Annotated in this window: 45 protein-coding genes and 2 pseudogenes; 28 read left to right on the top strand and 19 right to left on the bottom strand. The window is 38.4% G+C overall.

Features of this window, described 5'->3' with window-relative positions; genetic code table 11:
• Window positions 1-321: 321 nt before the first annotated feature.
• A complete protein-coding gene (locus RMB13_RS12610) occupies window positions 322-873 on the bottom strand; it encodes a peptidylprolyl isomerase (protein WP_281836925.1) in 552 nt (183 codons plus the stop codon).
• Window positions 874-1,030: 157 nt separating this feature from the next.
• Window positions 1,031-2,101, bottom strand: a complete 1,071-nt coding sequence (locus tag RMB13_RS12605; protein WP_281836923.1) for an alpha/beta hydrolase — start codon at window positions 2,099-2,101, stop codon at window positions 1,031-1,033.
• Between the two features lie 211 nt (window positions 2,102-2,312).
• On the opposite strand from RMB13_RS12605, the gene RMB13_RS12600 reads away from it, so the two are divergent.
• On the top strand, window positions 2,313-2,675 hold the full coding sequence (locus tag RMB13_RS12600; protein WP_231764332.1) for a hypothetical protein: 363 nt from the start codon (window positions 2,313-2,315) through the stop codon (window positions 2,673-2,675).
• Between the two features lie 166 nt (window positions 2,676-2,841).
• On the opposite strand, the gene RMB13_RS12595 is transcribed toward RMB13_RS12600, so the two are convergent.
• Together RMB13_RS12595 and RMB13_RS12590 are read right to left on the bottom strand one after the other, a co-directional pair.
• Entirely contained in the window at window positions 2,842-3,072 is a 231-nt protein-coding gene (locus RMB13_RS12595) for a hypothetical protein (RefSeq protein WP_000733015.1), read from the bottom strand.
• A gap of 391 nt (window positions 3,073-3,463) precedes the next feature.
• A complete protein-coding gene (locus RMB13_RS12590; protein ID WP_151745566.1) occupies window positions 3,464-4,330 on the bottom strand; it encodes an MBL fold metallo-hydrolase in 867 nt (288 codons plus the stop codon).
• 107 nt (window positions 4,331-4,437) lie between these two features.
• Here RMB13_RS12590 and RMB13_RS12585 point away from each other — a divergent pair.
• From RMB13_RS12585 to RMB13_RS12560, 6 genes and pseudogenes are all read left to right on the top strand, one after another.
• Window positions 4,438-5,366: pseudogene (locus RMB13_RS12585) on the top strand (LysR family transcriptional regulator).
• 128 nt (window positions 5,367-5,494) lie between these two features.
• Complete coding sequence (grpE, locus tag RMB13_RS12580) at window positions 5,495-6,049, top strand: nucleotide exchange factor GrpE (protein ID WP_311085399.1); 555 nt, start codon at window positions 5,495-5,497, stop codon at window positions 6,047-6,049.
• A gap of 118 nt (window positions 6,050-6,167) precedes the next feature.
• Entirely contained in the window at window positions 6,168-8,108 is a 1,941-nt protein-coding gene (gene dnaK, locus RMB13_RS12575) for a molecular chaperone DnaK (protein WP_017391196.1), read from the top strand.
• 328 nt (window positions 8,109-8,436) lie between these two features.
• Complete coding sequence (locus tag RMB13_RS12570) at window positions 8,437-9,354, top strand: matrixin family metalloprotease (protein ID WP_311085398.1); 918 nt, start codon at window positions 8,437-8,439, stop codon at window positions 9,352-9,354.
• A gap of 112 nt (window positions 9,355-9,466) precedes the next feature.
• A pseudogene (locus RMB13_RS12565) lies at window positions 9,467-10,448 on the top strand (M57 family metalloprotease).
• Between the two features lie 101 nt (window positions 10,449-10,549).
• Window positions 10,550-10,924 carry a hypothetical protein gene (locus RMB13_RS12560; RefSeq protein WP_003656007.1) on the top strand — a complete coding sequence of 125 codons (375 nt, stop codon included), beginning with the start codon at window positions 10,550-10,552 and terminating at the stop codon, window positions 10,922-10,924.
• 62 nt (window positions 10,925-10,986) lie between these two features.
• Here RMB13_RS12560 and RMB13_RS12555 read toward each other — a convergent pair whose 3' ends face one another.
• The 4 genes from RMB13_RS12555 to RMB13_RS12540 all read right to left on the bottom strand — a co-directional run bounded on the left by RMB13_RS12555 (window position 10,987) and on the right by RMB13_RS12540 (window position 15,361).
• Window positions 10,987-12,279: a lytic murein transglycosylase gene (locus tag RMB13_RS12555; protein WP_311085397.1), complete on the bottom strand. Its 1,293-nt coding sequence runs from the start codon at window positions 12,277-12,279 to the stop codon at window positions 10,987-10,989.
• Window positions 12,280-12,989: 710 nt separating this feature from the next.
• Window positions 12,990-14,111, bottom strand: a complete 1,122-nt coding sequence (locus RMB13_RS12550) for a 5-(carboxyamino)imidazole ribonucleotide synthase (RefSeq protein WP_311085396.1) — start codon at window positions 14,109-14,111, stop codon at window positions 12,990-12,992.
• A gap of 9 nt (window positions 14,112-14,120) precedes the next feature.
• Window positions 14,121-14,636 (bottom strand): 5-(carboxyamino)imidazole ribonucleotide mutase, encoded by a 516-nt coding sequence (gene purE / locus RMB13_RS12545; RefSeq protein ID WP_002115451.1) that lies wholly within the window; start codon window positions 14,634-14,636, stop codon window positions 14,121-14,123.
• A 362-nt stretch (window positions 14,637-14,998) separates the two neighbouring features.
• Window positions 14,999-15,361 carry a DMT family protein gene (locus RMB13_RS12540; protein WP_080547845.1) on the bottom strand — a complete coding sequence of 121 codons (363 nt, stop codon included), beginning with the start codon at window positions 15,359-15,361 and terminating at the stop codon, window positions 14,999-15,001.
• A gap of 238 nt (window positions 15,362-15,599) precedes the next feature.
• On the opposite strand from RMB13_RS12540, the gene mpl reads away from it, so the two are divergent.
• Window positions 15,600-16,973 carry a UDP-N-acetylmuramate:L-alanyl-gamma-D-glutamyl-meso-diaminopimelate ligase gene (gene mpl, locus RMB13_RS12535; RefSeq protein ID WP_270903560.1) on the top strand — a complete coding sequence of 458 codons (1,374 nt, stop codon included), beginning with the start codon at window positions 15,600-15,602 and terminating at the stop codon, window positions 16,971-16,973.
• 68 nt (window positions 16,974-17,041) lie between these two features.
• On the opposite strand, the gene RMB13_RS12530 is transcribed toward mpl, so the two are convergent.
• Window positions 17,042-18,292, bottom strand: coding sequence for a low temperature requirement protein A (locus RMB13_RS12530; protein WP_311085395.1), 1,251 nt, complete (start codon window positions 18,290-18,292; stop codon window positions 17,042-17,044).
• Between the two features lie 135 nt (window positions 18,293-18,427).
• Between RMB13_RS12530 and RMB13_RS12525 the strand changes: the two genes are divergently transcribed.
• The 8 genes from RMB13_RS12525 (at window position 18,428) to RMB13_RS12490 (ending at window position 25,924) form a co-directional block, all read left to right on the top strand.
• Window positions 18,428-19,024 carry an undecaprenyl-diphosphatase gene (locus RMB13_RS12525; protein ID WP_311085394.1) on the top strand — a complete coding sequence of 199 codons (597 nt, stop codon included), beginning with the start codon at window positions 18,428-18,430 and terminating at the stop codon, window positions 19,022-19,024.
• Between the two features lie 317 nt (window positions 19,025-19,341).
• The gene (locus RMB13_RS12520; protein WP_311085393.1) at window positions 19,342-20,298 is read left to right on the top strand and encodes a TerC family protein; all 957 of its coding nucleotides are present in this window, start codon (window positions 19,342-19,344) and stop codon (window positions 20,296-20,298) included.
• A 188-nt stretch (window positions 20,299-20,486) separates the two neighbouring features.
• Window positions 20,487-20,846, top strand: coding sequence for a hypothetical protein (locus tag RMB13_RS12515; RefSeq protein WP_311085392.1), 360 nt, complete (start codon window positions 20,487-20,489; stop codon window positions 20,844-20,846).
• 21 nt (window positions 20,847-20,867) lie between these two features.
• Window positions 20,868-22,028, top strand: coding sequence for a glutathionylspermidine synthase family protein (locus RMB13_RS12510; protein WP_311085391.1), 1,161 nt, complete (start codon window positions 20,868-20,870; stop codon window positions 22,026-22,028).
• 292 nt (window positions 22,029-22,320) lie between these two features.
• Window positions 22,321-23,376: an aromatic ring-hydroxylating dioxygenase subunit alpha gene (locus RMB13_RS12505; protein ID WP_311085390.1), complete on the top strand. Its 1,056-nt coding sequence runs from the start codon at window positions 22,321-22,323 to the stop codon at window positions 23,374-23,376.
• A 56-nt stretch (window positions 23,377-23,432) separates the two neighbouring features.
• Window positions 23,433-24,755: a guanine deaminase gene (gene guaD / locus RMB13_RS12500; RefSeq protein WP_045437769.1), complete on the top strand. Its 1,323-nt coding sequence runs from the start codon at window positions 23,433-23,435 to the stop codon at window positions 24,753-24,755.
• A 217-nt stretch (window positions 24,756-24,972) separates the two neighbouring features.
• Window positions 24,973-25,500 (top strand): hypoxanthine phosphoribosyltransferase, encoded by a 528-nt coding sequence (gene hpt / locus RMB13_RS12495; RefSeq protein ID WP_004640259.1) that lies wholly within the window; start codon window positions 24,973-24,975, stop codon window positions 25,498-25,500.
• A gap of 172 nt (window positions 25,501-25,672) precedes the next feature.
• Window positions 25,673-25,924, top strand: a complete 252-nt coding sequence (locus tag RMB13_RS12490; protein WP_004640258.1) for a GlsB/YeaQ/YmgE family stress response membrane protein — start codon at window positions 25,673-25,675, stop codon at window positions 25,922-25,924.
• A 51-nt stretch (window positions 25,925-25,975) separates the two neighbouring features.
• Here the strand turns inward: RMB13_RS12490 and RMB13_RS12485 are convergent, their stop codons facing one another.
• Window positions 25,976-26,674, bottom strand: coding sequence for a DsbC family protein (locus RMB13_RS12485; RefSeq protein WP_311085388.1), 699 nt, complete (start codon window positions 26,672-26,674; stop codon window positions 25,976-25,978).
• 95 nt (window positions 26,675-26,769) lie between these two features.
• Window positions 26,770-27,768 (bottom strand): CDF family Co(II)/Ni(II) efflux transporter DmeF, encoded by a 999-nt coding sequence (dmeF, locus tag RMB13_RS12480; protein WP_311085387.1) that lies wholly within the window; start codon window positions 27,766-27,768, stop codon window positions 26,770-26,772.
• A 57-nt stretch (window positions 27,769-27,825) separates the two neighbouring features.
• Between dmeF and RMB13_RS12475 the strand changes: the two genes are divergently transcribed.
• A complete protein-coding gene (locus RMB13_RS12475) occupies window positions 27,826-28,089 on the top strand; it encodes a metal/formaldehyde-sensitive transcriptional repressor (RefSeq protein ID WP_003656024.1) in 264 nt (87 codons plus the stop codon).
• 48 nt (window positions 28,090-28,137) lie between these two features.
• Here the strand turns inward: RMB13_RS12475 and mnmE are convergent, their stop codons facing one another.
• From mnmE to rpmH, 5 genes are all read right to left on the bottom strand, one after another.
• Window positions 28,138-29,493 (bottom strand): tRNA uridine-5-carboxymethylaminomethyl(34) synthesis GTPase MnmE, encoded by a 1,356-nt coding sequence (gene mnmE, locus RMB13_RS12470; RefSeq protein ID WP_311085386.1) that lies wholly within the window; start codon window positions 29,491-29,493, stop codon window positions 28,138-28,140.
• A 90-nt stretch (window positions 29,494-29,583) separates the two neighbouring features.
• Window positions 29,584-31,344, bottom strand: a complete 1,761-nt coding sequence (gene yidC / locus RMB13_RS12465; RefSeq protein ID WP_205470116.1) for a membrane protein insertase YidC — start codon at window positions 31,342-31,344, stop codon at window positions 29,584-29,586.
• A gap of 5 nt (window positions 31,345-31,349) precedes the next feature.
• The gene (yidD, locus tag RMB13_RS12460; RefSeq protein WP_003656027.1) at window positions 31,350-31,670 is read right to left on the bottom strand and encodes a membrane protein insertion efficiency factor YidD; all 321 of its coding nucleotides are present in this window, start codon (window positions 31,668-31,670) and stop codon (window positions 31,350-31,352) included.
• 10 nt (window positions 31,671-31,680) lie between these two features.
• On the bottom strand, window positions 31,681-32,073 hold the full coding sequence (rnpA, locus tag RMB13_RS12455; protein WP_004640245.1) for a ribonuclease P protein component: 393 nt from the start codon (window positions 32,071-32,073) through the stop codon (window positions 31,681-31,683).
• Between the two features lie 29 nt (window positions 32,074-32,102).
• Complete coding sequence (gene rpmH / locus RMB13_RS12450) at window positions 32,103-32,237, bottom strand: 50S ribosomal protein L34 (RefSeq protein WP_000831329.1); 135 nt, start codon at window positions 32,235-32,237, stop codon at window positions 32,103-32,105.
• A 682-nt stretch (window positions 32,238-32,919) separates the two neighbouring features.
• Here rpmH and dnaA point away from each other — a divergent pair.
• From dnaA to RMB13_RS12420, 6 genes are all read left to right on the top strand, one after another.
• Window positions 32,920-34,326 (top strand): chromosomal replication initiator protein DnaA, encoded by a 1,407-nt coding sequence (gene dnaA, locus RMB13_RS12445; protein ID WP_004640242.1) that lies wholly within the window; start codon window positions 32,920-32,922, stop codon window positions 34,324-34,326.
• Between the two features lie 97 nt (window positions 34,327-34,423).
• A complete protein-coding gene (dnaN, locus tag RMB13_RS12440) occupies window positions 34,424-35,572 on the top strand; it encodes a DNA polymerase III subunit beta (RefSeq protein ID WP_003656033.1) in 1,149 nt (382 codons plus the stop codon).
• 14 nt (window positions 35,573-35,586) lie between these two features.
• Window positions 35,587-36,669 (top strand): DNA replication/repair protein RecF, encoded by a 1,083-nt coding sequence (gene recF / locus RMB13_RS12435; protein WP_005037760.1) that lies wholly within the window; start codon window positions 35,587-35,589, stop codon window positions 36,667-36,669.
• A 52-nt stretch (window positions 36,670-36,721) separates the two neighbouring features.
• Window positions 36,722-39,190 carry a DNA topoisomerase (ATP-hydrolyzing) subunit B gene (gene gyrB / locus RMB13_RS12430; RefSeq protein ID WP_005037763.1) on the top strand — a complete coding sequence of 823 codons (2,469 nt, stop codon included), beginning with the start codon at window positions 36,722-36,724 and terminating at the stop codon, window positions 39,188-39,190.
• 37 nt (window positions 39,191-39,227) lie between these two features.
• Window positions 39,228-39,620, top strand: a complete 393-nt coding sequence (gene cybC, locus RMB13_RS12425) for a cytochrome b562 (protein ID WP_151745252.1) — start codon at window positions 39,228-39,230, stop codon at window positions 39,618-39,620.
• Between the two features lie 125 nt (window positions 39,621-39,745).
• Window positions 39,746-40,672, top strand: a complete 927-nt coding sequence (locus RMB13_RS12420; RefSeq protein ID WP_311085385.1) for a hypothetical protein — start codon at window positions 39,746-39,748, stop codon at window positions 40,670-40,672.
• A gap of 50 nt (window positions 40,673-40,722) precedes the next feature.
• On the opposite strand, the gene RMB13_RS12415 is transcribed toward RMB13_RS12420, so the two are convergent.
• On the bottom strand, window positions 40,723-42,651 hold the full coding sequence (locus RMB13_RS12415; RefSeq protein WP_311085384.1) for an ATP-binding cassette domain-containing protein: 1,929 nt from the start codon (window positions 42,649-42,651) through the stop codon (window positions 40,723-40,725).
• A gap of 253 nt (window positions 42,652-42,904) precedes the next feature.
• Between RMB13_RS12415 and RMB13_RS12410 the strand changes: the two genes are divergently transcribed.
• From RMB13_RS12410 to erpA, 4 genes are all read left to right on the top strand, one after another.
• A complete protein-coding gene (locus tag RMB13_RS12410; RefSeq protein ID WP_311073728.1) occupies window positions 42,905-43,912 on the top strand; it encodes a putative solute-binding protein in 1,008 nt (335 codons plus the stop codon).
• A gap of 254 nt (window positions 43,913-44,166) precedes the next feature.
• Complete coding sequence (locus RMB13_RS12405) at window positions 44,167-45,174, top strand: putative solute-binding protein (RefSeq protein ID WP_003656045.1); 1,008 nt, start codon at window positions 44,167-44,169, stop codon at window positions 45,172-45,174.
• A 351-nt stretch (window positions 45,175-45,525) separates the two neighbouring features.
• Complete coding sequence (locus tag RMB13_RS12400; RefSeq protein WP_311085383.1) at window positions 45,526-46,530, top strand: putative solute-binding protein; 1,005 nt, start codon at window positions 45,526-45,528, stop codon at window positions 46,528-46,530.
• Between the two features lie 124 nt (window positions 46,531-46,654).
• Window positions 46,655-46,990: an iron-sulfur cluster insertion protein ErpA gene (gene erpA / locus RMB13_RS12395; RefSeq protein WP_003656048.1), complete on the top strand. Its 336-nt coding sequence runs from the start codon at window positions 46,655-46,657 to the stop codon at window positions 46,988-46,990.
• 60 nt (window positions 46,991-47,050) lie between these two features.
• Here the strand turns inward: erpA and RMB13_RS12390 are convergent, their stop codons facing one another.
• A complete protein-coding gene (locus tag RMB13_RS12390; protein ID WP_311085382.1) occupies window positions 47,051-47,893 on the bottom strand; it encodes an alpha/beta hydrolase in 843 nt (280 codons plus the stop codon).
• A 128-nt stretch (window positions 47,894-48,021) separates the two neighbouring features.
• Window positions 48,022-49,149: an anhydro-N-acetylmuramic acid kinase gene (locus RMB13_RS12385; protein ID WP_017387716.1), complete on the bottom strand. Its 1,128-nt coding sequence runs from the start codon at window positions 49,147-49,149 to the stop codon at window positions 48,022-48,024.
• Between the two features lie 61 nt (window positions 49,150-49,210).
• Between RMB13_RS12385 and tyrS the strand changes: the two genes are divergently transcribed.
• Window positions 49,211-50,443 (top strand): tyrosine--tRNA ligase, encoded by a 1,233-nt coding sequence (gene tyrS, locus RMB13_RS12380; protein WP_311085381.1) that lies wholly within the window; start codon window positions 49,211-49,213, stop codon window positions 50,441-50,443.
• Window positions 50,444-50,967: the final 524 nt, after the last annotated feature.

Below are 50,967 nucleotides of genomic sequence, written 5' to 3'. Positions count from 1 at the left end.
CAATCAATGATAATATTTCGATCAATCAATCAGTAAAAATCCACACAAGTTGTTCTTCATAATCTCTTAATGATCTTTCTGCTCTTCGTCAGAGACAGAATTCAACGCAATACTAAGCTTTTCATCTTAACCCTGTAAGCTAAGATATTCTCATGTATCGCGTCGGGATGAGTGCATTATAGGGGAAAAAAAATGGTACGCAAGCACTTTTCTAAATATATGTGTTTGATCGATTCTTTTTCACCCAATCAAAGTTAAGAAAATCAAAAATATTAGTTTAAATTATTGATAATAAACAATAAATATTAAAATATTTTATTTTCATTCTTTTTTGATTTTCACTTCTATTATCTTAATAGGTTGTTTAGGAACGTTCTGATGCATTCCATCAGTGATTGTCGGTACTTTTACAATACGGTCAACCACATCCATTCCTTTAATCACTTTTCCGAAAACGGCATAACCAGCATTACCAGCAGAGCGATTTAGAAAACTATTATCTGCGACATTAATAAAGAACTGGCTAGTAGCAGAGTCAGGATTTGCCGTACGAGCCATCGCTAAGGTTCCGCGTGTGTTCGCAATCCCATTTCCAGCTTCATTTTTGATTGGTGCTCGAGTGGTCTTTTCCTGCATATTTGCAGTAAGCCCACCACCCTGTACCATGAAACCAGGAATTACGCGATGGAATATCGTATTTTTATAAAAGTTCGACTTTATATAGCTTTTAAAATTCTTGACGCTGATTGGGGCTTTCTCATCATAAAGTTGTATTTCTATGTTGCCTAAATTTGTTTGCATTTCAACTAAAGTGTCAGCCCAGACAGAATGACTGCTTAAACCCAAGCAACATAGCATTAATAATTTTTTCATATCTTCCTACAGCAAAATGCAAAACTTAATAAAGGTTAAATTTAATCGTCTATATAAAAGAATTCTAGTGAGTATTTATTATCTTTTATTTAAAGCCTTATATTTTAGATTTGAGTATGAGTCCACGTTCCACGTGAAACATGGACCAAACTTTTATTTAGCTATTTTTATCCCAAAATTTTCTAAAGTTTTTACTGAACTCAATGGTGTAACGTTTGGCCTTTTTAGAAATAGGCGTCAGATTTATAAATCCATGCGTTTGATCTGAGTATTCTTCATAATACATTTTGACGCCATTTTGGCGTAGCTTATAGCTATAGATTTTCCCTTCATCATGTAATACGTCATGCCCAGCAGTAATAACAAAAGCCGGTGGATTCTTCTTCAAGTTGCCATAGGTTGGAGAGATAATAGGATCGTCTAATTCTACGTTATGCTGGGTTGCATAATATTGAGTGACATTATTGATATCTTTATCTGTCAAAACCAATCCTTCGTTATAGGCATAGAAGGATGGATGTCGGCTCTTGAAATCGACTGTAGGGTAAATAAGAAGTTGTGCCTGTGGAGCATAAGGTTTATTTACTGATCGTTGAGCCACGACTGTACTGATGTTTCCACCTGCACTATCACCCGCTACCGCAATTCGACCTTTTAATATTTTTAATTGCCTACGATTTTGATATACCCAAGCCAAAGCATCTTCACAAGATTGGATTAAATGTTGAGGAGAAACCTCAGGCGCAAGAGGATAATCGATACTGAGTACTTGTACTTTTGCATATTTTGCCAATATACGACACACCTCATCATGAGTATCTAATCCACCCACAACAAATCCCCCTCCATGATAGAAAACAAGAAGAGGTAATTTTTTATTAGGTGCTGGATGATAATGTCTCGCGAAAACGGTTCCACTTTGAAGAGGTAAACGAATATCTTCTACGGAATCAATATCCGTTGATTTCTGGCGTATAGCCAGCATTTGCGTATCAAACTGCCTTCTGGATTCAATTGGATCTGGACCAATAAAACCGATACGCCCCTGCTTAATTTGTACAGCCATCAGACATTTTGTAAATGAGTCCAAGTCAGGATATTGGTAAGAATACCCAAGAATTTTGGCAAGTGATTCTTGAGCTAATCGAGGTAACTTATCAAGGGCTCGAGCAGCGGGCCCTTGGCCCTTATCTAGCAATGTTTGAATTTTTTGATTAAATGCTGTCATGCCTATCTCCATGAATTCCTCTTATCCTTCATATTTTCTACAGAATTCTGTTGCTGTTTGACTATATTCGCATACAACTCATGTAATCAAGATACAAAGGTAAAAACTAAATTACGCTAATCTGATTTAAAGCAAATGTCATTAACAAATCTGTCGTTTCAAGCAGGAGTTTTTTGCCAATTATTGTTAACAGACAAAAAGAGGTACGATTATGTCAACAAAACTAGTTATTACTTTATTAGCAACCAGTCTTTTAACTGTAGGCTGTGTGGCTTATACGGATGACCCTTCTTATCGTGGTGGGTATGGTTACCCAGATACTAATCGCTATGATCGCAATGATGGACGTCGATATAGTGATTGGGAACGGAAGCGTTGGGAAGAGCGTAAAAGACTATATGAACAACAACGGAGAGATGCTCGCGAACAAGACCGAAACCGCCATGAGTGGGATAAAAGACGCCATAACGAGGATAAAAAACACCGTGATGACGATAAAAGACGCCACGAGTGGGATAAAAAACGGGTAGAAGATCGTGATCATAATCGTCGAGATTCTCGTCATGATGACTAAATTCTTTACTATATAAAAAGCCCCAATAAGCTACGTCTTTTGGGGCTTTTTTGAGAATTCTAAACTCTCTTAATTATAGAGTAATGAGTAGCAGCTCACTTCATACATAAATCGGCATCTTAAATATATGACTCTATAACCTTTTAACTGTTCTTATCGCTAAGAATTACTGAGCAGTGGCAGAACCTGAAACTGAACCTGAAGCACCAGCATCAACTTGACCTGGTTGTGCTTGGCCAGAAACGCCAGCATCAACACCTACACCAGCTTGTACGCCAGATGGGCTAGCACTTGTTTGAGCAGAACCTGATGCATTTAAACCAGCTTCAGATGCACAACCAACAGCTGTAAAAGCGACACCAGCAAGTACTACAGAGATAAGACCTAATTTTTTCATAATCGTTTTCCTTTCATTACGACAAACACTTAAATGCAAAGTTCATCTTCGCGCTGCCTATAATTCACAATTTTTTTTTCTGGCGTGCGTATCATTGGTTGTCTTTTGTAGTAATAGAAGTACAAATTGTGCAATTTTTTATTAAATTCCCTTCCCTACTCTTAGCTCTATCTTTTATATAAAAGTAGTAACTTAAGCTTTTGTTTAATTTTATTAATTTTTAATTTTCATCTTAGCCTTTTACTCTACTCAAAAAAATTCTCTTTATAGAAATGCTATATAAGGTGCGTAGAATGTTACAGAGGTTTTTTGCTTAAAAATTACTTTTCCCATTAAAAAAGCCGGGTATAGACCACGGCTTCTCTAAAAATTTATTATATTCCGTTTTAAATTACGGCCATTGCATCTCACCTTTTACAACTTTTGCACCTAACTCGAGGCTATCCACACTTTTTAACGTTGGATATTGTTTTTGCATGAGCTGACTCAATTCGCTAGCATTTTTACTTACTTTAGCCGCTTTCTCATAGCTCTTGAGATAATCGATCGAAAAGTTAACTGCATCCAAACCTTGTGGAGCTCCTTCAACCATATGGGCTGGAACCACCGTTTGAGGTTGAAGTGCTTTAATGCTTTCTAGAGTTTGAATCACTTCATTGCGGTCTTTAACTTTTGGTGTATCTGCCATCCATAAATGAATACCTGAAGATACAGGAATACCGCCGACTACTGCTTTTGAAGAAGGAATCCATAAATAAGTGAGTTCTTTCTTACCTTTAATTTCAATTGACTCATTCTCTAATTTTAAAGTTTTAGCAGTGTAAGCTTGAGGCACAATAATTTGGCTAGGCGCATTTGCACCCATTTGTGGTCCCCAATACTTCACTTTAAGCGCTTGAGTATCTTGAATATGTTTAACAGTTTCCGGCGTTGCGATGATTTGTACATTTGGGAAGTACTGTTTAAATACATCTAAACCAAAGTAATAGTCGGGATCACCATAACTCACGAAAATTGTCTTTAGCGTTTTACCGCTATCGAGAATATCGGCAGCAATACGTAATGCTTCAGATTTTGAGAATTGCGCATTGACTAATAGAACTTCTTTATCACCTTCAATTAAAGTAGAAGTCACCCCAAAATGTTCTGGTTTAGCCAGAAAACTTTGGATTTTTAGATCTTGTGCAAAAGCTGAGGAAGCCATCGTCAAAGCTGTAGCAGTTGCTAGGGCCGAAGCAGTTAATTTAAAAAATTTCATTATGTATTCTCCAATTTCATAAGGAATACTTTAAATTGCAATTTCTGTAAGGTAAATGCACTAAATTAAGATAAACTGTTGCATAAATTGTAATAATGATAAAGCAGATGGACACATTAAAAGCCATACAAGTCTTTGTTTCTATTGCTCAGTATGGCAATTTAACCAAAGCCGCAGAACATCTTAATTATTCCCGTGCCATGGTTTCTCGCTATCTTGAACACCTAGAGCATACATTCTCAACTCGCCTATTTCAGCGGAATACCCGAAAAATATCTCTCACTCCAGCAGGTGAAAAAGCTCTCCTCTACTGCGAAAATATTTTACAACAACAACAACTTTTACAAGAGCTGGCAGCACCCGAGCAACATAACGGTACGATTCGTTTTACTTGTGGTTTATTTTTATTTCAATTAGGCGTTGGGGAATGTATTCGTCAATTTAAAAAGCAACACCCACATATTCAATTTGATGTATATCTTACTGAAAATACAATTGACTTGATTGATGCACAAGTCGATTTAGCTTTGCGTATAACGCAAAAAGTTGCAGATGGATTAATTGCGAGACCAGTCTGTCAGATCGAATCAGTATTTTGTGCTCATCCAGACTATTTAAAACAGCACAGCCCCCTCTCTCACCCAAGACAACTTATTCAATACGAATGTTTAGCTCACCACAGCCAACATCAATACTGGACTCTTTTTGATGAAGAGCAACAACCACAGAATTATCCTTTAAACGTCACCTTTAAAAGTAATGATGTAAATGCTGTTTATGATATGTGTCTACATGCTCAGGGTGTAGCTATGTTGCCTTCACTATTAGTTAAAAAAGATTTAAAAGAAAAACGACTAGTTCCTTTATTTAAAAACTTTTCAGCGCCAGAGCTAAGTTTGTCGGTGGTATATGCATCTAGGCAACATTTACCCAAAATAACGCAGGAATTTATTGCTTTTATGATCGAAAATTTAGATTTTTACTTAAAACCGCAAAATTAAAAGCTTTAAATTGTCGTGTACGCTTGAATTTTTAGGCAGTGCCCATACTTCATACCTATTAATGAATTACAGCATATGCATGGCAGTTCAGGTTTTACACAGTAAATACTGATGCCAAAAAGGACTGTACATGTTTAAAAACCCATTTAAACGGAGATCATCAATGGCTAATGAGCAAAACGAGCAAGCTCAAGACATTCAACACGAGCAAGCAGAGCAATCTAATGAGCAAACTCAGGCTGAAGGTGGAGAGCACGCAAACGACGTTACCGTTGAATCTTTACAAGCACAAATCACTAAATTAGAAGAAAGTCTTAAACTTGAAAAAGCACGTACAGCGAATGCTGTTTACGAAGCACAAAAAAGTGTAGAGCGTATTCAACGTGAGTCTGAGAAGCATAAGGAAACTGTGCTTGAAAAATTTGCAAAAGAATTGCTGGATTCTGTAGACAATCTAGAGCGTGCGATTCAAGCAGCGGGTGATGAAGAAACTCCTGTACTTGAGGGTATTAAGTTAACCTTGAAGTCACTATTAACTACACTGGAAAAATTTGGTGTTGTAGAAGCTGACACTCAAAATGGTTTCAACGCAGATTTACATCAAGCAGTGGGCATTGCCCCAGACGCTAAAGCGAATGAAATCGGTACCGTTTTACAAAAAGGCTATACCTTAAATGGTCGCTTATTGCGCCCTGCTATGGTTATGGTTGGTCAATAAATAAAAAATTGAGAGTTTTTAGATTTTTTTTCGCTAAAACGCTTGAAAAAAATAGATTCACTCTCATATCGGATAACAAGCAAAAACATTGCAAAAGAATTTTTGAGGAAAACGTCACATGGCAAAAATTATTGGTATTGACTTAGGTACTACCAACTCATGCGTTGCTGTACTTGAAGGCGATAAAGTAAAAGTAATCGAAAACGCTGAAGGCACACGTACAACTCCATCGATCATTGCTTATAAAGATGGCGAGATCTTAGTGGGTCAAAGTGCTAAGCGTCAGGCAGTAACTAACCCGAAAAATACATTATTCGCAATCAAGCGTTTAATTGGTCGTCGTTACGAAGATCAAGCGGTACAAAAAGACATCGGTCTTGTACCTTATAAAATCATCAAAGCTGACAATGGTGATGCTTGGGTAGAAGTAAACGATAAAAAATTAGCACCTCAACAAGTCTCTGCTGAAATCTTGAAAAAGATGAAGAAAACTGCAGAAGACTATTTAGGTGAAACAGTTACAGAAGCAGTTATTACTGTTCCTGCTTACTTTAACGATGCTCAACGTCAAGCAACTAAAGATGCGGGTAAAATCGCTGGTTTAGACGTTAAACGTATCATTAACGAACCAACTGCTGCTGCACTTGCGTTCGGTATGGACAAAAAAGAAGGCGATCGTAAAATTGCTGTTTACGACTTAGGTGGTGGTACTTTTGACGTATCAATCATTGAAATCGCAGACCTTGATGGCGACCAACAAATTGAAGTGTTATCAACAAATGGTGATACTTTCCTTGGTGGTGAAGACTTTGATAACGCATTAATTGAATTCTTGGTTGAAGAGTTTAAGAAAGAACAAGGGGTGAATTTAAAAAATGACCCACTTGCGTTACAACGTTTGAAAGAAGCTGCTGAAAAAGCAAAAATTGAGCTTTCTTCATCAACTGCAACTGAAATTAACCTTCCATACATCACTGCTGATGCGACTGGTCCTAAACATTTAGTGATCAATGTAACTCGTGCAAAACTTGAAGGTTTAGTTGCTGATTTAGTTGCTCGTACAATTGAACCTTGCCGTATCGCGCTTAAAGATGCTGGTCTTTCGACTTCTGACATCTCTGACGTGATTTTGGTTGGTGGTCAGTCTCGTATGCCACTTGTACAACAAAAAGTACAAGAATTCTTTGGTAAAGAGCCACGTAAAGACGTGAACCCTGATGAAGCAGTTGCAATTGGTGCTGCGATTCAAGGTGCGGTATTGTCTGGTGACAAAACTGACGTTCTTTTATTAGACGTAACGCCATTAACTTTAGGTATTGAAACAATGGGTGGTGTATTAACACCAATCATTGAGAAAAACACAACGATTCCTGCGAAGAAATCACAAGTGTTCTCTACTGCTGCTGACAACCAGCCTGCTGTAGATATTTCTGTTTACCAAGGTGAACGTAAGATGGCTCAACAAAACAAATTGTTGGGTAACTTCCAATTAGGCGACATTCCACCTGCTCCACGTGGTGTGCCACAAATTGAAGTATCTTTCGACATCAATGCTGATGGTATCTTGAAAGTATCTGCTAAAGATAAGAGTACTGGTAAAGAGCAATCAATCCAGATTAAAGCAAACTCAGGTTTGTCTGATGCTGAAATCGAAGCAATGATTAAAGATGCTGAAGCGAATGCTGAAGAAGATCGTAAGTTTGAAGAACTTGCAAAAGCTCGTAACGAAGCTGATGCATTAATTTCAAGCTCGAACAAAGCTGTAAAAGATCTTGGTGATAAAGTTACTGAAGATGAAAAAACAGCTGTAAGCACTGCAGTTTCTGAACTTGAATTAGCAACAAAAGAAAATGATGTTGAAGATATCAAGGCAAAAACTGAAGCTTTACAAAACATCTTAATGCCTATCACTCAACGTGCTTATGAACAAGCACAGCAAGCTGGTGGTGCAGAAGGCTTTGATCCAAATGCATTCCAAGGTGGCGATGCAGGTCAACAAAAAGCTGATGATGGGGTTGTAGATGCAGAGTTTACTGAAGTTAAAGATGACAAAAAATAATTTGTTTCTTTAATAAAAACCGCGCTTAGGCGCGGTTTTTTATTAGTTACAAAAAATAACAATGATTTTTTAAGGGAGTTTTTTAATTAATTGATGTCAAAAAGATCAATGATAAAAACTAATCTATTAATTATAAAAAAGATTTTATAAAGAAAAATACATTGTTACTTATTACATTAATTATTCCATTATTGCCAAGTCTAAAAACATCTTTTTAAATTTTTCTACCAAGATCACAAACACCGACTACTCTCTTGCATTTTTTATCATTTTGACGAAGTTGATTAAGTAGCTAACAATAAGATTTATTTATATTTTTTATTTTGCCATGAAAAAATTTCTATGGTGGGGAATTAGCTTGTGTTTATGCATAGGCTTACAAACAATGCTGTTTGCTCAAAGCAATCTATCAATTGGTTCATCTCATCAACCTTTAAAGTATCAAATTGCTTTTATTGACCCTCGGTTTCAACTCACTAAAGAACAATTTATGGAGGTTAGCCAGCAAGCCGCTGAAATCTGGCAGAAAGAGACGGGAAAAACCTATTTTACTTATGATTCAGAAGCCCAGTTATCAATTAACCTAATTTATGATGATCATCAAATAATTAAAAATGAGCAGCAAAACAGTTTGAATACTCTTTTGCAAAAGCAGGAACAATGGCGTATTAAAAATGAAGAAATTGTTTTAAATAAAAAAGAAGTTGAACAACTATCAACTGATTTAAACAAAAAAAAGAGCAGCCTAAAAACTGAATTTGAAGAATATCAACGAGACGTAACACGCTTTAATCAAGGAGAACATCAATACTATCGTGCCGATGAGTTAAAAGAACGGCAAAACCAACTACAACAAATATCTGGAAATTTGCAAAATGAATCAAATAATTTAAATTTTAGAATTCAACTGCTTAACAAAAAAATTAAAGAACTAAATCAAGAGCAAAGCGATTTAACAACGTTAATGACGCAATTTAAGCTAGAACAAAAAGCCAGTATTCAGCCCTTTCATAAAGGCTTATTCAGTCAAAACCAAATTCAAATTTACAGTTATGCTTCTTTAAATGATTTACGTTTGACCCTTGCTCATGAGTTTGGTCATGCTTTAGGACTCAAACATACCACTGATCCCAAATCTTTAATGTACCCCCGTTTAAAAGAGCAAGATATTCATAATTTCAAATTAACAGATTCAGATTTAGAGTTATTAGGCTCAATTTATAGTTCAACTAAGGAAAATCATTAAAGTTAAATAATTAAAAAAACTAAACAAAACCAAATACAATGAATTTAATCTAAATAAATAATTTTGCATTTGGTAAAAACTAATGAGACTAAAGTCGCATTTATTTATTTGAATTGTACATTTTTTGATTGATTTTTCATTTTATATTCTTATAATACGTTTTTTTTAAAATCTCCCCCTCTCCTATTATGCGTTTAACATCTTTGTTACTAGGCGTAGCCTTTGCTTTTTCTAATTTTCAGGCTAATGCTAATCTTGCCACTCCAGCTCATACTCAAATTCAGCAAAAAGCGGGTCAGCACCTGACTTATAAAATTGCTGAAATTGACCCACGTTTTGGTTTGAGCCAAGATCAATTGATTCAGATTAGCCAACAAGCTGCGGATATTTGGAAACAAGGTACTGGGCAGGATTATTTTACTTATGATCCAAATGCAAAGTTAGAAATTCGCCTAGTTTACGATAATGGTCAAAGTCGTTCTGAACAGCGTCAAAAAATTGCAGCTCAGTTCCAGCAAGAACAGCAACGTGTAATTGATGAACAGCAACAAATTAAGCAATTAAAGCAAACTCTGGGTCAAACTCAATCTGACCTTGAAAATAAAAAGCAGATTTTGAATGGAAAATTGAAAAATCTAGACCAGCAAATGATGCAACTTAACCAAGGCAAATTAGCACCTGAATACAGTGCTAAATCTTTGGCTAAAATCCAGAAAGATTTGCAAAAGCAAACCGTTGCTTTAAAGAAAGAAATTGCTGCATATAATGAGCAAGCTAAAGATTTAAATGTCAAAGTTACTCACTTTAATCAGATTAATAATAAGTTTAATGAATCATTAAACGAATTTAAGCAAAATGCTCAAGCGGATGTCTTTAAAAAAGGTATCTACAACGGCAAACAAATCGTGATTTATGAGTTTAAGTCTATTGATGATTTACGTTTAACGATTGCTCATGAGTTAGGACATGCGCTTGGTTTAAAACACAGTGATCAACCAAATGCATTGATGTACTCAGTTCGTAAAGATGGTGACAAAAAAATCACTGGCCTTACCGATGCTGATCGTGATCTATTGAGTGCTTTACCTCAATAATTAAGAACTTGATATAAAATGATGTATCTATTTCTAGATAGATACATCGAAATTCATATCAAAGTCATGTTATTGTGGTCATAAGAGCTAACGAAAATAGAATGGAGATCAAGATGAGTTACTATCATATCCTGATTGAAGTAAATGATCATATCAGCACAATTGAACAAACACGCGATATTGAACTGTTTGATATTATTGAAATCAAACCGTATCTTCATTCTATTCTAATCCCCTTTTTCAATGAGCATGAAATCGAGCTTGAAGATGAAAATATTGAATACAAAGATATTTTGCATCTTGAGGTGAAACAGACTCTGCTACCGATTGAACATTTAATTGAAGAAGAACAAAAGCAATTACCAAGTGATACAGATGTTACGATCACTGCGTATGAAATCTTTAATGATCGAGATTTAAGCCAAGATGTCACTTCAGTTATTTTTGATATATTGGAAGCGGTTAAATTAGATTAGCAATCTTATACAAGTACTTATAAAAAAGGTCTGCATGTACAGACCTTTTTATTATTTTCAGTTTATTGCATCATTTTTTGGGCTTGTTCTTGACGGAATGCGCGTAAGATTTGTTGCCCTGCTCGTCCGCTTGGATTTAAACCTAAACGAGTTTGCTCTTGACGAATAGCCACACGGGTTTTATCCCCAATAAGACCATCAACCGCACCAATATCGTAGCCGCGATTAATCAAAAACTGTTGGATTTCACGACGTTCTGCACGTGAAGTTCCTGGATCATCAGTTGGCCAAGATGTCGCAAAAGGACGAGCGCCTTTTAAACGATCAGATAGATGAGCAATTGCAAGACCATAACTTTCCGCAGCGTTATAACTATAGATAGCATCAAAATTCTTAAATACTAAGAATACTGGACCATTTACGCCTGCCGGTGCCATTAAACCTGCCGAAGTACTGCTAGATAAAGCCCCTTGAACAAGTGGAGAACCATCAATCCGAGTAACGCCTCGCGCACTCCAGCTACTCAAAGCTTTCTTTGAGCGTCGCCCTTCTCCATCAATTGACATACCTTGGGGAACTTTTACTTCAAAACCCCATGGCATTCCTGCTTGCCAACCCGCTTTATTTAAGAAATTAGCCGTTGAAGCCAATGCATCAACTGTACTAGACACCAAATCGCGACGACCATCTCCATCAAAATCAACAGCTAAACGTTCATAGGTCGATGGCATAAATTGCGTATGTCCAAATGCCCCAGCCCATGAACCTTTCAGTTGATCTTCAGTTAAGTCACCACGCTGTAAAATACGCATGGTGGCAAAAAATTCAGTACGGAAATAACTTTGTCGGCGACCTTCACAACTTAAAGTTCCGAGTGCTTGTAGTAAAGGATATTTTCCAGAAATATCACCAAAATTACTTTCAACACCCCACACTGCCACAATTGTTTCTGGTGGCACGCCGTAAGTTTGAGAAGCACGATTTAAAACATCCCGATATTGCGCCAACTTTTGTTTTCCAAGCTCAACACGCTCTTCATCGACTAAACCAGAAAGATAATCCCAAATAGGCGTCGAAAATTCTGGTTGATAATTTAATTTATCAATAACCGAATAATCTGGAGTTAAGTTTTGAGTATAACGATCATAGGTTGTACCAGAGACTCCAGCAGCAACCGCTTGAGAGCGTAAATTTGCCAAACAACTTTGGAAATTATTATTAGGCGTATAATTTTCGTTAGTCACTGCCGGAACAGTGGCACTGCTAGATATTGTAGAACCATTAATTACGAGCTCTGCTTGAGCCTGAGTCATTGCTAAAAATACAGAGCCAACAATACAAGAAAAACGTCGCATATTATCCCAGTTTCAATTTTTGAATTTAAATTTTTAAGTACCATACCATTATGAGTCTAAAATTTCAGAGAGAAAACGTAAATTTGAATTCATAATCTCTTCTTTAAATTCATTTCCCGTGTTTTAAATTCAAATTTTCCACTTTATTTTGAATTTAAAACTTCGCCCAGTGTGCATCACCAGTTTTGAATTCAAAATAATAGCGTATAGCTTAAATTCAAAAACCTTATTTTAAATTTAAACTATACAACAAGTGTTTCTGTGGATAAACTTATCCACAACCAAGCAAAAACAGTACTATTTATTGATTCTTTTCTATATTTCATCATTCTTTATGACACGGTAAATCCAATCAACCGAACAATCTGTATTTTTAAATTCAAAAATTGACCCATGTTTTAAATTCAAACTTGCCACGTTATTTTGAATTTAAAACACCTCAATAAACACCATTAGTTTTGAATTCAAAAAATATAGCCGCCACCATCTGTTATAAATCAAACTCTCTTGTGGATAACTAACTTTAAATTCAAAACCACCTATTTGTATCCGATTCAATTTTTGAATTTAAAAGTTAGCATCATATTTAAATTCAAAAATTCACATAAAAAGTTATCCACAAACCCCAAATACTTATGATTTATTATTTTTTAAATTTAAAAGATAAAAAAAGCGATCCGAAGATCGCTTTTTTGCAAAATCAAAAGTATTTAGAGGGTCATATCTTCTGTTAGAGCGAGTGGTTCTGGCAAAATTTTCGCCAATTGACGGCATAACGTCGTCAATTCATTACTATCCACAGGCATTAAAGTGATATGGCCTAACTTACGACCAGCACGTTCTGACTTGTTATAAAGATGTAGATGAGCACCATTTAAGGCAAGTACATCTTCAGTTTTAGGATGCTGACCAATAATATTGATCATGACCGTTGGACGAACAACATCTGTTGAACCTAATGGAAGACCTGCAACAGCTCGAATATGGTTTTCAAACTGAGAACAGACAGCGCCTTCAATTGACCAGTGACCTGAGTTATGCACACGTGGTGCCATCTCATTTGCACACAAACCTTGTTCTGTCACAAACAGCTCTAGAGTCAACACACCAACATAGTTGAGGTGATTCAACAACCGTGTAATATAGTCTTGAGCAACAGGCTGTAAAGCTTCACTATTCGGTGCTGGAACAATTGAATGCGATAAAATACCATTATGGTGGTGATTTTCAGCCAATGGCCAAGTTTTTACTTCACCATTTTGGCCGCGCACCGCAATAATTGAAACTTCGCGAGAGAATTTAACAAAGCTTTCGGCAACTAGACTTTTTGCAGGACCAAGTTCAGCCCACGCGGTGTCAATCTGGTCTTCTGAACGAAGTACAAACTGACCTTTACCGTCATATCCGCCAGTTGCTGTCTTAAGCACAATCGGCAAACCAAGCTCAGCAACAGCCTTTTTCAAGCTTTCTAGACTATCTACAGCACGATACGGCGCAACAGGAATAGAAAGTTCATCAAACAATGCTTTTTCTGACAAGCGATTTTGCGCAGTCGCTAAAGCAACACGGGGAGGGTGCAATGCTTTGGTTTGTGTTAAAATATCAACATCTTCAACTGGTGTATTTTCAAACTCAAGACTGAAAACATCAGCACTTTCAATAAACTGCTTTAAACCTTGCTCATCTTGACTAGAAAAGACTTGGCCTAAAACACCTGCTGGACAATCTGTATTTGCTTCAAAAAAAGTACACTGAATATTTAATGGTAACGCCGCTTGAGCCATCATTCGCCCCAGTTGCCCACCACCAAAAATACCGATAGTTTTATCCATCTCAGCCTCTTACACCTGACCCGGAATATTTTTGCTTGCAACTTTATCAGTTTGCGCAGCGCGGAAATCAGCGACATTTTTTGCGATTTCAGGACGAGTTAAACCTAAGATTTGTGCCGCCATAATTGCAGCATTCGTCGCGCCTGCTGGACCAATCGCTAAAGTACCAACTGCGATACCAGCTGGCATTTGTACGATTGAAAGCAAAGAATCTACGCCATTTAAAATTGATGATTTAACTGGCACACCCAAAACTGGTAAATCAGTTTTTGCGGCACACATTCCAGGTAAATGCGCTGCACCGCCTGCACCAGCAATAATCACTTGAATACCACGATCACGCGCAGTTTCTGCATATTCAAATAAACGATCTGGAGTACGATGAGCAGATACCACTTCCGCTTCAAATGGGACACCAAGCTGTTTAAGCATATTGGCTGTGTTTTCGAGAGTTGCCCAATCAGATTGAGAACCCATAATAATTCCAACGAGAGGTTGAGCGTCTTGTGCTGCGGCCGCATTCATTGCTAATGTTCCAGAGACAAAAGTAAAAGAAGATAAATCTCGACGAGAGCCAAGTTTTAAATGGTTCGGAAGCCCATTATTATAGACTGATTTTTCATCTCACGAAAATTTAACTGACCAGCTCTGCGAATATTTTTAATCTCATAAAAAAATGTCATGGTTTAACAGTGACACATTCTCAAATTTTATTAATATAGCGCGCTTAATCAACTCAATGCTTTTGACTATGAAGACCCAACACCAAGAGATCAATAATTTTCTAAAATTCTAAAAAAAGCGTGTAAACACCCTGCAAGATAATCAGGTATTTGGAAAAGTAATCGCTTGTATAGAATCAATTATTCAATACAAGCGATTGCAAATTATTGGCTTCTAAATACGAAATAAACACAACCAAATAGACATAACATCGCCCACAAGTAATCTAGTTTAAATGGCTGTTTAAACAAGAAAATCATAAACGGTACAAACACAATCAGCGTAACCACTTCCTGCGTGATCTTCATTTCACCGAGTAACCAGCCTTGAGCACTCAGCATACGAGTAGCAGGAATCATAAAACTGTATTCAAGCAAGGCAATAATCCAACCGAATAAAATCGCTTGCCAGAGTGGAGCATGGTGCAAAAATTTGAGGTGCCCATACCATGCAAGTGTCATAAAACAGTTAGAAATAATTAATAGCGTAAAAGCTAAAACCGTTGGGCTCAAAGGCACATCCCTCATCATCACGATGATTTAAGTATTATTAAAGATACAAAACATTATAAAAGATAAAACTGTAATTCAGCTTAAATACAAAAAATAAAGCTGTACTTTTATAAGGGCCTCAAACACATAGAACAACAACGATTTTTGACTATCTTTTCCCGTTTAGCCTTGCTATCGTTGCTGCCAAATTTATCAATAATGAACGCGCAGACACTTGACGTGCTGTGTATAGAAGCAGTGGAGAAGGCGAGCAATGCATCTGCATATCTTGGGTATTTGTGGCACTTTTATGGGCTCTTTAGCACTTTTAGCTCGTGATTTAGGGCATAAGGTAACCGGTTCTGATTCAAACGTTTACCCGCCAATGTCTACCCAGTTAGAAAACGCAGGTATTACCCTCATGCAAGGCTATGATCGTAGTCATTTGCAGCCTCATCCAGATTTAGTCATTGTCGGAAATGCCATGAAACGTGGTATTGATGCTGTGGAATATATGCTTAACGAAGGTCTACCATATATTTCTGGTCCACAGTTCCTTGCTGACCATGTTTTACAAGGTAAACATGTACTTGGTGTAGCTGGTACTCACGGTAAAACCACGACTACAACCATGCTGGCTTGGGTACTTGATCAGGCGGGTTTAAACCCAGGCTTTTTAATTGGTGGTGTTCCACTTGGTTTTAGTGAAAGCGCTCGTTTAGGTGGCGGCAAATACTTCTGCGTTGAAGCCGATGAATATGACTCAGCTTTCTTTGATAAGCGCTCTAAGTTTGTTCACTATCACCCAAAAACGGCGATTTTAAACAACCTTGAATTCGACCATGCCGATATTTTTGATGACTTAGCGGCTATTCAAAAGCAATTCCATCATCTTGTTCGCACCATTCCAAGTGAAGGCCGTATTATTGCGCCAATTACTGAAACTCATATTGATGAAGTACTTGAAATGGGTTGCTGGACGCCAGTCATTCGTACAAGTCTAGAAGCGAATGAAAAAGCGGCTTTGTCTGCCGAACTCATTTCAATTGATGGCAGCCATTTTAAAGTATTAGAAAATGGCAATATCGTTGGCGAAGTGAAATGGAGCATGACAGGCCAACATAGCGTAGCTAATGCTTTGGCAACGATTGCAGCCGCTCAGCATGTGGGTGTGGCGCTTGAACAAGCCTGTGAAGCTTTGTCTAACTTTGGCGGTGTAAAACGCCGTATGGAGTTACTCGGTACAGTTAATGGCATTGAGGTTTATGATGACTTTGCTCACCATCCAACTGCAATTGACACGACTTTAGATGGCGCACGTAAACGCTTAGGCGAACGCCGTTTATGGGCCATTATCGAACCACGTTCAAACACCATGCGTATGGGCAGTCATAAAGATGGCTTAGCACACTCAGCACGCTTAGCAGACGAAGTCATCTGGTACCAGCCAGAAGGTTTAGATTGGGATTTACAACCCGTGATTGAAGCTGCGTCTAACCATGCTCAAGTTAGCCGTTCACTTGATGAAATTATTGAACGTATTGTCAATGAAGCAGGTGAGGGCGATGCTGTTGTGATTATGTCTAATGGTGGCTTTGGTGGATTACATCAAAAATTAATGAATGCATTAAAAGCAAAAGCTGCTTAACTTTTGCTTTTAACTATTCAATAAAAAAGCGGGTTTCAAATTGAAACCCGCTTTTTTATTCAGCCGTTTTAAACCTTCTCTGGCTCTATATTTTCTATAAATTTATTAGAAACCATTAAACGTAAACTATAGACAATACCCATCGCAAAAACGCTATATCCCACGTTATTACAAATAAACGGAATACATAAAATGATGAGAGCCGTAATAGGGTAAAACCATTTGCTGATTCCTGCTAAACATTCAAATTCGTATAGTAGCCAAATACAGGTGGTATAGAGCACTACACTCACCGCAACGACTATTCCCATATATAAATCGGAAATATGGGCATGATGAGTAGTGACATCCACAGCAGCAGCAAGCGCAGCGCCCACCGTAGCAATACTCACAAAAACAAAGTAATGACCATAGCCCCATACAAACGGGCGCACACCTTTCAAATGGTGATGCTGTTCACTACGGTCAAAATAAGCCCACCACATCGCGAACATAAGCATCAATCCACCGATCATTAAGAAAACAGCAGGAATATTAATAGATTGAGCAGTCAACGCATCGCGGATCGCATTAAAGCTACCAATAATTGATTCACCCAACACAATAATCGTAAGCAGGGCATAACGCTCTACAATATGATGTGGATGCCACGGCGTAGGTGAATATTTTTCTGCATAGTAGGGAACAAATAGCTCCATAGCAGCTAAAAATAAAAATAAAGGGGCCGAAATTACATGGGTAAAATTGGCAGCCAACCAACCAATCTGTACCAGTACAATCCCTATTGCATAGCGATAAGCCGTAATACGTCGAGCAGGATCATATTTTGCTGCACGCAACCACTGGGTCACTAACGCCATTCGCATGATGACATAACCGATGATCATTACGTCAAAATCCTGACTATGAAATACATCGGGAATGCCTGCTGCCATCACCAACGAACCCACAATTTGTACAAAGGTGAGGCATCGATACAACGCATCGTCGTTATCGTAAGCTGAAGCAAACCATGAAAAATTCATCCATGCCCACCACAGCGCAAAAAATACCATCAAGTAGCTTGGTAACGCATGCCATAGATGATTTTCAATAATGGCGTGGTGTAACTGCTGACCTGCTGTTGCAATCGCGACCACAAAAATTAAATCGAACAATAATTCGAGGGGAGTCGCTGCTCTATGCGGCTGTTTTGGATCTCTTGGAGATAAAGGCCTCAAACTTAATTTTTTCTGTTTTTCTTGAGTAGTCATAAAATAACGTTCTCGAATAAAATGCCAACACGTTAGCACTTTAATATCAACGCTTAGATCACGCATTAAAAATTATCGTTCTAAGCTGTTTAATCTTTACTCACAAACAAACTATATTTCATTTTTGTGACAATTCTTTATCAAGACATTAAGCTTAATTCTTTATCATAGCTCACGTTTTTGTTCTCGTTTGGAATATGAATGTCTTTAGAAACACTCAACCTTAGCTTATTCCATGTTATTAATGGGGCTCAGGATGCGAGTCAATTTATCATTCGTCTTGCTATCTTTTTTGCTAATGATCTCCTCTATATTCTTTTATTCACCCTTACATTTTTATGGTTCTATGGCGACCAAGATTTAAAAAATAGGGTTGTTAAATCTGTCTTTTTGACCTGCGTGTCGCTTTTAGTAGGTTATGTTATTTCTCTGTTTTACCATCACGCAAGACCGTTTGTGATGGGTGTTGGTACTACTTTTATCGAACATGCACCAACGGCATCTTTTCCAAGTAATCATATGCTGATTTTTAGCACCATCGCTCTGTCTTATTTATTTGCTCAGCGCAAACTGATTGGAATAATTCTTCTATTCTTGTCATTTGTCGTAGCATGGTCGCGTATTTATCTTGGTGTGCATTTCCCTTTAGATATGTTGGGCGCTTTCATCGTAGCACTATTGGTAAATACAGCCGGATATTACTTCTGGAATGCTTATGGCATGCATTTAACAGCATTCTTTATTCACCTTTACCAAATTATATGCAAACCGCTTTTAGATCGAGGTTTAATTAAATAACTTCTAGATCCTTTTAGTGTTAAAAACCACGAAATTAAGTTCAGTTGCGTAATACTAAAAAATCTGCCATTCTATGCGTAGTTGGATATGTTTTATCCAAAACAGAATTTAGTTTGACAAGGGGAGTAGCCTCCTCCAAACATAACAGCAATGTTATGTGTCAGATATCGTCAATACACTTTTATTAAAAAGTCGGTATCTGAGCATCATGAAATTCATGATGTAGGCAAGACCTTGATCATGTTGGTACAGATGTTTAATTCATCTGGCAACGGGTCAAGGTTTTTTTATGCCCAATTGCCGGATGTGGAGGTTTTATGGAATCGATCGGCAATTTATGGCTGTATGTAGCATTCTTTGGCATTGTCATTGTCATGCTCCTGATAGACTTTTTAGGCTTTAAGCAAAAGCAAGGTCAAGATGTTTCAATTAAGCAAGCTGCTTACTGGAGCGTGGCGTGGGTGAGTGTTGCAGCGTTATTTGGTGGTGGTTTATGGCTATATCTACAGCAAACTGTTGGGGTGACCTTAGCAAATCAAAAAACCATGGAATACTTTGCTGGTTACTTGCTTGAAAAGTCGCTCGCAATTGACAACGTTTTCGTCTGGTTAATGATTTTCGCAGCGTTTGCTATTCCAGCTGCACTACAACGTAAAATCCTTCTCTACGGCGTATTAGGCGCAATCGTACTGCGTACTCTCTTTATTTTTATTGGTGCATGGTTTGTTCAAGAATTCTCTTGGGTGCTTTATATCTTCGGTGCATTCTTGGTATACACAGGCTTTAAGTTCTTAAAAGGCCAAGAAGAAGAAACTAATATTGAAGATATCAAAGTTTTAAAATGGCTACGTAAGCACATGCGTATTACTCCGCAGCTTGAAGGTGACAAATTCTTTGTACATCAAAATGGTTTATTGTGGGCGACGCCGTTATTTCTAGTTTTGATTTTGGTTGAAGCTTCAGACGTGATTTTCGCGGTAGATTCTATTCCTGCTATTTTCGCGGTAACTAGCGATCCATTTATTGTTTTAACAGCGAACTTAATGGCAATTTTAGGTTTACGCGCAATGTTCTTCTTGCTTGCTGGCGCTGCGACTAAATTGCATTACTTACCATACGGCTTAGGCATTATCTTATTGTTCATTGGTGCAAAAATGTTGTTGCTTGATGTATTCCACATGCCAATCTGGATCTCGTTAAGCTTTATCGTAATAGTGTTAGCAATCACTGCTTATCTATCCTTACGACACAACAAAAAGCAGTTACAGTCTTAATTCATCACAACAAGGCATCTACAAGCGAGATGCCTTGTGCTTTAAATTTTCAAAATAGACTGTACTTTAAAAAAACAGATTAATATTATATGCCAACTTAAAATTTATCTTTCCTAATCAGAAACATAATAGACAATATCTATTCGACATTGTATGTCGAACATACTTATTAAAATGTGTGGGAGCTCATGCGTTCTAAAAAAATTAATCTTGTCGTGGTGCCTTTATTACTCACGGCATGTAGTCATAATGATGGTCCTTTAGTACAAGATGTATATAACAACCAATATGACTGTGCTCGCGACTGGAATACTGAAACTTGTGAAGAAGAAAATAACTCAAGTGGACATAGTTCTGGTTCAGGCCATTATTTAGGACCTGCGTATTATCGAAATAACCGAGAAGTTTCTTTTCGCGGCAATACTTTACATCCTTATAGCAATTTAAGTGCTGGCCGCCCCATCATTTCAACCACGGCGAAAAGCTCGTCTTTTTCATCGCCAATTCGAGGTGGTTTTGGCCGTAGCGGTTTTTCTTTCGGCGGCTAAGCCATTCAGGATTAACATAAGATGAAAAGAAAAATTTTTACTCCACGCCCAGACTGGCAAGTGGAGCATCAAAATATTGGTTTTGATTATTTTAATTTACCTTCTCTCGACGGCTCAATTTACTGGTCTGAAGGGATTGCTTACGAGTTTACCCTTAAGCAGATTGAACAACTTGAAGACGCAGCAAATGAACTGCATCAAATGTGTTTATCTGTTGTAGGAGAACTCATTCAACGGGGTGACTATCCTGCTTATTTTCAAATTCCAGAAGCAGCCCTAAGCCATATTGAAAGCTCATGGAAACAAAATGCACCAATGCTCTATGGTCGCTTTGATTTCGCCTACGATGGGCGGAATATCAAAATGCTGGAATACAATGCCGATACACCTACCGGCTTACTAGAAGCATCTGTAGCGCAGTGGCTGTGGATAGAACAAGTCTCAGGCATTCCGAACCGAGACCAGTTCAATAGCATTCATGAAGACCTGATTAAACGCTGGAAGACGATTTTACCGCGCGGTAGTCATGTGCATTTTGCTGCCTGTCAGGAAGCGGGACGAGAAGATTGGGGCAATTTAGAGTATTTGATGGATACAGCCTACCAAGCTCATCTACAAGTTTCCGAGCTTTCTATGGAAAACATAGGTTGGAACGGACAAGATTTTGTTGATCTTAATAATCGCCCCATTCAAAACCTGTTCAAGCTCTATCCATGGGAATGGATCTGGGAAGAAGCATTTTCTCAATATATCCACCCACAAACCCAGTGGATTGAACCTTGTTGGAAAATGTTACTTTCAAATAAAGCAATTCTGGTTGAGCTTTGGAAACGTTATCCAAACCATCCTTTATTGGTCGAAACTCATACTTATGACCCACAGCAAACATTGGCTGGCAAATGGGTGAAGAAACCGATTTTGGCAAGGGAAGGGGCTAATATTCGGGTTTTACAAGATGGTCATGACCAAGGCGCGGCTTCTGGTAGCTTTTATTTTGATGACTATGACAAATATGGGTATGTCATACAAAAATGGGTAAACACCCCATTATTTTCAGGACAACTACCTACACTCGGATTATGGATGGTCGGTCATCAATGCGCAGGTATGTCCATTCGTGAAGATTGCTACGACATTATCGGTAATGATGCTCACTTTGCAGCACATTATTTTGTTGAGTAATAAACGCCTAGATATGCATAAAAAAGCACTTTAAAAGTGCTTTTTTATTATGCCCGTAACGCAGTCAATTAGTGCATTCTAAGTGCATAGCGAATAATGAACTATAGTCTCTAAAGCGAAATTAGAACAAAAATTCAAAAATATAATGACTTAATCTTATGTAATTTAATACTTTTATTCTTATTTCTTTAATTAAAAATCAATATTGGCAAGCTCTTTGCATCTCCTAAAAAGAAAAAAGCCTAGATTTTAAGGGCTCGTGAGAGCCCTAATTTTTTTAAGGAGTAATGCCATGAATGCTATCCCAACTTTAACGCCACTTGCTATGCCATGTAACAGCAGTTTTGATGCAAAAGATTGGGAAATTTTATCTACTCACTGGTATCCGGTTGCTCGTATTCAAGATGTCTCTACTGCACCCCAGCGAGTGACACTATTAGACGTGAATATGGCACTGTATAAAACAGACAGTGGTGAAATTCATCTGGTCCGAGACATTTGCCCCCATCGTGGTGTGCCTTTAACCAAAGGATGGGTAGAAGGTGAGGAAATTGTTTGTCCTTATCATGGTCTACGCTATAACACCGAAGGGAAATGTACCCAAATACCAGCTCAACCCGAACTAACCAAGATCTCTGATCGTTTTTCTCTGACCAAATTTCCAGTTGTTCAACGTTATGGCCTCATTTGGACCAGTATTCATGGTCGTGATGTTGCTCAAGCCAATATTCCAGTATTAGATACTTGGGACCAGACAGAGCATCAAGCGATTTTGCCACCTTTTGTCGATATTGGCGGTTCTAGCGGACGTCAACTTGAAGGTTTTATCGATGTCGCTCATTTTGCATGGGTACATCACAATGCCTTTGCAAATCGCGATAATCCCATCGTCCCTAAATATCATACTGAACGTATCAACTACGGCTTAAAAACGGTCTATATCAGTAATGTTAGTAACTATCCGCATGAATTAAAACATCTCGAACCAGAAGGCTTTTTGTGGAAGCGCACCTTTGATGTCTATCCACCTTTTTCAGCCGTGCTTACGGTCAATTTTCCAGAAGGCGGTGTTTTAAAAATTTTGAACGCCTGTTGTCCTATCTCAAGTAATAAAACTCGTTTATTTGTTCCATTAACACGTAACTTTGATCAAACAGGCGATTTAGAAAACGTATATGCATTTAATGCTCAAATTTTTGCTGAAGACCAAGACATGGTCGAATCACAAAAGCCAGAAGAATTGCCGCTAGATTTAATGATGGAAGCTCATTTTGAAGCTGACCGTTCATCAACGACTTATCGTCGGATCTTGGCTGAATGGGGACTAAGTAAACGTTATACCGTTTAAATCTTGGTTAACTGGGGTACAATCAATCGAAAAAAGTGAAAATATAAAGGCTTTCCATGTCATTGATCGCAAATACCACCGTTGTGCGTGGTCGTTTTTTAGATATTCAGCAAACTGTCTCTGAGCCAACTGATATTCCAAATCAAGTACGTTATTTGGAAGATGGTGTATTGATTAGTGAACATGGGAAAATCAAATGGTTTGGTGCATGGGATGAAGCTCAACAGCATCTTCCTGCTGGGGTTGAAGTTCAACATTACCCAGAACAATTGATTGTACCCGGCTTTATTGATACCCATATCCACTTCCCGCAAACCGAAATGGTTGGAGCATACGGCGAACAACTTTTAAGCTGGCTCAATACCTATACATTTCCAACTGAAATCCAGTTTCAAGACAAAGCATATGCAAGTGAAATTGCCCAGTTCTTTGTTCAAGAACTCTTAAAACACGGTACAACCACCGCTCTCGTTTTCTGTACAGTTCACCCTGAGTCTGTTGATGCTTTATTTGAAGCCGCGGAACACGTTCAGATGCGTTTAATTGCCGGTAAGGTTCTCATGGACCGTCATGCACCTGAAGCGCTGTGTGACACGCCAGAAACGGCTTACAGCGACACAAAAGCACTCATTGAAAAATGGCATGGCAAGGGCCGTGCGCTGTATGCCATTACGCCACGTTTTGCGCCAACCTCTACACCTGAGCAATTAGAAAGAGCAGGGCAGTTAAAGCAAGAATTTCCTGATGTTTATGTACATACACATTTAAGCGAAAACAAAGATGAAATTGCTTGGGTAAAATCTTTATTTCCAGAACAGACTGGTTACTTAGATGTTTATCAACATTATGGCCTGACTGGTAAGCGCTCCGTGTTTGCTCATTGCGTTCACCTAGAAGACGAAGAATGGCAATGTATGCATGATACACAATCGGCTATCGCATTTTGTCCAACGTCAAACCTGTTCTTAGGTAGTGGTTTATTTCCATTGAAAAAAACGTGGGAAAAACAAGTGAAAGTGGGCTTGGGTACAGATATCGGTGCTGGTACATCATTTAGTTTGCTGCAAACAGTTAACGAGGCCTATAAGGTTCAGCAATTACAAGGCGATAAACTTTCAGCTTATGAAGCGCTCTATCATGCAACTTTAGGTGGAGCAAAAGCGCTTGACCTGCAAGATCAACTAGGAAACTTCAACATCGGTAAAGAAGCAGATTTTGTTGTCTTGAATCTTAAGCCAACAGCATTACAGCAACTTCGCCAGTCGAAATCCAAGTCTGTTGAAGATTCCCTGTTTGCATTATTCACGTTAGGTGATGACCGAAATATTGAGGCGACTTATATTTATGGAAAACGTGCTTATCAAAAAGAAACAGCCTAAACAAAATCGTGCTGTTAAGTTTTTGTTATTATTTGGAATATGCGCACTAGCATTAAAGCGTGATCGACATATTGCTCAAAATGATAAAATTTCTAGCTTATCAAAGGGTGCATGAAGAGTCATTTTGCTTTAAAATTTTACCATTAACTCAGATTTTAGAGGTGTTGCAGGTCAACACCTTTTTTATTTTTTCTTTTATATCTTGTAGGAATCTGACATGACTGTTGCAATGAGCATCATGATTTCAACCGAAGAAATTCAAGCAAAAGTCAAAGAGCTCGGCGAGCAAATTAACGCTCACTATGCAAATAGTGACAAAGAGTTGGTCCTGATTGGGCTACTGCGTGGTTCTGTTATTTTCATGGCAGACTTATGCCGCACGATTACCAAACCGCATGAACTCGACTTTATGACAGTGTCTAGCTACGGCGGTGGTACAACGTCAAGTCGAGATGTTAAAATCTTAAAAGATCTTGATGGTGAAATTCGCGGTAAAGATGTGTTGGTAGTTGAAGATATTATCGACTCAGGTAATACCTTAAGCAAAGTTATGGAAATGTTGCAAACTCGAGATCCAAATTCAATTCAATTATGCACATTGGTGAGTAAACCATCTCGCCGTGAAATTGATCTTGAAGTTAAATTTTTAGGTTTTGAAGTTGAAGATAAGTTTATTGTTGGTTACGGCTTAGACTACGACCAAAAATATCGCCACTTACCATTTATTGGTGAAATTGGTTTATAAATTTCAAAAAAATAGCACTGAAAAGTGCTATTTTTTTATATAACGGTTTAGTTTTGAACAAAAAAGACACAAAAAGTCGCAATCTGCTACAGACAAAATAGACAGCTCTACCGCACGATAGAATATGAAGCAAAATCATTAACTTCACCAAAAAAACAACTGGAGAACAAATATGTGGTCACTTATTGTTGCTATTGTGGTTGGTTTCTTTGCTGGTTTAATCGCTCGTGCCTTACATCCTGGCGATGATAAAGCAGGTTTTATCGTAACAACCCTCATCGGTATTGCAGGTTCACTTTTAGCTACCTATGGCGGACGATTACTGGGGCTTTACGGAGAAAATTCAGTTGCTGGATTTATCGCATCCGTTATTGGTGCTGTGATTATTCTCTTTCTTTACAACTTGATTGCACGAAAAAGTTAATTACTTTCAGGCAATAAAAAAAGCACCGAATGGTGCTTTTTTTAATTTGTTTTATAAACCTAACTCTTTCCAAACAGCTTGAATTTCTTCTGCTGAGCGCGCTCCAACCAGTTTAAAACCATTTGCAAAAATTAGGGTAGGGGTGCCATTAAAACCTAATCTCTTTCCAAGCTCTAAATTACGGTCAATTGGATTAGCACAGCTCGCAACTGTGGGTTTAACCCCTTGCTGAATCAGTTTTTTCCATGAATAGGATTGATTCGGTGCACACCATACTTGTCTAGAAACCACAATAGACTGCGGTTTTAAAGGATAAATAAACGTATAAATTGTCGCATCTTTCAGCTTATCGAGTTCAGGTTCAAGCTGTTTACAATAAGGACAGTTTGGATCAGAAAATACTGCTAAAACATGCTGCCCATTACCTTTAACCGTTTTAATCGCATCTTTTAAAGGAAGTTGATTCCAGTCAATTGAGTTCTGTCCTAGAACTAGATCTTTAGTCAAATTCTTCTGATCTTTTAACCGAATCATAGAACCAACAAACATATGCTGACCATCTTCGCCCACATAGATGATTTGTTGATCCAGATTAGCGCTATATAGCCCAGGCATTTCGGTTTTCTGAATATTGCTAATTTTTAAATTAGGATATTGTTTTTTAATATTTTCTCTGACCGAGTCCACATTAGCGAAACTCAAACTCGCCGTTAAGCTAAATAATGCCAATATTCCTAATTTTTTAAGCATAAAACCAACTCATAGGTAAGAGAGAAGTTTATTTTAATCAGTTCAGATGATTAAAACAGAACTGATTACCGAGTTATAACCAAACTCCCACTCAGTTATGCCAATGTTTCACGTGGAACATAAGCAGGTTTTAAATCGTTAATTTCTACCGAAATATGGACGATTTCATGATGAATCGATAAAGCATGACGGATCTGGTCTGCTGTTAAGGAAATATCATCAGTTTCGAGCGCCAAAATACAAGAAAACTTGCCTTTTGCGACTTTCCAGACATGAATATCTGTAATTTCGATGTGTTTAGGAAATTCAGCAATCACTTCACGAATTTCTTCAACCACAGGATGATCCATTTCTGCATCCAGAAGGGTTTTTCCTGTCTCTTTGATTAACCCAAGAGACCATTTTGCAACCAAAATAGCACCTAAAATTCCTAAAAGTGCATCTAAAAAATCCCAGCCAAAATATTTACCCGCACAAAGCGCAATAATTGCAAAAACGGAGGTCACAGCATCTGCAACCACATGTAAAAATGCAGCTTTTTGGTTTAAATCGTGGTGGTGATCCCCATGCTCGTGATGGTGATGGTGATGGTGATGGTGATGGTGATGGTGATGGTGATGGTGATGGTGATGGTGATGGTGACCATCATCATGAAGTAACCACGCACAAATCAAGTTAATTACTAAACCTAAAATTGCAATTGGAATAGCTTCATTATAAAAAATCTCAACCGGATTAAATAAACGCTGAACCGACTGAAATGCCATAAAAATAGCCACAACCATAAGCAAAATTGCGCTGCTATAACCCGCTAAAATCTCGATTTTCCAGGTTCCAAAGCTAAAACGGTGATCTTTGGAATAATGACGGGCCGCACGATAGGCAAAGTAGGCTAAACCGAGTGCCAACATGTGCGAACTCATATGCCAACCATCAGCTAATAATGCCATTGAGTTAAAGAACCACCCACCAAATACTTCTAACACCATCATGGACGCCGTTAAAATGGTTGCAATCAAAATACGTTTTTGTGCAAGTGGATTTCCTTCATCAAACTGATGTTGATGATGACGTGATACACTATGATCCTGCATAAAATTTAAACCCAATATACTCCCTACCAGTATATTGAATTATACAAGAGAACACAGATGAGTCACATTGGTCAGGATAAAAAAATACTTAATCGTGTAAAACGACTAAAAGGACAAATTAACAGTATCGAGCATGCCGTTGAACAGTCGGATCTTTCATGCATAGAAATACTGCAACAAGTTGCCGCAATTAAAGGTGCGATAAACGGTTTGATGAGTGAATTGATGGAACAGCATTTACATCACCATGTGCTCAAAGAAGCACAAGTTGATCAGAATGAATTAGATGAGTTTTTAAAGGTTCTAAAAAGATACGGTTAACGAGGTTACTGAATGACACAGCCATCTGCATCATTCAGAATTTTTTAATTATTTTCCAATACAAAATGAACCAAAGATTTTGCCTAACAGGTCATCGGCGCTAAAGTCACCGGTAATTTCACCTAAAGCATTCTGAGCAAGACGTAATGATTCAGCAACGAGTTCACCTGCATTAAATACAACAAGTTGCTCATGTGCCTCTGATAGATAGAGCTGTGTGCGCTTCATTGCGTCTAAATGACGCGTTCTCGCAATAAAGGTGTCTTCCTCAGGGTGAAAGCCCGCATGCGCTGTAATCGCCTCTACGAGGCCTTGAACACCCATCTCTTGTTTTGCAGAAACGGTAATATGACGGAATCCTTGAAAATCACTTATTTCAGCTAATTGACCAGTTAAATCGCATTTATTACCAATTAACATTAAACGACGCGGCTCAATATGTTCAGCAAAATATTCTTGAGCGAGTTTTAATGGATCATCACCTTGATTTAGGTCATAAACCAGCAATAACAAATCAGCTTGTTCAATTTCTTTAATTGCTCTGCGAATCCCTTCTTTTTCAACGATATCACCCGTTTCACGAAGGCCCGCAGTGTCTGTTAAGGTGATTGGTAGGCCATTTAAGCTAATTTTTTCATGCAAAACATCACGAGTTGTACCAGCAATATCGGTAACAATTGCACGCTCAACACCAGCAAGCGCATTCAACAAGCTCGATTTACCCGCATTTGGTTTACCGGCAATAACGACTTGTAAACCTTCACGTAATAATTGACCTTGTCGTGCAGATGTTTGAACGGCATGTACCGACTGCTGAACATCTTCAAGTAAAGCTAAAATTTTGCCATCTGCCAAGAAATCGATTTCTTCTTCAGGAAAATCAATTGCGGCTTCCACATGTAAGCGTAAATGGATTAGTTTTTCTAAAACGGTATTAATTTTGGTCGAAAAAGCGCCTTGTAAAGAGCGAACAGCAGAACGTGCAGCAGCTTGCGATGTTGCATCAATCAAATCGGCAATGGCTTCTGCTTGAACCAAGTCCATCTTGCCATTTTCAAAAGCTCGCATGGAAAATTCACCAGCTTTTGCAGCGATTGCACCAAGCTCAAATAGACGACCAAGTAAGGCATTCTGAATGACTGGACCGCCATGCCCTTGTAGCTCTACAACATCTTCACCTGTAAACGAATGAGGATTTAGAAAACATAAAACAATCCCTTCATCCATAATGCTTCCATCAGCATCATAAAACTTACGGAACCCCGCCATACGTGCTTCAGGCAAGTTTTTTTGTGTCAGGTTTTGAGCAATTTCATAAGCCTTAGGTCCCGATAGGCGAATCACGCCCACACCACCACGCCCGGGTGGCGTTGCAATTGCGGCAATCGTGGTTTGACTTTGCATATTATTCACCTAAAAACCTAAAATCCAGCCAAAGAAAAATCCGCCTAAGATTACCATCTTAAGCGGATTTATTCAGCAAAAGTTCAACGATTAAGATGCTGATTCAGTCTTACTTAAACGACTTTTCTCAACGCTCTTATTAATAAACGACTGCTGTAAAATAGTAATACTGTTGTTCACAATCCAGTACAACACGAGACCTGCAGGGAAGAACAGCATAAATACCGTGAACATAATCGGCATAATGCGGAATACTTTTGCCTGCATTGGGTCAGCTGGTTGTGGGTTCAACATTTGCTGTGCAAACATGGTAGCACCCATGATCAACGGCAAGATGAACCAAGGATCCATTGCTGACAAGTCTTGAATCCAGCCTAACCATGGTGCATGACGTAATTCCACACTCTCCATGAGTACCCAGTACAAGGCAAGGAAAATTGGCATTTGTAGCAACAATGGTAAACAACCTGAAAGCGGATTCACTTGTTCACGTTTGTATAAAGCCATCATTTCTTGCGAGAAGCGCATACGGTCTTCACCGAACTCTTCTTTCATGCGTTGCATTTCTGGTGCAATCACACGCATTTTCGCCATAGAACGATAACTTTTTGAAGATAAAGGCCACAAAATCATCTTCACCATAACGGTAAGTAAGATGATTGACCATCCCCAGTTACCCACAATGCTATGGAAGAATTGAAGACCTAAGAACAATAACTTGGCAATCGGCCATAACCAGCCATAATCAACAGTCTGATTCAAACCAACCGCTAAATCTTTTAATTCAGCTTGAACTTTAGGACCTGAATAAAGTTTTGCGTCCACTTCCATTGAAGTGCCTGCTGGAACATTAATCACTGGTGAGGTAAAACCAATGATATTCATATGATCAGCAGATTGACGAGATTCAAGTTTAGCTACATAAGGCTGACCATTCGCTTGAGTCAGTTTAAGATTCCCAGGAATCCAAGCACTTACAAAGTAATGCTGAACAATCGCAACCCATCCACCTTTCGCTTCAGTGCTTACTTTTTCTTCTGAGAAATTAGCAAACTTCAGCTTATTATAATGTGACTCAGGCGTCCCCCAAGCTCCACCTAAGAAAGTTCCTAGAGTGAAAATACCTTGAGAAGATTTACCAGGATCGTCAGAGTTATCACGCTTTAATTGTCCAAACATCTGACCTTGCCAGCTTTGTTGGCTACGGTTAATAACTTGATGTCTTACAACAATTGGATATTGCCCTTGGGTAAAAGTAAAAGTTTTAATAATTTCAACGCCTTCCGGTGTTTTAAATACCATCGGAACGTTTAAAACTTTTTCAGATTGACCCTTTTGATCCTGTGCACCCTTAGCATCAGCCAAAGTATATGATGTTTTTTCAACAGCATATAATGGACGACCACCACGACTACTATCTGGTCCATTCAAACCAATTAAGCCAGATTGAGCAACATAAGTACGCTTAGAATCATTTTCAAGCATAACAAATGGCTGATCGCTGTCTTTGCTTTTGTCGTGTGAGAGTAATTCAATACGAACAATATCACCACCTTTTGGATTGATCCAAATATGGTAAAGGTCAGTTTGTACTGAAATAAGCTGTTGATTCACAGGTGCAGTTGCATCTGTGGTTTGTGACTGCGCAATATTTGCTTGTGGCACATCGGAAGCCACTGTTGCATTTTTAGCATTTGGCAAATCAGCAGATACTTCATGTGAACTTACAGCCGCCGCTTGTTTTTGCGGTGCAGTTGCAGCATTTCCATAATCTTTTTGCCAAGCCAAAATGAGCAAATATGCGGTGACAAACATGGCCCCGAGAATTGCAAACCTGGCCCATTGTTGCATATCTATTACCCCAAATGGTTAGAGAGATTTTGCTTCAGTAAACGATCACGAAAGGGTACAGCAACATGATGCGTTTGAGAATCTATTTGATGAAACGAAATAAAACGAATTGCTTTTGGCGGTACCGGATCATATCCAGATCCTCCCCACGGGTGACAACGACAAATCCGTTTAGAAGATAGCCAAACGCCTTTTATCGCACCATGAGTTTGCAATGCTTCTATCGCATATTGGGAACAAGTCGGGATATAACGACAACGGGGTCCAAGAAGCGGACTAATCGCAATTTGATACAGTCGAATCAACCAACGTAGAAAACGAACCATTGGCTATCTCTTAATTCTGCGAGGTTGTGCCAACTTTAGAATGTTTTTTTGCTAAGCGCTGTAATTTTTGCCAAGCAAAATCTAATTGTTGATATAGCTCAGCATTCGTAATCGTTTCTATACCAACTTTTGGCATTACCACAATATCTATGTCTGATCCAAAATTCGGCTGATGTAGACGAAAGCTCTCACGAGCAAGACGTTTTATTCGATTTCTTTCATGCGCACGGCGCACTTTTTTCTTAGCAACAACAATACCCAAACGGCTATTAGGCTGTTCGGTTAATTTTGCAAGAAATAAAAAATGGGGTTGATGCACTTTAAAAAGCGCACCATCGAATACACTTTTATAATCTGCAGCACAGCGTATTCGCACATCTGTGCTAAAATTGTAAAGTGTCATCACACCCAAGTCTGGTCAGCGTAACAGTATTAAACAGTTAAGCTATGACGACCTTTTGCACGACGACGAGCTAATACTTGACGACCAGCTTTAGTTGCCATACGAGCGCGGAAGCCATGAACGCGTTTACGCTTTAATTCAGATGGCTGGAAAGTACGTTTCATATCGAAACTCCCAAAAATGATCTTTCTATAAAGGTCCGCGATTTTATTGTGCAATGTTTACGCTGTCAATGAAAAACCAAGAAAGTTTTGTATTTAACCCAAATTTTTAATCTCTCTACTTCTTTTTTATGATTTTCATAATTCAGTGCAATATATAGTTTTTAAAGTTATGCACAAAGTAATTGTCTATTTTTATTAGAGCTTTTATTATATACACACCTTATATACATACTTATAAACAAAACGAGATATCATCTTGGCTTTGATTTGCTGCATTTGAATTTAAATTCATATTTTGTAGTTATCCACAAAAGATCACACCCCTATTAAATAAATTCAAATTTTAAAATTTATATTTATTCTTATTAGGAGCTACTTTTTCTGTGGATTTCACACTTTTAAATTTAAAAAACATGTATTTGGGTTGTTGATAACTCTGTTTCTATTATATTTATGGATTGTGGATAAGTTTATGTGATAATTTATCCACAGGTTGTGCAAAAAGTTATACACAAGTGGTTTTGAATTTAAATTTATTCACAAGAGATTTCTTTTTAGGCAAAATCAGTCGAATTCGTCATGACAGATGTGGATAACTTGGTTAGAATGGCGACCCCTTCTTATCAGGAAGGGTTAATCTTTAGATTGTTTGAATTTAAAAATGCAGAAATAGGGGATACACATGCTTTGGACAGACTGCTTAACTCGCTTGCGACAAGAGCTCTCTGATAACGTCTTTGCGATGTGGATTCGCCCATTAGTTGCTGAAGAAGTAGAAGGAATACTACGTCTCTATGCTCCTAACCCTTATTGGACGCGTTACATTCAAGAGAACCATTTAGAATTAATTTCTATATTGGCTGAGCAGTTGTCAGAAGGGCGTGTCCGTCAGGTTGAGATTTTAGTTGATTCTCGTCCTGGGAGTATTTTGTCATCTGCTGAACAACCAGCAACCACTACGGCTGCTTTGCAATCTGCGCCACCACAAAGTATTAAAGTAAAAAAAGAGCCCGAGTCTGTTTCTAGTCCTCATACCAATAGTGTGGTCAATCCTAAAACAGCGAAGAAGAAGCTACTCAATCCTCAGTTTACTTTTTCTTTATTTGTTGAAGGCCGTTCGAACCAGATGGCTGCTGAAACATGTAGAAAAGTATTAACTCAATTAGGTGCTTCACAGCATAACCCTTTGTTTTTATATGGTCCCACAGGGCTAGGTAAGACTCACTTAATGCAGGCAGTTGGCAATGCTTTACTACAAGCCAAACCTAATGCCCGTGTGATGTATATGACTTCTGAGAGTTTTGTTCAGGATTTTGTGAGTTCTTTACAAAAAGGCAAAGTAGAAGAGTTTAAGAAAAACTGCCGTTCTTTGGATTTATTATTGGTCGATGATATTCATCTCTTAGCAGGTAAAGAGGCGAGTCTAGTTGAATTCTTCTATACATTTAATGCTTTACTTGATGAATCTAAACAAATTATTTTAACTTCAGACCGTTATCCAAAAGAGTTAACAGAGTTAGATCCGCGTTTGGTTTCCCGTTTTTCTTGGGGACTTTCAGTAGGTGTTGAACCACCAGATATTGAAACTCGTATCGAAATTTTATTAAAGAAAGCGGAAAATAGCGGCGTTGATTTACCTCGAAATTGTGCATTATTTATTGCACAACAAGTTGTTGCGAACGTGCGTGAACTTGAAGGGGCACTTAATAAAGTCGTTGCAATTTCCCGTTTTAAAGGTGCACCAATCGATCTTGATGTGGTTCGTGAGTCTTTAAAAGATGTGTTGGCGATCCGTGCACGAACAATTAGTGTAGAAAATATCCAGCGTGTGGTTAGTGAATATTTCCGTATCCCATTAAAAGAATTAGTAGGGCCAAAACGTACACGAATTTATGCTCGACCACGTCAGTTGGCAATGGGACTTGCTCGTGAGTTGACCGGTGATAGTTTTCCAGAAATTGGAATGGCTTTTGGTGGACGCGATCACAGTACAGTGATGCATGCTTGTGAAAAAGTAGCAAGTCTGCGAGAAGAAGATCCAATTTTTGACGAAGATTATAAAAATCTACTGCGTCTACTTCAGAGTTAATGAAATGATAAGACCTTGTTGCAAAGTCTACGTAAGTGCAGCATAGTACACAGCTAAAAAATGAAATATTTGCTCCAAGTTGCTAGAGGAATGAATCGTGCGTTTGAAAATCGCTAAAGAAAGTTTACTCAATGTTTTATCGCATGTTGTCGGTGCGGTAGAACGTCGTCATACATTGAATATTCTTTCAAACGTCAAAATTCAGACTAATGCTCAGGCGCTCACCATTACTGGTTCTGATCTAGAAGTCGAGCTGGTTGCGAGCACTGTTTTATCAGAAGGGGCATGCCTTGAAGCAGGGGAAACAACAGTCCCTGCTCGTAAGTTAATGGAAATTTGTAAATCATTGCCTACAGCTGCATTAATTGATTTGCAAATTACTGAAGATCAAAGATGTATCTTAAAGTCTGGTAATAGCCGTTTCGTATTAGGGACTTTACCCGCAGAAGATTATCCATTATTGACGACTGAAAATAGTCAAGGTACTCAAGTACAAGTAACCCAACGTGAGTTAAAGCGTTTATTTGAAAAAACTGCTTTTGCGATGGCTGTACAAGATGTACGTTTCTATTTAACGGGTACTTTATTGGAAATTGATGAAAATCAATTACGTGCAGTAACAACAGATGGTCACCGTTTAGCACTTTGTGAAATTACAGCGTCTTCTACATCAGCTCAATTGGTGCAGGCCATTGTACCTCGTAAAGCTGTTGGTGAATTACAGCGTTTACTGAGTATTGAAGATGAACAATTAACATTGTTGATTGGTCGTGAATTGTTAAATGTAACCATCAATACACCAAGTCGTGATAAGGAACAGGGCAATATTACTGTTCGTTTTACTACAAAATTGATTGATGGAAAATTCCCTGATTATCGTCGCGTGATTCCACGTGGTGGCGATAAACATGTATTAATTAGCCATGATGTATTTAAGCAATCATTACAACGTGTCGCAATTTTGAGTAATGAAAAGTTGCGTGGTGTTTTCTTGAATTTTAATCAGGATTCTTTACAGCTTCGTGCGAATAACCCTGAGCAAGATGAGGCTATTGAAGATTTAGCTATTCAATATCAAAATATACCACTCGAAATGTCATTTAATGCGCAATATTTACTTGAAGTATTGGGTGTACTTGATGGCGATGACGTAAATATGAGTATGAGTGAGGCGAATCAGTCTGTTTTGGTCCAAGATCCGGCGCATAGTGATCAAACTTATGTAGTTATGCCGATGCGTGTATAGTCTGGCTATCTAACATGCATCTTACGCGCTTAAATATTGAACGTGTGCGTAATTTAAAAACGGTTGCACTCCAAGGGTTGCAACCGTTTAATATATTTTATGGCGCTAATGGTTCAGGAAAAACCTCAATTCTGGAAGCAATTCATTTGCTTGCAACAGGGCGATCATTCCGCACTCATATTCCTAAAAATTATATTCAGTATGCTGCCGAAGATGCGATTGTCTTTGCTCAGTCTAGTACTGAGAAAATTGGCATGCAAAAGTTGGCCTCTGGTGAGCAGTTGATGAAGGTCAATGGCGACACCGTGGCTACCCAAGGCCAACTTGCTAAATTACTTCCTTTGCAACACCTTGATCCACAAAGTACAGATATTATTGACCATGGGGCAAAACCACGGCGCCAACTTTTAGATTGGTTGATGTTCCACGTGGAACCTGAGTTTTATTTTGCATGGCAATACTACTCGCGTGCATTAAAACAGCGAAATACTTTACTTAAAACCCGACGGAATTTGTCTTTGGCTGATTTAGAGCCTTGGAATAAAATGTTGAGTGACTATGGCGAAATTTTGCACTCTCAGCGCTTGGGTATTGTGGAACAATGGAATATCTTTTTTCAAAATGATTTGAGTCAATTACTCCCTGATCTTGAAATTGAACTGGAATACAGTCCAGGTTTTCATACGGAGCAGGGACTCATGCAAGACCTGCTTAATCAACACCAAAAAGACATCGAACGACGTTATACCGAATATGGTCCACATCGAGCCGATTTGCGCTTAAAAACGCCTTATGGACATGCTGATGTGGTTTTATCAAGGGGTCAGAAAAAACTGCTGATTATTGCCTTAAAACTGTCACAAATTGCAATGTTGCATGCGAGTAATAAGGAAACTGTGGTATTATTAGATGATCTGACAGCAGAATTAGACTTAACCGCACAACAACGTTTAATTGAACGATTAAGCCAACTTGGTAGCCAGGTTTTTATGACAACTTTAGATCATGCATCGGTAAAAAAACATTTACATGATTTGTCTATTTCATATCAATTATTCAATGTTGAATCCGGTCAAGTTAGTCTTGCTTCACCATAATTTTTTGATGTTATCCATCTTTGAATAAACCTATATTTGCTAGGGAGAAACCATGAGTTCAGAGTCTCAATCAGCCTCTCAAACAGAACAAACCAATGAAAAGGCTTATGATTCCTCTAGTATTAAAGTATTACGTGGATTAGATGCAGTTCGTAAACGTCCGGGTATGTATATTGGGGATACAGACGACGGTACCGGTTTACACCATATGGTATTCGAGGTAGTCGATAACGCAATCGATGAAGCTTTAGCTGGGCATTGTGATGAAATTATTGTCACTATTCATGAAGATGAATCGGTGAGTGTTTCTGATAATGGTCGTGGTATTCCAACCGATATTCACCCTGAAGAAGGTGTTTCTGCAGCGGAAGTAATTCTTACCATTCTGCACGCTGGCGGTAAGTTTGATGACAACAGCTATAAGGTTTCAGGTGGTTTACACGGCGTAGGTGTTTCTGTAGTAAATGCGCTTTCGAGTAAATTACATTTAATGATTTCTCGTGCTGGTCAAGTGCATGAGCAAGAATATCAACACGGTGATCCGCAATATCCATTACGTGTGATTGGTGAAACGGATAAGAGTGGTACAACAGTACGTTTTTGGCCAAGTGAATTAACATTTACCCAAACCATTTTTAACGTAGAAATTCTAGCACGCCGTTTACGTGAGCTTTCATTCTTAAACGCGGGCGTACGTATTGTATTACGCGATGAACGTATTAACCTTGAACATGTATATGACTACGAAGGTGGATTATCTGAGTTTGTAAAATACATTAATGAAGGTAAAACTCATCTAAATGAGATTTTCCATTTTACTGCGGATACAGATAACGGTATTGGTGTAGAAGTAGCCTTGCAGTGGAATGAAAGTTATCAAGAAAACGTTCGTTGCTTTACCAATAACATTCCTCAAAAAGATGGCGGTAGCCATTTAGCTGGTTTCCGTGCAGCTTTGACGCGTGGTTTAAACCAATATCTTGAAAATGAAAATATTCTCAAGAAAGAAAAAGTCAATGTAACGGGCGACGATGCACGTGAAGGTTTAACCGCTATTATCTCGGTAAAAGTACCTGATCCAAAATTCTCATCTCAAACCAAAGAAAAACTGGTATCGAGTGAAGTAAAACCTGCTGTTGAGCAAGCAATGAACAAAGAGTTCTCTGCTTACTTACTTGAAAACCCGCAAGCTGCAAAGTCAATTGCTGGTAAGATTATTGATGCTGCACGTGCGCGTGATGCTGCACGTAAAGCGCGTGAAATGACGCGTCGTAAGAGCGCACTTGATATTGCTGGTTTACCAGGAAAATTGGCAGATTGTCAGGAAAAAGATCCAGCACTTTCTGAATTATATCTTGTCGAGGGTGACTCTGCTGGTGGTAGTGCCAAGCAAGGCCGTAACCGTAAAATGCAGGCTATTTTGCCGTTGAAGGGTAAAATCCTGAACGTTGAACGTGCACGCTTTGACAAAATGATTTCTAGTCAGGAAGTGGGTACTTTAATTACTGCTCTCGGCTGTGGTATTGGTCGTGAAGAATATAATCCTGACAAGCTACGCTATCATAAAATCATTATCATGACCGATGCCGACGTTGATGGTTCGCATATTCGAACTTTATTGTTAACGTTCTTCTTCCGTCAAATGCCAGAATTGGTTGAGCGTGGGTATATCTATATTGCACAGCCACCTTTATACAAATTGAAAAAAGGTAAGCAGGAACAATACATCAAAGATAATGATGCATTGGAAAATTATTTAATTTCAAATGCGATTGATGAGCTATCTTTGCATACCAATGCTGAAGCACCATCAATTACAGGTGAAGCACTTGCTAAAGTCATTCAGGATTACCAAGTTTCGCAAAAGAGCTTACAGCGCTTAACGTTACGTTACCCAGCTAGCTTACTAGATGCTTTACTTGAAATAGAGGCATTCAAGAGTGATCAAAACCATGATGAAGCTTATGTACAACAATGGGCTGATCAAGTAAAAGATATCATTACAAGATTACAGCCAAGTTTACGTCCAGAAATTACACTAGAGTCATTTGAGCGTGAAAATGCTCAGGGTGAAAAATCTGCGCATTATTGGCCGCGTATTACTGTATATGTTCATAACTTGCCACATGCATATTTACTTGATGCAGGTTTATTGAACTCAGCTGAGTATGCTCGTTTGCTGAAAAACTCGAAGAGTTGGTTCAGTTTGCTTGAAGATGGTGCTTATTTACAAAAAGGTGATCGCCGTATTCAAGTGGCTAACTTCCATCAAGTTTGGCAGCATATTTTGCAAGATTCGCGCCGCGGTATGATGATCCAACGCTATAAAGGTCTTGGTGAGATGAATGCTGAGCAGCTTTGGGAAACGACAATGGACCCTGAAAACCGTCATATGTTACAGGTAACCATTGACGATGCGATTGAAGCAGATCGTATGTTCTCTTGCTTAATGGGTGATGATGTGGAACCACGTCGTGCATTCATTGAAGAGAATGCTTTAAATGCTGATATTGATGCTTAATTCATAACATGATTCTAAATCAGTCTAGGGAGAGAAGATGATGGGTCAGAAATTGTTAGCTAGCTTGTTAATCTCATGTGTTTTTTTAGGAAGCTCTGCTGTTTGGGCGGCTGATTTAGAAACGAATATGAAAACTTTAGCTAAGAGCACTAAAGCATTTGCTGAAGCGAAAGATGCTGCTAATGCGAAACAACAGCTTGTTGTAATGCGTGAAGCGGCAGTTTCTTCTAAGCAATATTTGCCGCATAAACTCGAAGGTTTACCTTCAGGAAATGTGCAGGTAAAAGAGTACCAAGCCGGTTTAGATCAGCTTGTTGCTGAGATTGATAAAGTAACAGCATTGGTTGAGCACGGACAGTTAGATCAAGCAAAAACTGAAGCAATGAATTTAGTTAAAATTCGAAATGAAAATCATAAAAAATTTAGATAATCTTTTTTATGATGATTTAACAAAAGGCTTTGTTTAATTTTAGACAAAGCCTTTTGTTTTATAAGAAAATAAATTTGTAAACTGCTATTCTCTTGGATACTCATTTATTACAAGAGAATATAATTTTGAAAAAAACACAAAAACTTTTATACATTGTAATCTTATTTTTTAATTGCTTATTTCAACTGCATGCTGCCACAGCTCCCACTTTTTACGGAAAATTAGTATTTCATCGTTATAGTGATTATGACGCATGGGACAGTAAGCTTTATCTTTATAATTTCACAACGCAGCAAACCACATTACTGGGCACAAACTGGAAAATTGACCACATGATGAATGGTCATTTTTCTCCGGATGGAAAATGGCTCACTTTTATGGGCGTTAATTCTGGACAGCATTATGGAGATGCATGGGATGTCTATGCTTGGAGAGTTGGGAGCACGGAATTACCAATCAATTTAACCCAAGGGAATAACAAGCGGGATGAAGATCCTAAATTTATAGATAACCAACGTATTATTTTTAAGCAAAATGGCGATTTAAAAATCGTGAAAATGATTGATCGCACGATTACTTCTGTCACTCAAAATGGTTGGGATATCGAAGAGTCAATGCCTTATCCAATGGTCAATACTACGCAAATCTTATATGCCAAAGGTGCAAGTAGTAATTCTAGAATTTTTAGTATTGATCAGTCGGGTGCATATGATACACAGTTAACCAATATTGCCTCATATTATCCAGTATGGTGGAAGGGAAGCCAGTTTTTATATGTGCGCTGGTATAGCTCAACAAATGCTCATGATCAGATCTATGTTTATGATACAACCACCAAACAAACCACTCGTTTGCCTTTTAATAGTACAGCCGTGAATACATCAGATCCGGCACCTTTAGACCAGCGGTATATGGTAGTTTCTCTAGCGGGGCAGACAGGAAGCCGTGGTGGTTATGATTTATATATTGCAGATAGTTTATCAAGCAATGTTTGGCCTTTGCCAATCAATACCAATTTAAATGAATTAGGGGCTTTTTATACCCCTTATTAATTCATAAAAAAGCCGATTAAGAAATCGGCTTTTTTATTTTGAAAAATAGATTAATCAAAAGAGGCTTCCATCTCTTCTAATTCCATCATAAGTTCTAAAAGTTGTTCTTCATATTGCTCAAGTTTAGCTTTCAGCTCAGTCTGTTCATTCATAAGCTTGAGTAGATCATCCTTACGTGCTGCATCATATAATGATGTATCTGCTAAAGACTCTTCAATTTTGGCAAGTTGTGGTTGAAGCTTCTCAATCTGAGACTCAATTTTTTCGATATTTTTACGAATAGGTCTGGTTTGTTCACGACGGCGAGCTGCTTCTTTACGCTGCGCTTCTTTATCGACTTTAGTGGGAGCAGGAGCGGCAGAGGAAGAATTATTCTGTGCTACAGCAGTCTGAGCATTGATGAGTTGCTGACGTGCTTCACGTAGCCATTTTGCATAATCCTGTAAATCACCTTCAAACTCTGTACATTTACCGCCGTGTACCAAAAGAAGTTCGTCACAAACACTTGCAATGAGTTGACGTTCGTGGGAAACCAATACGACAGCGCCTTCAAAATCTTGTAATGCCATGCTCAATGCATGACGCATATCAAGATCTAAATGGTTCGTCGGTTCATCGAGAATCAAAACATTTGGACGCTGCCATACAATCAGTGCGAGGGCCAAACGAGCACGTTCTCCACCAGAAAAGGTTTCACATGGAGTATCCATGCGTTCACCACTAAAGCCAAAACTACCTAAAAAAGAACGTAAGGTCGCTTCACTAATTTGTTTACCTGCTAAACGGGCAATTTGTAACATTGGAGTAGCATGGCCATCTAAAGCATCCATTTGGTGCTGTGCAAAGTAACCAATATTAAGTAACTCTGATGCCTTGCGTTCACCAGCTAAGAGCGGTAAATCACCCACTAAGCTCTTAATTAAGGTCGATTTACCTGCGCCGTTCATACCAAGTAAACCAATACGAGAGGTTGGTGTAATTTGTAATCTGATTTTTTCGGCGATTTGTTTATCGCCATAACCAATGCTGGCATTGTCTAAAGTCAGTAACGGTGAACTCATTTTGGTTGGTTCACGGAAACTAAAAGTAAAAGGTGTATCAATATGAGCTGGAGCGAGTTCTTGCATGCGCTCAAGTTGTTTAATTCGACTTTGTGCCTGACGAGCTTTAGTCGCTTTTGCTTTAAAACGGTCAATAAATTTTTGTAGGTGAGCACGTGTTTCTTGTTGCTTCTCAAAAGCTTGTTGCTGCTGAGCAAGACGTTCACTACGCGTGGTTTCAAATGTAGAGTAATTTCCGGTGTAAAGGGTGAGCTCCTGATTTTCAATATGCAGAATATGATCTGTAATCGCATCTAAAAAGTCGCGGTCATGCGAAATTAAAATGAGTGTACCTTCATAGGCTTTAAGCCAATCTTCTAACCACAAAATTGCATCTAAGTCTAAGTGGTTTGTTGGTTCGTCTAGTAATAATAAATCTGAACGGCTCATTAGGGTACGCGCCAAATTTAAACGCATACGCCATCCACCAGAGAAACTCTCAACGTTTAAACGCAATTGATTTTCTAGAAAGCCAAGACCAGCCATAAGCTGAGCTGCTTTAGATGATGCTGAATAACCATGAATTTCATCAAAGCGGCCATGCAATTTAGCCAATTCGAAGTCACTCAGTTGATCTGGTTGAGCAAGCTTATTTTGAATATCCCAAAACTCTTCATCACCTGAGAGAACGAAATCAATTGCAGGCATGTCTAGTGCTTTTATTTCTTGCGCCATATGCGCCACGATCCAACCTGAAGGACGAGTAAGTGAACCTTCATCTGCACCTAAGCTACCTAGTAACGCTGCAAATAAGGTTGATTTACCTGCACCATTGACCCCAGTCAGACCAATTTTCCAACCTGGGTGTAATTGCATAGAAGCTTTTTGAAATAGAATACGTCCACCGCGGCGTAAAGAAACTTGGTCAAATTGAATCATCTTATTGTATCGAGGTGAGTGAGGAATGCCGTATTTTAAAGAGAACTGCCGATGAAAACAAAACTTTCCGGATTTTAGTTAGAAGCAGACAACAATTGTATACATCGAAATATTCTAGGTTCAGCTATTCATCCGAAATATCTTCAATATTGAACAAGATAGAACACTTTTTTAAAAAAATGACTAAAATAAAAACAGTTTAAAGTTTGGTTGATTAATGAGCTACTAATAAAACTAGACTAAGGAAAGTCAAATGAAAAAAAGATTGGGGATAATTAGTGCGGTATTTTGCTGTGCTATGGGAACAGCACATGCGGGACAAAATGTGTGTGTATTTGATTTATTAGGAAAGTCAGGTGAATCTTATAAAATGATGGAAGAGTGGGCGCTTGCAGCAAAGGACTGGCAAGCTGATATCACCTTAATTCCATTTCAAGATGAAGGTTTGGTTGACCGTAGACTGCGTGAAGGCAAATGTGATGCTGCTTATATGACCTCTATGCGGGCACGAAACTATAATAAATTTGCGGGTTCGATTGATGCGATTGGTGGGGTAACCAGTAATGCTATTGCGCAAAAAGCGATTAGCTACGTTTTAGATAAGCGTAATAAACATCGCATGGTGACTGCTCAGAATGGAGCAAATTATGAGGTTGTCGGTATTGTTCAGATTGGTCTGGCGTATTTATTTGTAAGAGATAAAAATCTGAATTCCATTGAAAAAGTTCGCGGTAAAAAATTCGCTATTTTGCATTATGACCTTGCTCAAAAAATTATGGTAGAAAGTGTGGGGGCGCAGCCTATTCCTTCTGAAATTACTGATTTTGTGAAAAAGTTTAATAGTGGACAAGTCGATGCAATTGCTGCGCCTGCTTATGCTTATAAACCACTAGAGATTGGCAAAGGTATAGGCGGCACTAAAGGGGCCATGTTTAATTTTCCAGTGGTGAATGTTACTGGAGATTTAATCGCGAGAACTGATAAGTTCCCTACAGATTTTGGTATAAAATCACGTGATTGGTTTATACAAAAATTACCTCAAAACTTTGCCATGATAAAGCGGTTAGAAATGGGCGTACCGTCAAAAATTAGAATGAATTTTTCAGCAGAAGATAAAACCAAATATCAAAAACTTTTAAGAGAGGGGCGTCTCAACTTAACCAAACAGGGTGTATATGATGCGACCATGATGAGTGTACTTAAGCGTGCTCGCTGTACAGTCGAACGGACAAATTTTGAATGTACGCTTAATGGAGAGTAGATTATTTTTTCATCACAAAAACCCTACATATATTTCCATACTGAATATGGGTATGAAAATTGTGAATATAAAAAGTAACTTACGGAAACGTAGAGATTTTTATCACTAATAAATAATTTAAATTGAACAAACAATGGTTCAATTAGATAAAAAAATTGAGTAAATGCTCTATTTTTTTCTAAAAAACATGATTAATATCTGTCTTTGAAAGGAAACTTCAAACAAAAAATCTGTTCCGTGGAAGGATGAAGAAAATGAAAAAAATCGTACTTGCTATGGCTGCCGCTTCTGTTGTTGGTTTTTCTGCTTCAGCGCAAGCAGCGAGTACCGTGTGTGTATTCGACCTCTTAGGAAAAGCAGGCGACTCATATAAAATGATGGAAGAATGGGCTCTAGCTGCAAAAGGCTGGGGTACTGAAATTAACTTGGTACCTCGTCAAGACGAGGCTGTTGCCGATAATGATTTTAAAGCGGGTAAATGTGATGCTGTAGCAATGACAGCAATGCGTGCACGCCAATATAACAAATTCGCAGGATCTATCGACTCACTTGGCGGTGTTCCAAATAACCAAATCGCTCAACGTGCAATTACCTATGTATTAGATGCGCGTAATGCAGCAAAAATGACCACTAATATGGGTGGTAAAAAATACGAAGTAGCTGGTATTTCTCCGCTAGGTTCAGCATTCATTTTCGTGCGTGACAAAAACATCAACTCTGTTGAAAAAGCTGCGGGTAAAAAATTCGCTGTATTGGGTTATGACGATGCACAAAAAATTATGGTGCAGCGTGTAGGTGCTCAAGCAGTTCTTTCTGATATTTCAAACTTTGCTGCGAAATTTAATAATGGCCAAGTAGATATGGTAGGTGCGCCTGCTTATGCTTACAAACCATTAGAATTAAATAAAGGTTTGGGTGCAAACGGTGTAATGTGGAACTTCCCTGTATTACACGTTACAGCTGATCTAGTATTACGTTCTGATAAATTCCCAGCTGGTTTTGGTCAAAAATCTCGTGACTGGTTTGTTAAACAGTTGCCTAAGAACTTTGCAATGATCAACCGTTTAGAAGCTCAGATTCCTGGCAAATACAAAATGAATTTAAGTGCAGAAGACAAACTTAAATATCAAAAAATGTTGCGTGATGGCCGTATGGACTTAACTAAACGCGGTGTTTACGATGCAGGTATGATGTCTGTATTGAAAAAAGCGCGTTGTTCTGTAGACAAGGCTAACTTTGAATGTTCAATGCCTGGTGAATAATCTTAATTTTTCTCAGAAAGCCTAGACTTAGTTCTAGGCTTTTTGTTTTGTATATGCTGTCAATTCTGCCATTGTGGATAACTAGAAAGACGTTAAGCTAAATTTAGATAAAAACTTCATAAGGAAACATGAAGGTATAAAAATGGATCAAGGACTTCTGTGATTAAAATAATTGCTAATAGATAGACGACTATCTATTTTTGATGGAAATAAAATCATAAAAGCAAAATGGATCCGTAAAAATATCTTCAACATGATTTTTTATATGAAGCCTATCCGACTCATACCATTTCGGTGTGAAATTTCTTGGTATCGAAAAACAAAAAACTCCACAAGGAAAGGAAAAAGAATATGCAATTTTCCAAAATGCTATTACTTGCGATGGGACTTACCACAGTTTCTTTTGCAGCTCAGGCTAAACAAACAGTATGTGTTTTTGACTTCGTTGGTAAAAATGGTGATGTCTATGCGCTGATGAAGGATTATCAACTTGCCGCTAAAACCTGGGGAGCTGATATCGAACTGAAAGTAAACCAGAATGAAGCCGTTATTGCCGAAGACTTTAAAGCAGGCAAATGTGATGGCATCAGTGTGTCAGGCATGCGTGGTCGTCAATTTAACTCGTTTACAGGGTCATTAGACGCAATTGGTGCCATTCCTGACCTCAAGCTTGCTGTAAAAGTAATGCAAGGTTTAGCGAGTCCGACTTTTAGTAAATATATGGTTAACGGCCGCTATGAGGTTGTAGGTGTTATTCCAGTTGGCGATGCTTATCTTTTAGTAAATGATCGCAGCATCAATACAGTAGCGAAAGCAGCAGGTAAAAAAATTGCAGTTCTTGACTATGATGAAGCTCAAAAAATTATGGTTCAGCAGGTAGGCGCGCAAGCTGTTAGTGCCGATATAACGAATTTCGGTGCTAAATTTAATAACCATCAGGTAGACATTATTGGTGCGCCAGCGGCGGCCTTTAAACCTTTGGAATTACAAAAAGGTTTAGGAACAAAAGGGGCGATCGTAAACTATCCGATCTTACAGGTGACAGGAAATATTATTATCCGTCCTGATAAGTTCCCAGCAGGTTTTGGTCAGAAATCTAGAGAGTGGGTTTCGGGTCAGTTACCACGTGCCTTTACGATCTTGGGTAAAATGAAAGCTGATATTCCACAAAAATATTGGATGGATGTTCCACCAGCAGATAAACCGGGTTATCAAAAGCTCATGCGTGAGTCACGAATTAGCCTTACACAACGTGGTGTGTACGATAAACGTATGATGAAACTATTATGGCAATTCCGCTGTAAGCAAGATGCTAAAAACTTCGAATGTGGCTTGCAAGACGAGAATTACAAATAATCTTGATAAAAATACTCAAGATTCGCTTTAAACTTCGAAGACAGACCCTATATTGATTATGCTATACTCAATATAGGGTCTTTTTTATTTTGAAAGGCACAGCAAAATCCGAGGAACAATCATCATGAATGCCCAAGCTCTAGTTTTGACAGATAATGCTGCCAATAAGGTACGCCAACTCCGTGATAGTGAAGGGAATGACGATCTCATGTTACGTGTATATGTAACGGGAGGCGGGTGTTCAGGGTTTTCATATGGCTTTAATTTTGCTGAAAGCGTAAATGAAGATGATGCAGAATTTGTTAATGGCGATGTAAAAATGCTTGTTGATTCACTCAGCTATCAGTATTTAATTGGCTCAGTGGTTGATTATGTAGAAGGCCTTGAAGGTTCACGTTTTATCATTCAAAACCCGAATGCAACAACAACATGCGGTTGTGGTTCTTCATTCTCGATTTAAAAAGAATTTTAAAATTTAAAAACCTCTCTATGTTGAGAGGTTTTTTTATTGATCAGATCATTACTTTTCACGGATAGACTCTAAAAAGTATTGCACAAGTTCGGGTGCATTCTGATATGGAATCCAATGACAAGCATCCATAAAAACTGCACGATAACTATTTTTAAAATAACTTGAATTTAACTTGGCACTTTTTTCTGTAACAGCAATATCATGTTTACCCCAAATAAAAAGAGTAGGAACATCTATTGCTTTAAACGGATTTTGAGGCTTGTCCCAAAAAAAGCCACGATACCAATTCAACGCCGTAGATAATCTATTTTCCTTTATAAACTCAGCCTCGAATATCGCAATTTGTTGCTCAGTCATACCTGATGACTTAAGAAATTTACGACCTAATTTAGGTATCTTTTTAAACAAAAGTTCGGGCAGAATCGGTAGCTGAAAAATTGCAAAATAATAAGATTTAAAAAGTTGTCTACTGCTTAAACAAGCTTTTAAAAAAGCAGCTTGATGTGGTACAGAAACTAAAGTGAGATGTTGAATATATTGTGGATACTTCATTGCAACACCCGAAGCGATCGCAGAACCCCAATCGTGCCCTATTAAATAGACTGGTTGACCGAGTTGCTTAATAAAAATTGCAACGTCTTCTACCAGTTCACTCAATGAATATTGAAATCGGCTTTGAGGTCTAGCATTGAAGCTATAACCCCGTTGATGAATTGCAAGTGTTCTAAATTGATGCTGATGCAATAATTCCGAGGTTTGCTCCCAACTATGAGCAGTTTCGGGAAAACCATGCAATAAAACAACAAGTGGGCCATCAATAGGGCCTGAATCAATCACATCGAATGTCCAGTCGCCACGCGTGTACTGATGGATACGTTTGGTCAGATCCATGATGACAGTGCCTCAAATTATTTTTGTTGGCACTTATCATGAGTTTTTATGCTCATTTAAATAACAGCATTTCGGGTCAGTAAATGTGCTATGAGGTCGAATCTGACCAATCAAATCGATATGTAGCTTTATACCGCCGTGATAGTCCCTAGAATTCTGAAATCTGAAGCACCTGTTACTGCTGGCAAATTACCACTTAAACCATTCATAAAACGCATTGCTAACCATGCAAATGCTGTAGCCTCGACCCAAGTAGGGGAGAGTCCTAAAACATCTGTAGGTTGAACTGACCAATTATGCTTACGTAAACGCCAGCGTAATTGTTCTAATAAATAAGAGTTATAAGCACCACCACCACAAACATATACTTCACCTGTTTCCATCTCTGAGCGATAAATCGCTTTCTGAATAGCACGCACAGTAAGCTTTAATAAGGTGGCTTGGACGTTTTCAGGTGTGTCTTCTAACTCATCATAAGTTAAATCGTTTCGCCAATCGATTAACTGATCATCCAACCAGTCAATATTGAAATCTTCACGTCCCGTACTTTTCGGTGGTTCTTTAGAAAAATATTCATGTGCATGAAGGCGATCGAGTAAAGAGCGGATAGGGTGCCCATAAGCTGCCCAATCACCATTTTCATCATATGGATGACCTGTATGACGATGACACCACGCATCCATCAAAATATTTGCAGGACCCGTATCAAAACCAAATACGCCGTCTGCATTGTTGGCAGGCAGCATACTCACATTAGCAATACCACCCAAATTTAAAATCACACGATGGATACTTGGATGTTGAAATAATGCTTGATGGAAAGCAGGCACTAATGGTGCACCTTGACCACCTGCTGCCATATCTCTACGACGGAAATCTGAAACAACTGGAATTTGAGTGATTTCGGTAATGATATTGGGATCGCCAATTTGTAGCGTAAACCCATGTTCTGGACGGTGACGAATTGTCTGCCCATGCGAACCAATCGCTTTAATTTGACTACGATCTAATTGATGTTTTTCAATGAGAGTATTAATCCCGTGACCAATCATTTGGGCCAGAGCAACATCAGCTTTACCCATGCGGTCAATTTCATTGTCATCAGGTAAAGTTAATGCCATAAGCTCATCACGTAACTCGGGTTCAAATGGAACTGTAAGAGTGGCATGAAGCTGTAGTGGCTCAAATGAAGCCGCAACAATATCCACACCATCCATACTAGTGCCAGTCATTACGCCGATATAGATTGCGCTCATATGCAACTTCCCCTGCAAGACGCTGAAAAAATGTTAGTATATCGCACAAATTGAATAACTGATGTGTTTAGGTTTTGTGATGTCAAATTTCTTGCCCGCCGAAGAACAGCTTGCCCTCATCCAACGAGGCACGCACGAAATTATTTCAGAAGAAGATTTACTGAAAAAGCTCAAAGAGAACCGTCCTCTTAAAATTAAAGCTGGTTTTGACCCTACAGCACCAGATTTACATTTAGGACATACTGTTCTTATTAATAAATTAAAAACATTTCAAGATTTGGGTCATGAAGTAACCTTCTTGATTGGTGACTATACTGCCATGATTGGTGACCCGACAGGCAAAAGCGCAACACGCCCGCCGTTGTCACGTGAACAAGTAGAAGCGAACGCTAAAACTTATCAAGAACAAGTTTTCAAAATATTAGACCCAAATAAAACAAAGGTACGTTTTAACTCAGAATGGTTTAATCAAAAGTCTGCTGCTGACCTTATTCAGTTGGCAAGCCAACAAACTGTATCTCGCATGTTAGAACGTGATGACTTTACTAAGCGTTATAGCAACCATCAGCCGATTGCAATCCACGAGTTTTTATATCCTTTAGTTCAAGGCTATGACTCAATTGCACTTGAAGCTGATGTAGAGTTAGGTGGTACAGACCAGACCTTTAACTTACTTATGGGTCGTACTTTACAAAGTCGTTATGGCCAAGAATCACAAGTGTGTATCACTGTACCGATTCTAGAAGGTTTAGATGGCGTAAATAAAATGTCTAAATCTTTGGGTAACTACATTGGTGTATTTGATACACCAGGTGCAATGTACCAAAAAGTTTTATCAATGCCAGACTCTTTAATCGAACGCTATTTCGATTTACTCAGCTTTAAATCTCTAGATGAGATCAAAACTTTATTAGATGAAATTGCTGCTGGTCGTAATCCGCAAGAAGTAAAACGTATTCTTGCACTTGAACTGGTTGAACGTTTCCACGATGCAGAAGCTGCAGCTAATGCACATAAAAGTGCTGGTAACCTTATTACAGAAGGTGAAGTACCCGAAGACACACCAGAAGTGACTATTTCACGTGGTGAGTTTGGTGGAGAAATCTTTATTGCAACGATTCTACGTTTAGCTGGCCTAAATCCGAATGCAGCAGCTGCAAAAGATGCTGTAGCTCGCGGAGCAGTAAAAGTTGACTGGAATGCTGTTAATGCAAGTTACTCTGTAAAAGAAAACGGTACTTTCATTATTCAGTCAGGTAAGAAAGCAATTGCTCGTATAACGTTCACTGACTAAGAAAGTTGTGTAGTGATAAAAAGCAGGAATAATCCTGCTTTTTTTATTTAAGGATCATAAAAACAATTCAGCGTTCCACGTGGAACAATCTAAAGATCAGTAATTCAGTAATAATAAAAGAAGTAAATTAAAAATAAGAAGAAATATAGAGTGGGGTAGAGTATTTGCTCTATTATTTCTTTGGAATAGAAGAAGCTATATATGCCTCTAAGCTCTATAGAAGACATATAAAACTCACGATAACCTACATTTCTGAATATAAGAATTAAGAAAAAGCAGTAAAAATGCCTAAAAAAAAGGCATATATATCACTTTTTTCACAAAATAGTAGAAAAAATCGGCACTCAAAAGAAAAAGGCTGAAATACCTCTTGCAAAGGGTTGTTAATCCTCTATAATGCACATCCATCGGCGGTGATGCAGATAGAAACTTGTTGAAAAACAGTTACTTGGAATTGAGTTGGTTGCTTTAAGTGATAGATTTGATGAGAAGTTGGTTTTGAGAATAAGTTTTAAAAATATCGA

Source organism: Acinetobacter sp. V102_4 (assembly GCF_031799005.1).
In the GTDB taxonomy this organism is placed as follows: Bacteria; Pseudomonadota; Gammaproteobacteria; order Pseudomonadales; family Moraxellaceae; genus Acinetobacter; species Acinetobacter calcoaceticus.
The sequence above is the reverse complement of the archived record's forward strand: the minus strand, read 5'-3'. Positions and strand labels throughout refer to the sequence as shown.

What these genes read in the sequence shown, in the direction of transcription:
- RMB13_RS12530 (WP_311085395.1), bottom strand. Translation starts at nt 18,292, where the DNA reads ATGCGTGATCTAAGCGTTGATATTAAAGTGCTAACGTGTTGGCATTTT.
- dnaA (WP_004640242.1), top strand. Translation starts at nt 32,920, where the DNA reads ATGCTTTGGACAGACTGCTTAACTCGCTTGCGACAAGAGCTCTCTGAT.
- gyrB (WP_005037763.1), top strand. Translation starts at nt 36,722, where the DNA reads ATGAGTTCAGAGTCTCAATCAGCCTCTCAAACAGAACAAACCAATGAA.
- RMB13_RS12590 (WP_151745566.1), bottom strand. Translation starts at nt 4,330, where the DNA reads ATGAAATTTTTTAAATTAACTGCTTCGGCCCTAGCAACTGCTACAGCT.
- yidC (WP_205470116.1), bottom strand. Translation starts at nt 31,344, where the DNA reads ATGCAACAATGGGCCAGGTTTGCAATTCTCGGGGCCATGTTTGTCACC.
- RMB13_RS12570 (WP_311085398.1), top strand. Translation starts at nt 8,437, where the DNA reads ATGAAAAAATTTCTATGGTGGGGAATTAGCTTGTGTTTATGCATAGGC.
- RMB13_RS12485 (WP_311085388.1), bottom strand. Translation starts at nt 26,674, where the DNA reads ATGCTTAAAAAATTAGGAATATTGGCATTATTTAGCTTAACGGCGAGT.
- dnaK (WP_017391196.1), top strand. Translation starts at nt 6,168, where the DNA reads ATGGCAAAAATTATTGGTATTGACTTAGGTACTACCAACTCATGCGTT.
- RMB13_RS12475 (WP_003656024.1), top strand. Translation starts at nt 27,826, where the DNA reads ATGAGTCACATTGGTCAGGATAAAAAAATACTTAATCGTGTAAAACGA.
- mpl (WP_270903560.1), top strand. Translation starts at nt 15,600, where the DNA reads ATGCATCTGCATATCTTGGGTATTTGTGGCACTTTTATGGGCTCTTTA.
- RMB13_RS12515 (WP_311085392.1), top strand. Translation starts at nt 20,487, where the DNA reads ATGCGTTCTAAAAAAATTAATCTTGTCGTGGTGCCTTTATTACTCACG.
- RMB13_RS12385 (WP_017387716.1), bottom strand. Translation starts at nt 49,149, where the DNA reads ATGAGCGCAATCTATATCGGCGTAATGACTGGCACTAGTATGGATGGT.
- tyrS (WP_311085381.1), top strand. Translation starts at nt 49,211, where the DNA reads ATGTGTTTAGGTTTTGTGATGTCAAATTTCTTGCCCGCCGAAGAACAG.
- RMB13_RS12600 (WP_231764332.1), top strand. Translation starts at nt 2,313, where the DNA reads ATGTCAACAAAACTAGTTATTACTTTATTAGCAACCAGTCTTTTAACT.
- RMB13_RS12505 (WP_311085390.1), top strand. Translation starts at nt 22,321, where the DNA reads ATGAATGCTATCCCAACTTTAACGCCACTTGCTATGCCATGTAACAGC.
- RMB13_RS12610 (WP_281836925.1), bottom strand. Translation starts at nt 873, where the DNA reads ATGAAAAAATTATTAATGCTATGTTGCTTGGGTTTAAGCAGTCATTCT.
- cybC (WP_151745252.1), top strand. Translation starts at nt 39,228, where the DNA reads ATGATGGGTCAGAAATTGTTAGCTAGCTTGTTAATCTCATGTGTTTTT.
- rnpA (WP_004640245.1), bottom strand. Translation starts at nt 32,073, where the DNA reads ATGACACTTTACAATTTTAGCACAGATGTGCGAATACGCTGTGCTGCA.
- yidD (WP_003656027.1), bottom strand. Translation starts at nt 31,670, where the DNA reads ATGGTTCGTTTTCTACGTTGGTTGATTCGACTGTATCAAATTGCGATT.
- RMB13_RS12560 (WP_003656007.1), top strand. Translation starts at nt 10,550, where the DNA reads ATGGAGATCAAGATGAGTTACTATCATATCCTGATTGAAGTAAATGAT.
- RMB13_RS12605 (WP_281836923.1), bottom strand. Translation starts at nt 2,101, where the DNA reads ATGACAGCATTTAATCAAAAAATTCAAACATTGCTAGATAAGGGCCAA.
- RMB13_RS12400 (WP_311085383.1), top strand. Translation starts at nt 45,526, where the DNA reads ATGCAATTTTCCAAAATGCTATTACTTGCGATGGGACTTACCACAGTT.
- RMB13_RS12510 (WP_311085391.1), top strand. Translation starts at nt 20,868, where the DNA reads ATGAAAAGAAAAATTTTTACTCCACGCCCAGACTGGCAAGTGGAGCAT.
- RMB13_RS12415 (WP_311085384.1), bottom strand. Translation starts at nt 42,651, where the DNA reads ATGATTCAATTTGACCAAGTTTCTTTACGCCGCGGTGGACGTATTCTA.
- RMB13_RS12550 (WP_311085396.1), bottom strand. Translation starts at nt 14,111, where the DNA reads ATGGATAAAACTATCGGTATTTTTGGTGGTGGGCAACTGGGGCGAATG.
- RMB13_RS12390 (WP_311085382.1), bottom strand. Translation starts at nt 47,893, where the DNA reads ATGGATCTGACCAAACGTATCCATCAGTACACGCGTGGCGACTGGACA.
- RMB13_RS12520 (WP_311085393.1), top strand. Translation starts at nt 19,342, where the DNA reads ATGGAATCGATCGGCAATTTATGGCTGTATGTAGCATTCTTTGGCATT.
- hpt (WP_004640259.1), top strand. Translation starts at nt 24,973, where the DNA reads ATGACTGTTGCAATGAGCATCATGATTTCAACCGAAGAAATTCAAGCA.
- guaD (WP_045437769.1), top strand. Translation starts at nt 23,433, where the DNA reads ATGTCATTGATCGCAAATACCACCGTTGTGCGTGGTCGTTTTTTAGAT.
- RMB13_RS12555 (WP_311085397.1), bottom strand. Translation starts at nt 12,279, where the DNA reads ATGCGACGTTTTTCTTGTATTGTTGGCTCTGTATTTTTAGCAATGACT.
- rpmH (WP_000831329.1), bottom strand. Translation starts at nt 32,237, where the DNA reads ATGAAACGTACTTTCCAGCCATCTGAATTAAAGCGTAAACGCGTTCAT.
- RMB13_RS12405 (WP_003656045.1), top strand. Translation starts at nt 44,167, where the DNA reads ATGAAAAAAATCGTACTTGCTATGGCTGCCGCTTCTGTTGTTGGTTTT.
- purE (WP_002115451.1), bottom strand. Translation starts at nt 14,636, where the DNA reads ATGAATGCGGCCGCAGCACAAGACGCTCAACCTCTCGTTGGAATTATT.
- RMB13_RS12410 (WP_311073728.1), top strand. Translation starts at nt 42,905, where the DNA reads ATGAAAAAAAGATTGGGGATAATTAGTGCGGTATTTTGCTGTGCTATG.
- RMB13_RS12540 (WP_080547845.1), bottom strand. Translation starts at nt 15,361, where the DNA reads ATGAGGGATGTGCCTTTGAGCCCAACGGTTTTAGCTTTTACGCTATTA.
- mnmE (WP_311085386.1), bottom strand. Translation starts at nt 29,493, where the DNA reads ATGCAAAGTCAAACCACGATTGCCGCAATTGCAACGCCACCCGGGCGT.
- RMB13_RS12525 (WP_311085394.1), top strand. Translation starts at nt 18,428, where the DNA reads ATGTCTTTAGAAACACTCAACCTTAGCTTATTCCATGTTATTAATGGG.
- RMB13_RS12490 (WP_004640258.1), top strand. Translation starts at nt 25,673, where the DNA reads ATGTGGTCACTTATTGTTGCTATTGTGGTTGGTTTCTTTGCTGGTTTA.
- recF (WP_005037760.1), top strand. Translation starts at nt 35,587, where the DNA reads ATGCATCTTACGCGCTTAAATATTGAACGTGTGCGTAATTTAAAAACG.
- RMB13_RS12595 (WP_000733015.1), bottom strand. Translation starts at nt 3,072, where the DNA reads ATGAAAAAATTAGGTCTTATCTCTGTAGTACTTGCTGGTGTCGCTTTT.
- erpA (WP_003656048.1), top strand. Translation starts at nt 46,655, where the DNA reads ATGAATGCCCAAGCTCTAGTTTTGACAGATAATGCTGCCAATAAGGTA.
- grpE (WP_311085399.1), top strand. Translation starts at nt 5,495, where the DNA reads ATGGCTAATGAGCAAAACGAGCAAGCTCAAGACATTCAACACGAGCAA.
- dmeF (WP_311085387.1), bottom strand. Translation starts at nt 27,768, where the DNA reads ATGCAGGATCATAGTGTATCACGTCATCATCAACATCAGTTTGATGAA.